The organism is Stenotrophomonas sp. B2 (assembly GCF_014947095.1).
GTDB lineage: Bacteria > Pseudomonadota > Gammaproteobacteria > Xanthomonadales > Xanthomonadaceae > Stenotrophomonas > Stenotrophomonas maltophilia_P.
In genome coordinates this window covers 57,672-114,732 of the sequence record NZ_JADCQA010000010.1, presented here as the reverse complement: position 1 = coordinate 114,732, position 57,061 = coordinate 57,672, and the positions used below count along the sequence as shown (strand labels likewise).

Sequence of the window (57,061 nt, the reverse complement as noted above, 5' to 3'; positions counted from 1 at the left end):
CGACCGCGATCCGCGTACCGAACTGGCGCCCACCACCATCTGCCTGCAGGTAGTGGTCGATGCCGAAGGCGTGGTCGAGCGCAGCCTGCCGCTGACCGACCGCCCCGAGTGCGCCGCCGGCGCTGCAGCGGAGAACGCGCCGCTGCTGCAGGCGGCGCAGGAGGCGGTGGCGATGTGGAAGTACAGCGCTGCCGCGGTCTGCCACTACCCGGTCGGCAAGGTCCCAGCCGACCGCGGCGACTGCGGGAGCGCCGAGCGCATCGAGCCGGTGCCGGTCAGCCTGCTGTACGCCTTCACCTTCGAGATCGTGAAGGGCCGGCAGACCGTCCGCACGCAGGGAAAATGATCACGCGTGATGCCGGGTAGCGCCGGGCCATGCCCGGCCAGTACAGCGGCGTCGATCAGGCGCCGCCCTGGATGTTGGCCTTCACCGCCGGTTGCATCAGCGCCGGCTCGGCCAGCGTGGCGTCGCGGGCCTGGCGCACGCTGACGAAGTCGGCTTCGGCCACGCCGTCATGCACGTGGATGTTGCGCGCGCGCTGCTCGCCGATGGTGGTCTCGTTGGCGATGTCGCGGCCGCCCGGGCCATAGTCGTGGCAGACGAACACGCGGGTGGACTCGGGCAGCGCCAGCAGGCGCTGGATCGAGCGGTACAGCTGCGCCGCATCGCCGCCGGGGAAATCGCAGCGGGCGGTACCGCCGTCGGGCATGAACAGCGAATCGCCCGTAAACAGTGCGTCGCCGATCAGGTAGGCGATGCTGTCGCTGGTGTGGCCGGGCACGGCGATGACCTGGCCGCGCACTTCGCCCAGCGTGAAGGTCTCGCCGTCGGCGAACAGGTGGTCGAAGATGTCGTCCGCGGCAGGAAGCTGCAGGCCGAACCGCGGCGCAAAGGTCGCCTGCACGTCGCGGATGCCTTCACCGATGGCCAGCGTGGCGTGAGGGAAACGCTGCTTGAGCCGCCGCCCGGCCGACACATGGTCGGCGTGGGCGTGGGTCTCCAGCAGCCACCTCAGCCGCAGCCCCTGCTGCTCGATCGCGTGCAGTGCCGGCTGGACCGGCGACTCGCTGCTGGCATCGGTGTCCGGGTCGTAGTCCAGGACCGGATCGATCAGCGCAGCCTCGCCGCTGGCCGGGTCGCTGACCAGGTAGCTGAAGGTATTGCTGTCACGATGGAAGAACGACTGGACCTGGACCGGCATCGGCAACCTCCTCAGCGTGCGGCGAGCACGCGGTTCAGCAGCTGCGCCAGATTCTCGCCGGCCAGCCGCAGCTGCGCTTCCGCCACCGGGCGGTAGCGCGCGGTGTATTCATCGCCGATCTTACGCGAGGCTGGATAAACGCCGGCTTGCATCGAAATGCGGCAGCTGGCTTCAGCCCACGCCTGCGGATCGCGCTGCGGATTGGACTGGCGCGCCAGTTTCGGCGCCGGCAGCGACCGCAGCACCGGCAGATAGCCGTTGTCGTCCAGCTTGCGGGTGTTGAGCATGCCGCTGTCCCACAGCGAATGGAGGTTGGTGCCGCGGTTGCCGTACTGCAGCTGGAAGTCGTTGCCGCCCTTGTCGTGACCGTAGCCGGCATGCATTGGCTGGTGGATGTCGCCGACCAGATGCACCACGAACTTCAGGGCCTGCAGCCTCTCGCCGTCGGTCAGGCTGCGATCGCCGAGGATCGCGCTCTGCGCCTTCAGCGCTTCGACGATGCAGTTGCCGTTGGTGCAGTGCCTGGGCGCTTCGTAGTGGCAGCCGTCTTCGGCGATGTTGACGTAATGCCATCCGGCGGAACGGCGGCCGAGGCCCGGGTCCTTGGCACGCAGCTGGTCGGCCCAGGGCGCCACGCTGGCGAGGGTGGCACCGGGTTCGGTGGCCAGCAGGCGGTCGACTTCGGCGCGTGCAGCGGGCGAGAGGCGGGAATCCGCTACCTCAGCGACAAGGCGATGACCTTGCGCGCCCCAGGCATGGGCAGGGGCGGAGGCGGACAGCAGAGCCGGCGCGATCGCGGCGGCGAGGAACAGGGAATGCAGGGCTTTCATGCCGGCATTCTAGCGGGGCGGCGGCCGGACGCGTTTGATCCAGCATGGCCGCTCGCCACGCGCCCTTGATGCGCGGACCGTTACGGTGGCGCGGCCACGGGCGGGGACATCGCGATGAGCATCACGGACCGGCGCATCACGGCAATACATGCGGACGACGGCTTTGCCCGCGCGTTCGATGAACAGGTGGTCTGGCGGATGCGCTGGGCCTGTGCCGTTGCCGGCATCTTTTCAATCGGCTTTGCCGTGCTGGACCATTTCTGGCTTCCGCCGGATGTGCATGCACAGGTGCTGCGCTGGCGGCTCGGGCTGCTGCTGCCGGTACTGCTGGTGGCGGTAGCACTCACCTTCGTCCCAGCGTTCCGCCGCCATCTGCAATGGCTGGGGGGCGGTGCTGTGCTGATCAGCGGGCTGACGCTGGTGACGATGATCTGGACGGCGCATCGCGCCGGCGTGGATTATCCCTATGAAGGCGTCAGCCTGTTCCTGCTGCTGAACTACTTCCTGTGTGGCCTGCGCTTCGGCGTCGCCACGCTGACCGGAACCCTGATCGCATCGGCGTTCGTGCTGGCGGAGCTGCAGGTCGGCCGGCACTGGGCGCAGATGCTGCAGAGCGTGACATTCGTGCTGGCCAGCAACCTGGCTGGCATCTTCGGTAGTTACATCCTGGAAAGGCAGGCGCGTGCAACCTGGCGCGCCGAGCAGCGGCTGGATGCACTGGCCAACCACGACGGATTGACCGGATTGCTCAACCGGCGCGCATTCGATCGTCGTGCCAACCAGATCTTCCAGCGTTATCTCCGCCGGCCGCACGCGCGTGGCGCCTTGCGCATCGCGATGATCGACATCGACTACTTCAAGCGCTACAACGACCATCATGGTCACCCGGCGGGCGATGCGGTCCTGCATGCGGTGGCGGTGACGCTGGCCGCGCAGCTTCGCGGCGCTGACTCGGTGGTGGCGCGGTACGGCGGTGAGGAGTTCGTGGCGCTGGGGCAGTGGTCGCCAGGCGAGCCGGAAACCGCGCCGTTCGAGCGGATGCGTCAGCAGGTCCAGGCGCTGGCGATCGCCCATGCCGATTCGGACGCCGCGCCGGTGGTGAGCGTCAGTATTGGTGTGGCGCGGTGGCACGACGATGGCGCCGATTCGCTGGAGCAGGCACTGGCGCGTGCGGATGCCGCGCTGTATCGGGCCAAGGCGTCCGGGCGCAACCGGGTCGAGGTGGCCACGGATGGGTAAGCCGAAAAAAGCCCCGGCGATCACCGGGGCAACATGCTGCGGAGGGTTCAGCGGTTGGCCGGAGGGCGGGGCAGGCCCGCCACGCCGGAGGCAGCGCTCAGAACTTGAAGACGTAGGAGGCGCCGTAGACCAGCGGATCGATGTTGACCGTACCGATCTTCTGGCCGTCCAGCTTCACCTTGCTGTCGATGTCGATCCAGCGCATGTCCACGCGCAGCGCGCCCTTCTCGCCGATCGCGAAGTCCACGCCGGCGTGCGCGGCCAGACCCCAGGAGTCCTGCAGCTTCAGCCGGCTGTCCTTGAGCGCGCCCGTGGTGTCTTCGCTGAAGAAGGTCGTGTAGTTCACGCCCGCACCGATGAACGGCGACACCTTGCCCTTGCTGTTGAAGTGGTACTGCACGGTCACCACCGGCGGCAGCTGCTTGGTGCTGCCGACACGGCCGAGGCCGTTGATGTTGATGTCGTGCTTGAACGGCAGTGCCGCCAGCACTTCGATGCCCAGGTTGTCAGCGATGAAGTACTCACCGGTGATGGTCGGCTTGACGTCGTTGTCGACGTCGACCTTCAGCGTGCCACCGGCCAGCCAACCGTTGTTCGACTTCGGCGCCACCTGGTGCACGCCGGCCGAAAGGGTCCAGTCGCCCTTGGACTGGGCCATCGCCGGGGCGGCGGCGAGGGACAGGGCGGCGGCCAGGCTGGCCACGATCAGGGGAGAGGTCTTGCGCATGGGGGTGTTCTCGTTGCGGGGTGGATGGGGCCAGTCTCGGCCTCACGCCGCGCTAACGCTTTGATCCGGATCAAATCCGGCCAGCCCGCCGGCCACCGGCCCGGTCTGGCCGGCGGTGGCCAGGCCGGGCCTGCTAGACTTGTGGGCCCTATCCACCCCGCCGCACCCGTCGCGGCTGCAGGAGCTTGAGAAATGGCAATCAAGGTTGGTATCAACGGTTTCGGTCGCATCGGGCGTAACGTCCTGCGCTCGGCGGTGCTGAACTTCGGCGACGACATCGAAATCGTGGCCATCAACGATCTGCTGGAGCCGGATTACCTGGCCTACATGCTCAAGTACGACTCCGTGCACGGTCGCTTCAAGGCTGACGTGTCGGTGCAGGGCAACGACCTGCTGGTCAACGGCAAGAAGATCCGCCTGACCCAGGAACGCGATCCGGCCAACCTGAAGTGGGACGAAGTGGGCGTGGACGTGGTCATCGAGTCCACCGGTCTGTTCCTGACCAAGGAAACCGCGCAGAAGCACATCGATGCCGGCGCCAAGAAGGTCATCCTGTCCGCCCCGTCCAAGGACGATACGCCGATGTTCGTGTTCGGCGTGAACGACAAGACCTACGCCGGCCAGGCGATCATCTCCAACGCCTCGTGCACCACCAACTGCCTGGCCCCGCTGGCCAAGGTCATCAATGACAAGTGGGGCATCAAGCGTGGCCTGATGACCACCGTGCACGCCGCCACGGCTACCCAGAAGACCGTTGACGGCCCGTCCAACAAGGACTGGCGCGGCGGCCGCGGCATCCTGGAGAACATCATTCCGTCCTCCACCGGTGCGGCCAAGGCGGTCGGCGTGGTCATTCCGGAACTGAACAAGAAGCTCACCGGCATGAGCTTCCGCGTGCCGACCTCGGACGTGTCGGTGGTCGACCTGACCGTCGAGCTGGAAAAGGAAGCCACCTACGCCGAGATCTGCGCCGAAGTGAAGGCACAGAGCGAAGGCGCGCTGAAGGGCATCCTCGGCTACACCGAAGACAAGGTCGTGGCTACCGACTTCCGCGGTGAGACCCACACGTCGGTGTTCGATGCCGAAGCCGGCATTGCCCTGGACGGTACCTTCGTCAAGCTCGTGTCGTGGTACGACAACGAGTGGGGCTACTCCAACAAGTGCCTGGAAATGGCCAGGGTCGTCGCCGCCAAGTAAGGCCGGCGAAGATCGCGCACGAACCCCGGCCTGGCCGGGGTTCGTCGTTTGAGGGACCGGCCCTGTCGTAGCATGGGGCGGTCCGACCGCCGCCGCAGGGGCGCGGGATCGCATGGGAAGGCACGCAATGGAAGCACTGATAGCCCTGGTCGTATTGATACTGCTGGCGATTCCGCTGCTGCTGGTGGTCGCGCTGGTGATGATCGCCGGCCTGCGGCGCCGGGTCGCTGCGCTTGAGAGCGCACTGGCCGATGTGTCGCAATCGCCGCGCGCTGCCGCGCCACCGCCCGGGCCCGCCCCCGTTCCGGCAACGGACGCGCCAGCCATGGAGCGACCGCGGGCTGCGGCAGCACCTTCTCCCGTGGCGGCCCATGCGCCGGAATCCTCCGTGCCGGCGCCGCCGCGGCAGGCAGCGCCGCCACCACCACCGCTGCCGGCCACGCCGCCCCCGCCTGCGCCGCCGGTCGAGCCGGCCGGGCCGGGCTTCTTCGAGCGTGGCATCGGCGCCGTCAAACGCTGGTTCACCGAGGGCAACGTGCCGGTCAAGATCGGCATGCTGGTGCTGCTGGCCGGTGTTGCCGCGCTGCTGAAGTACGTCAGTGACCAGGGCTGGCTGGTGCTCCCGGTCGAACTCCGGCTGGCGGCCGTCACCGCTGGTGCGCTGGGCCTGCTGGCCTTCGGCTGGCATCAGCGCGAACGCCGGCGCCTGTTCGCGCTGGCCCTGCAGGGCGGCGCCATCGGTGTGCTGCTGCTGACCATCTTCGCGGCATTCAAGCGTTTTGAACTGCTTGCGCCGGGATTTGCGTTCGCCAGTTCGATCGCGCTGGTCGCCGGCCTGTGCGTGCTGGCAGTGCTGCAGAACTCGCGCACCCTGGCGGTGCTGGGCATCCTGGCGGGCTTCATGGCCCCGCTGTGGCTGTCGACCGGCAGTGGCAACCATGTCGGCCTCTTCAGCTACTACGCAGTGCTCAACGCCGGCATCTTCGCCATCGCCTGGTTCCGTCCGTGGCGCGCGCTGAACCTGCTGGGCTTCGCGTTCACCTTCGGTATCGGCACGTTCTGGGGCGTGCTTCAGTACAGGGCCGAGAAGTTCTCCAGCACCGAACCGTTCCTGCTGCTGTTCTTCGCCTTCTATCTGCTGATTCCCCTGCTGTACGCGCGCAGGCAGCCTGCCGGTCGCCGCGATCTGGTCGATGGCAGCCTGGTGTTCGGCACGCCGTTGATCGCCTTCTCGCTGCAGGCGGCGATGCTGCACGAACAGCCGATGACACTGGCACTGTGCGCGCTGGGCCTGGCGGTGATCTACGCGGTGCTGGCGCGTGCCTTGATCGCCCGGGCCTCGTATACGGTGCTGGCGCAGTCGCACGCGGTGCTGGCGGTGGGTTTCGCCACGCTGGCCGTGCCGCTGGCCTTGTCCGCCCGTGCCACCGGTGCGGTGTTCGCGCTGGAAGGTGCCGGGCTGGCCTGGCTCGGTCTGCGCCAGAGGCGCTGGCTGCCACAGGTGTCCGCTGCGCTGCTGCAGATGGCGGCGGCATTCGCCTTCGTGGCAGGTGGCAACCACTGGCACGAGGACGCGCGCCTGCTGCTCAATCCCACCGCGATCGGTGCGCTGCTGCTGGCCGTGGCGGGGTTGGCGTCGGCCTGGAGCTACCAGCGCCGGGCACGTCATGAGATCGCCCTGGTCTACTACCTGTGGGGCCTGCTGTGGTGGCTCGGCGGCTGGGTGCACGAGATCGGTCGTTTCCTCGCGCATGCCTCGCAGGCCGATGCACTGCTGGTGCTGGCGGCGGCGACCGCCTCGCTGGCAGCCGAGGTGCAGCGCCGGCAACCGGCACGTGCGCTGGGGATGACCGCACTGGCGATGCTGGCGATGGCGTTCCCATTGGCATTGGCGCAAAGCCATGCACACCAGCAACCGTTCGCGGGCCACGGCGCCCTGGCATGGGCGCTGTTCGCCGTGCTGGGGGTGCGCACGTTGCTGTGCCTGCGCCAGGGCGGCGACACGGTGGCGCGCATCGCCCAGTTCCTGTGGTGGCTGCTGTGGCCATCGCTGCTTTCGCTGCTGGCCCTGTGGGGAGGCGGCGAGGCTGGCCTGGCACAGGGCTGGACGTTGTTGCTGGTGACGCTGCCCTGGTTGCTGCTGGCCGCCCTGTCACTGTGGCGCTGGGGTTGGCTGCGCTGGCCGCTGGGCCCGGCATTCGATGCCGCACGCGTGCCGCTGCAGTGCGTGCTGTTCGCGCTGCTGGCGACCGGATGGCTGCTGGGCCAGCTGCTGCCGGGCACTGCGGCACCGCTGCCGTGGCTGCCGGTGCTGAACCCGGCCGAGATGGGGCAGTGGCTGAGCCTGTTGCTGCTGGCGCGCTGGCTGTACAGCGATGTGGCACCGCCCGCGCTGCGCAGGCTGCGCCTGCCGGTGCTGGCACTGGCGGGCTTCATCGCCCTGACCAGCCTGGTCCTGCATGGCGTGCACCACTGGGGGGGGCTGGCCTGGAGTACGTCGATGGCGCGCTACAGCTTGGCCCAGACCAGCCTGACCGTGCTGTGGAGCGTGCTCGGCGTGATCGCCTGGGTATGGGGCTCGCGTCGTGGCCAACGTGTGTTGTGGATGGTCGGTGCGGTGCTGATGGGCGTGGTCCTGGCCAAGCTGGTCCTCATCGATCGCCAGCACCTGGGCAACCTGCTCGGGATCGCATCGTTCATCGCCTATGGCCTGCTGTGTACGGTCGTCGGCTATCTGGCACCGGCGCCACCGGGCGCGGTGCCATCCGTGGAGGAAAACCAATGAGAATGTGGAGCAGGATGGTGGTGCCGGCGATGCTGGGCCTGTTCGCCACCATGGCCGTACACGCGTCCGACTACCGCACGCAGTACGCCGAGCAGTGGCCGCTGACGCTGTCCAGTGCGCAGTCCGGCGCCTATCGGGTGGTGCTGGAACCGGCGATCTACCGCCGTGCAGGCGCAGCAGACCTGGGTGACCTGCAGGTGTTCAACGCGGCCGGACAGGCCCTGCCGTCGGCATTGCTGGCACCCGACGCGCCGCTGGCACAGCCGCCGGTGCAGCGCGAGCTGCCCTGGTTCGCACTGCCGCCGCTGGCCGATTCACAACGCAACGACCTGCAGTTGCTGACCGAGCGCGATACCGACGGCCGCGTGCGCCGGGTCGAAGCGCGTGTCGGTGCTGGCACGGTGAACGGACAGGGCGGCTGGCTGATCGATGCCAGCGTGCTCGGCCAGCAACCGCTGGCGGCGCTGGTGCTGGATTGGGCCGACAGTGGCCAGCCGCTGCAGGCGCAGGTGCAGCTTGATGCCAGCGATGACCTGCAGCATTGGCGCTCCATCGGTCGGGACATTCCGCTGGTGGACCTGCAGCGCGCCGGCAAACGATTGCTGCAGCGACGCCTGCAGGTTGACGGCAATGCGCGCTATCTGCGCGTGCTGCCGCAGGGCGACGCGCGACTGCCTGCCCTGCATGGCGTGCTCGCCGAGCTTCCGCCGGCGCCGGCGACGTTGCCGTGGGAATGGCTGTCACTGACGCCGACAGCGCAGGGCAAGGGCGAATACACCTTCGAACTGGACGGCCGTTTCCCGATCGCGCGCGCCGATGTCGCCAGTACCGACAACAGCCTGGTGCAGTGGACGCTGTTCAGCCGCGACGATGAAGGCGCGCAGTGGCAACGACGCAGTGCACCGTGGATCGCCTATCAGCTGCAGCAGGGAACGCAGGGCCCGCGTCAGCAGTCGGCGGCGCAGGTGCTGGGCGATGTGCACCGCGACCGCTACTGGAAGCTGGTGGCAAGCCCGGCGGAGATCGCCGGCGCCCCCACCCTGCGCCTGGGCTACCAGCCGGAAGTGATGGTGTTCCTGAGCCAGGGCGCTGCGCCCTATGCACTGGCGGTGGGCAGCGCGACGGCGCGCCGCGCGGAGGCGCCGATCGGGGTGCTGATCGAGGAACTTCGCCAGCGCAACGATCCGGCCTGGCAGCCGACGCTGGCACGCCTGGAGGGCCGTCCCGAGCCGCTGGCCGGAGACGCAGCGCTGGAACCGCAGCGGGACTGGAAGGCCTGGCTGCTGTGGGCGCTGCTGGGCGTGGGGGTCCTGGTCGTGGGCGGTCTGGCGGTCAGCCTGCTCAGGCAGAAGCCTTCGCCTTCGGCGTAGATCCCGACGAATCCCGGCCGCGCATGGAGCGGCGCTGCGGCCGGCGCCATCCGTTCTGCCGCAGCCGATACAATGACGGTCTGCCGAACGCCGGCACCCCGTCCCTGAGCCCAAGAGTTGCCCATGTCCATCGTCCGCATGACCGACCTCGACCTCTCCGGCAAGCGCGTGCTGATCCGCCAGGATCTGAACGTGCCGATCGAGAATGGCCGCATCACTTCCGAACAGCGCATCACCGCTTCGCTGCCGACGCTCAAGCGCGCACTGGAGCAGGGCGCGGCGGTGATGGTCACCTCGCACCTGGGCCGGCCGAAGGAAGGCGTGTGGAGCGAAGCCGATTCGCTGGCACCGGTTGCGGCACGCCTGTCCGAACTGCTGGGTCGCGAGGTGCCGCTGGTGCGCGACTGGATCGACGGCGTCGAGGTGCAGCCGGGCCAGCTGGTGCTGCTGGAAAACTGCCGGATGAACGTCGGCGAGGGCAAGGATGACGAAGCCCTGTCGAAGAAGTACGCCGCGCTGTGCGATGTGTTCGTGATGGATGCCTTCGGTACCGCGCACCGCGCGCAGGCGTCCACCCATGGCGTGATCCGTTTCGCCCCGGTCGCCGCGGGTGGCCCGCTGCTGATGGCCGAGCTGGATGCCCTGGCGCAGGCGCTGGACGCACCGGCCAAGCCGCTGCTGGCCATCGTGGCCGGCAGCAAGGTCAGCACCAAGCTGGAACTGCTGGCCAACCTGGTGGGCAAGGTCGACCAGCTGATCGTGGGGGGCGGCATCGCCAACACCTTCATCGCGGCTGCCGGCTACAAGGTCGGCAAGTCGCTGTACGAGCCGGACCTGCTGGACACCGCCCGGAAGATCGTTGCCGACGCCAAGGCGCGCGGGGCCGAGATTCCGCTTCCGGTGGACGTGGTCACGGCCAAGCAGTTCCTGCCCGACGCCATTGCCGAAGTGAAGGCCGTGGATGCGGTCGCCGAAGATGATCTGATCCTGGACATCGGTCCGCAGACCGCTGCCCAGTACGCGCAGCTGATTGCGAATGCCGGCACCGTGGTCTGGAACGGCCCTGTCGGCGTGTTCGAGTTTGAAGCCTTCAGCAAGGGAACCGAAGCGCTGGCGCGTGCCATCGCCACGTCCCCGGCATTCTCCATCGCCGGCGGTGGCGACACCCTGGCAGCGGTCGACAAGTTCGACATCGCCAAGGACGTGAGCTACATCTCCACCGGTGGCGGCGCGTTCCTGGAATTCCTGGAAGGCAAGACCCTGCCGGCCGTGGCCGCGCTCGCCGCGCGCGGCGCATGAACCCGGACGGCACCCAGGCCGGTTCTGCCCACCCGGCACCGGAAGAACGCGCGACGCTCTTCTTCGACCTGGACGGTACGTTGATCGATTCGCAGGTGGGCATCACCACCTGCATCGCTTATGCGCTGCAGAAGATGGAGCATCCGGTGCCGGCGCGGGAAACCCTGCTGGGCTGGATCGGGCCTTCGCTGCGCACCACGTTCGCGCCGCTGTTCATCGAACCGGCGCGGGTGGAGCAGGCCGTCGGGTACTACCGCGAGCGCTTCGATGCCGAGGGCTGGCGCGAGCACACGGTGTACCCCCAGGTGGAGGACGCCCTGCGCACCTTGCATGCGCGTGGCCACCGCCTGGCGGTGGTCACCGCCAAGAACGAGCCGCACGCGCGCCGGATCCTGGCCCATCTGCCCTTCGGCGGATTGTTCGAGGACATCATCGGCTCGACCCTGGATGGTTCGCGCAGCCACAAGCCCGAGCTGGTCGGCGAAGCGCTGCGCCGGCTGCAGGTGTCGCCCACGCAGTGCTGGATGATCGGCGACCGTCGCATGGATATCGAGGGCGCGCGTCACCACGGCCTGCGAAGCATCGGCGTGCTGTGGGGGTTTGGTGGCGAAGCGGAACTCACTGAAGCCGGTGCGGGCCAGCTGGCACGCGAACCGGTCCAGCTGACGACACTGTTGGCCTGATACCGGGCACCCTGCGCCGGCGTATGTCCGGGCGATGTCCGTTACATGTCCCGCAGAGTCAGGCAGCACAAGGTTGTAACCGCATACATGGGGCGTGAAGGATGTGCTAATTTCCGTGCTTTAACGGGAGAGGCCCATTCACCATGTTCGAGCGTCAGCGTCGCACCAAGATCCTAGCCACCCTCGGTCCGGCCACCGATCCGCCGGGCGTGCTGGAGGATCTGTTCCGCGCCGGCGTCAACGTGGTGCGCCTGAACTTCAGCCACGGTGACCCGTCCGGCCAGGCCAAGCGTGCCGCCGACGTGCGCGCCGCCGCACAGCGGGTGGGCGTGGAAGTGGGCATCCTGGCCGACCTGCCGGGCCCGAAGATCCGCATCGAGCGCTTTGCCGAAGGCAAGATCCATCTCAAGGCGGGCGACCGTTTCGATCTGGTCGCCTCGCCCAACGCACCGGCCGGCGATGCCACGCAGGTGGGTGTGAGCTACCTCGGCCTGCCGCAGGACGTCGGCCCCGGTGATGTCCTGCTCCTCGATGACGGCCTGATGCAGCTGCAGGTCGTCGAGGTGCAGGGTGAGCGGATCATCAGCACCGTGCTCAACGACGGGGTGCTGTCTGATCGCAAGGGCCTGAACAAGCAGGGCGGTGGCCTGTCGCTGGGCGCGTTGACCGAGCGCGACAAGGAGCTGATCGGGATCGTCGCCAAGATCGGTGTCGACTTCATCGCCGTTTCCTTCTGCCGCAATGCGCAGGACATGAACGATGCCCGCGCGATCGCCGAATCGCACGGCTGCTACGCCGCGCTGGTGTCCAAGATCGAGCGCACCGAAGCGATCGAGAACCTGGAGGAGATCGTCGAGGCCAGTGACGTGGTGATGGTGGCGCGCGGCGACCTCGGCGTGGAAATCGGCGATGCCGAACTGCCGGGCCTGCAGAAGAAGATCATCAAGGCTTCGCTGGCGCAGAACAAGGTGGTGATCACTGCCACCCAGATGCTGCAGTCGATGGTGGAAAGCCCGATCCCGACCCGCGCGGAAGTGCTGGACGTGGCCAACTCGGTGATCGACGGCACCGATGCGGTGATGCTGTCGGCCGAAACCGCTGCCGGTGCGTATCCGGTCAAGGCCGTGGAGGCGATGGCGCGCATCTGCCTGGGCGCCGAGCGCCAGTTCCAGACCGAGACCGACTTCAATGCGTCGCCGCGCAACCTGGAGCGCGCCGACCAGGCCATCGCGATGGCGACCATGTTCCTGTCCCAGCACGTGGGCGTGCGGGCCATCGTGGCCATGACCGAGTCCGGCGGTACCGCGCGCTACCTGTCGCGCTTCCGCGCCAAGGCACCGGTGTTCGCGGTGACCCGCCATGACGGCGCACGTCGGCAGATGGCGCTGATGCGCGATGTGTTTCCGATCAATTTCGACAGCCGTGGCCTGACCCCGCGCGAAGCCGCACGTGGCAGCATCCGCCTGCTGGTCGAATCGGATCTGCTGCAGGCCGGCGATCGGGTGGTGTTCACCAGCGGTGAGCACATGGAAACCCACGGTGCGACCAACACCCTGCGCCTGCTCGAGGTGGGCGAAGACGGTCGCGCCAGCGGTCTGGGCGATCTGTAACCGCTGCGGAACCGGGTCGGAGCCCCACCGGGGCTCCGACCGGAACGCAGCAGGACAGCGCCTGTCCTGAACGGACATTGGAATCGTTTCCAGTCTGGCCTCCACGTCGAGGCCACGGGCTGCGGGGCTATACTTACGTTTTTCCCGCACCCGCCACAGGAAGTACATGAGCATCGAACAGCTGGCTGAAACCGCCCAGGCCATGGTTGCCCCGGGCAAGGGCATCATCGCGATCGACGAATCCACCGGTACCATCGCCAAGCGCTTCGCCGGCGTGGGCATCGAGAACACCGAGGAGAACCGTCGCGCCTATCGCGAACTGCTGCTGACCACGCCGAAGCTCAACGAGCACATTTCCGGCGCCATCCTGTACGACGAAACCATCCGCCAGTCGACCAAGGACGGCGTGCCGTTCGCCAAGTACATGGCCGACCACGGCATGATTCCGGGCATCAAGGTGGACAAGGGTGCGCATCCGCTGGCCGGCTGCCCGGGCGAGCTGGTGACCGAAGGCCTGGACGGCCTGCGCGAGCGCCTGCAGGAGTATTACAAGCTGGGTGCGCGCTTTGCCAAGTGGCGCGCGGTCATCAACATCGGCGAGAGCATTCCGTCGGGCACCTGCATCGAATCCAACGCCCATGCGCTGGCCCGCTACGCCGCGCTGTGCCAGGAATGCGGCCTGGTGCCGATGGTCGAGCCGGAAGTGATCATGGACGGCGACCACGACATCGAGACCTGCTACGAAGTCACCGAAGCCACCCTGCGTTCGCTGTTCGACGCCCTGTACCAGCAGAACGTGCTGCTGGAAGGCACCATCCTGAAGGCTTCGATGGTCATCTCGGGCAAGGACTGCGAAGAGCAGGCCGACGTCGAGGAAGTGGCCGAGTCCACCGTGATGTGCCTGAAGAGCACCGTGCCGGCGATCCTGCCGGGCGTGGTGTTCCTGTCCGGCGGCCAGAGCGATGAACAGTCCACCGCCCACCTCAATGCGATGAACCAGCTGGGCAACCTGCCGTGGCCGCTGAGCTTCTCCTACGGCCGTGCCATGCAGCAGGCGGCACTGAAGCTGTGGGCCAAGGACATGAAGGGCAACTACGCCGCCGCGCAGAAGACCGTGTTCGAGCGCGCCAAGGAAAACGGCCTGGCTGCACTGGGCAAGTGGAACGGTTGATCGGTTCCATCGCAGGATGAACAGGGCAACGCCGGCCTCACGCCGGCGTTTGCTTTTGCGGGTATCTTTTCCGCCTCCCGCGGGCCCGGCCGGCCCGGGGGACACACATGGAAGGCCAAGGAGAAAAAACATGCGTTTGGCAGCAATCACGCTGGCCGTTGCTACGGTCCTCGCCGCAGGCGGTTGCAACCGCTCCGGCAGCAATGCGGATGTGGGCAAGGCCCCGTCGCTCGAGTTCGACAAGCCCGTTTCCGGCGAGATCACCTCGCGCAGCGGCATCAATTTCAATGACGGCAGCCACCACCAGCTGTACCAGATCACGCTGGAGGACAAGCAGCTGGTGGGCATGAAGCTGACCGGTGCCCTCAGTGGCTCGATTGCCGTGTTCAACAATGGCAGCCTGGTCGCCAGCAGCCGCACCGGCTATGAGCGCAGCGGGGATGTATCGCTGGCGTTCCGCGCCAACGGCGCCGGCACCTACCAGGTGGCGGTCAACGCCGACAGCCCGACCGCCTACGGCCCGTATCGCCTGCGGGTGGAGAAGCTGGTGCCCTACGACGGCAAGCCCATCGCAGGCAGTGGCGAAGTCGTCGACATGCTGGTCTCCGGATCGCAGGACTACACCCTGCAGGTGGACAAGGCCGGCCTCTATGAAGTCAACCTGTCGTCCGATGCGTTCGATACCGTGCTGAAGCTGAAGGGCGGCGAGATCGACGCGGAGAACGACGATGGCGGTGACAGCACCAATTCGCGCCTCTCGCTGCCGTTGCAGTCCGGCAAGTACACGCTGGGCGTGCGCGGGCTGGACGACGATGCGTCCGGCACCTTCAAGCTGACCGTTGCCCGCACCGAGCTGCCGGGCAACATCGTCGAGCGCGACGGTACCCAACTGCCGCAGTCGGGCAGCGTGTTCACCATGCTCGACAGCGAAGGTCGCCGTCGCTTCCTGCTGACACTGGAGCGTCCGGGCGACGTTCGCCTGGATGCGATCTCCGGTCAGGTGGACACCGTGCTGCGTGTGGTCGGCGGTGACGTCGAGCTGGTCGACGACGACGGCGGCAACGGCACCAACGCGCGTCTGCAGGAATCGTTGCCGGCCGGTCATTACACCGTCGATGTTTCCAGCCTCAGCGACGAGCAGGGCCTGGTCGAGGTGCGCGTGCAGATCGATGGCGCCAGCGCTGCCGGCGCCGCGGCGTCGGCGGCCCGCGCAGCGGCGGATGCGGCGGCCGTGCCGGATGACGCCGCAGTCGACGCGGCCAGCCGCTGACGCGTCCAGGGGCACTGCCGCAATGAAAAGGCCGGGCATTGCCCGGCCTTTTCTTCAGTGCCGCCGCCCCGTGTTCAATGCGCGGCAGCGAAGCCGGTATCGCCCAGTGGCGGCAGCAGCGTGCCGCGCACTTCGTTGTCCGCGTTCTGCCCGGCACTGGCCAGGGCCTGCTGATACGCCTTGGCCGTGGCGGTATTGAAAGCAACCAGCACGATCCGCATCGGCTGTGCATGGCTGCGTTGCCACGCCAGGGTTTCCGTCACGGCGATCTGCGCGGCCTGGTACAGCGGATAGCCGTACACGCCACAACTGATGGCCGGGAACGCGATCGACTGCACCCCGAGCGATTCGGCCAGCTGCAGCGATTTCCAGTAGCAGTTGGCCAGCAGCGCGGGTTCATCGCGCAGGCCGTCGTGCCAGACCGGGCCCACCGTGTGCAGCACGTGCCGCGCCGGCAATGCATGGGCGCCGGTGGCGCGCACTTCACCGGTCGGGCAGCGCACGCCTGGGCGCAGTTCCGGCAGTTGCCGGCATTCGGCCAGCAGGCCGGGGCCGGCGGCACGGTGGATCGCACCGTCCACTCCGCCGCCGCCCAGCAGCGATTCATTGGCCGCGTTGACGATCGCATCCACCGCCAGGGTCGTGATGTCGCCCTGCCACACTTCGATCTTCATGCGTCCGTCTCCTGCCTGTCGGATGTTCCGCGCAGTACCTGCGGCGGCTGTACCCAGCGTAGGGGACAGGCCATCGATGCTGCGTCATGACCGTCTCACGCGCTGCGATCCGACGGTCTTCACGCACGATGGCGGTCGCCACCTTCACGCAGGCTGAAGCAGAAAGGGGTCAGAGCCTTTTCCGTATGGAAAAGGCTCTGACCCCATGTTTCCGAGGTGCGCCGGCAGGGTCAGAGCCCTCTCCCGGACGGGAAAGGGATCCGACCCTGTGCATCACGGCAGGCCGGCCAGCCAGTCGTCGTCGGAACCTTCGTTCACGTCGGCGAACAGGGGCGTGGAGAAGTAGCGCTCGCCGGTATCCGGAAGCATCGCCAGGATCACCGAACCCGGCTCGGCGCGGCTGGCCACATCCAACGCGCTGGCGACCGTGGCGCCGGCGGAGATGCCGACGAAGATGCCCTCCTCGGCGGCCAGCCGGCGCGCGGTGGCGATGGCGCGTTCGTCGTCCACGCTCAGCAGCTCGTCCACCACGTCGCGGTTGAGCACGTCCGGCACGAAGTCCGGCGTCCAGCCCTGGATCTTGTGCGGCTTCCAGTCATCGCCCTTGAGCAGCGCGGCGCCGGCTGGCTCGGTGGCAATGATGCGGGTCTGCGGCCGTGCGACCTTCAGCACCTCGCCGACACCGGTGAGGGTTCCGCCGGTTCCCCAGCCGCTGACGAAATAGTCCAGGCGCCTGCCGGCGAAGTCGCGCAGGATCTCCGCCGCCGTCGTGTTGCGGTGGTAGGCCGGGTTGGCCGGATTGGCGAACTGGCTGGCGAGGAACCAGCCATGCTGTTCGGCCAGTTCGCGCGCCTTGCGCACCATGCCGCTGCCACGTTCCGCCGCCGGGGTCAGGATCACCTTGGCGCCGTAGGCACGCATCAGCTTGCGGCGTTCCACCGAGAACGTCTCGACCATGGTCGCCACGAACTTGTAGCCACGGGCGGCGGCCACCATCGCCAGCGCCACGCCGGTGTTGCCCGAGGTGGCTTCGACGATGGTGTCACCCGGCTTGAGCAGGCCACGGGCCTCGGCGTCGAGGATGATCGCCAGCGCCAGGCGGTCCTTGACCGAACCGCCGGGATTGAACGACTCGACCTTGGCGTAGAGGCTGACCTGCGGCGGCGCCAGGCGCTGCAGCTTGACGATGGGGGTGTTGCCGACGGTGTCGAGGATGGAGTCGTACAGGGCCATGGAAGCGCTCCGGAGGCGGGGCCGCGCCAGGACGGCGGGCGGAAGAGGGAGGGCTGGCTGTTCACGCCAGCGGCTGCCGGCTGACCGTAGCGCCGGCATATGACGCCCGGAAATGACCAGATGCCTTTCTTAAACAACCTTTGGTTATAAGCTGGTGACGGTAATTGACCCTAGAGTGGACCTCCGCCCCTGCTGCCTGCCCGCCCATGACGCTGACCCAGCTGCGCTATCTGGTCGCCATCGCCGACGCCGAGCTGAACATCACGCTGGCTGCCTCGCGCGTGCACGCCACCCAACCCGGCCTGTCCAAGCAGCTCAAGCAGCTGGAGGACGAGCTGGGCTTCCTGTTGTTCGTACGCAAGGGTCGCAGCCTGGAGTCCGTTACCCCGGCCGGTACCGAGGTGATCTCCCGCGCGCGCGCCGTGCTGGCCGAGGCCAACAACATCCGCACCTACGCGGCCAACCAGCGCCGCGAAAGCCAGGGCCAGCTGATCCTGACCACCACCCATACCCAGGCGCGCTTCGTGCTGCCGCCGGCGGTGGCGGCGATCAAGCAGGCGTATCCGCAGGTCAGCGTGCACCTGCAGCAGGCCGCCGAAGCCGATGCGCTGGATCGGTTGAACCAGGGTGATGCGGACATCGCCATCATCAGTACGGCCGGTGGGGAGCCTGGCGATGGCATCGCCGTACCGTTGTTCCGCTGGCGGCGGCTGGTGGTGGTGCCCAAGGGCCATCCGCTGGATCGCGCGGGCCGCGCACCGGACCTGGCGGCGCTCGCCCGCCAGCCGCTGATCAGCTATGAATCGTCCACGCGCCCGAACTCGTCGCTGCAGCGTGCCTTTGCTGCCAACGGGCTGGTTCCGGATCTGGCGCTGACTGCGCTGGACGCCGATCTGATCAAGACCTATGTCCGTACCGGCCTGGGTGTGGGCCTGCTGGCCGAAATGGCGGTCAGTTCCCTCGACGAAGACCTCAAGGCATGGCCGGCACCCGCTCCGATCGCCGAGTGCATCGCCTGGGCGGTGCTGCCGCGTGACCGCGTGCTGCGTGATTATGCGCTGGAGCTGGTGCATGTGTTGGCGCCGCAGATCGATCCGCGGGACCTGCGCCGGGTACTGGACGGCAACCAGGTGGCCGCGTGGCCGCTGCCGCCGACCTGGGAATCGCTGACCCAGACCATCACGGTGTGAGGATGCTCGGGCAGGGCTGCGCCCTGCACCTGCGAAGAACTGGCCCAACAGCAACAACGCGGCCAGGCCCCGATGGATCGGCCGGGGAGAGGAACAACCGGATCGGATCCCCGCCAGGATCCGACCCGGTCCGACGCCCTCCGCCGGACCTGTCCGACTCTACGGCAGCGGCGCGCCCAGCGGCCGCCCGGATACATCCCGACATACGCCGACACCGCCGCACAGACCCTTGCATGGAACGGGTTCAGGCCGCTATCGCGACGCCGGTTCCACGCCGGTAAACGCTTGGCATATACCGCCTTCGCGGGGGGATGCCTACACTCGGCGGCCGTGCATCAATCAGGACCGTTCATGTTGGCTCGTATCGCTTCGACCCTGGCCCTTGGCCTCAGCCTGGCTGTCCTGGCCGGGTGCGCAGGCAAACAGGAGGCCGCCGCGCGACGGCAGGGGGAAGCGGTGCCGGTCACCGCGCAGATCGTGCAGCCCACGCAATGGAACGACACCCTGCAGGCGCTGGGTACGGCCAAGGCGCGGGAGTCGATCAGCGTCACCGCCAAGGTCAGTGAGATCGTGGAGAAGGTGCACTTCGAAAGCGGCCAGCAGATCGCTGCGGGTGCGCCGATCGTGACTCTGCGCGGCCAGGCCCAGGAAGCGGCGCTGGTGCAGGCGCAGGCCACCTTCCACGAGGCCGACCAGCTGTACCGCCGGCAGCGCGAACTGGCCACGCAGCGGTTGGTGTCCAGCGCCACGCTGGATACGCAGAAGTCGATCCGCGATGCCGCCGAGGCCCGTGTCGCGCAGATGCAGGCCGACATCGGCGACCGTCGTGTGCGTGCGCCGTTCGCAGGTGTGCTGGGTATCCGCCAGGTCAGCCCTGGCACGCTGCTGACGCCGACCACGGTGATTGCCACCCTGGACGACATCGAGCGCATGCACGTCGATTTCCAGGTGCCCGAAGTGGAACTGGCCGCGCTTTCGGCGGGCGACAAGGTCAGCGCGACCAGCGTCGCGTGGCCGGGGCGCACGTTCGAAGGAGAGGTCACCACCATCGATGCACGTATCGACCCGGCCACCCGCGCGGTGACCGTGCGGGCCGACTTCGCCAACGCCGACCATGCGCTGCGCCCGGGCATGCTGCTCGATGTGCGCCTGTTCCGCCCCGAGCGCCCGGCGCTGGTGATCCCGGAGATCGCGGTGGTGCAGGTGGGCCGTGACAGTTTCGTGTACCGCATCGGCGCCGACGACAGCGTCGAGCGCGTGGACGTGGTCACCGGCGCGCGCCGTGCCGGCGTGGTCGAGATCAAGCAGGGGCTGGCCGCCGGTCAGCGCATCGTGGTCGACGGCACCGGCAAGCTGCGCCCGGGTCTGAAGGTGGCCGCCCGTGATGCGGCGCCGGCCAGCGGTGCCAAGCCTGCCGATGCGCCTGCGCCGGTCGCGACCGAGGAACAGGGCGGATGAAGCTGTCCGACGTTTCCATCCAGCGGCCGGTGTTCGCCGTGGTGATGAGCCTGCTGCTGGTGGTGCTGGGCATCATGTCCTTCACCCGCCTCACGCTGCGCGAACTGCCGGCCATCGATCCGCCCATCGTGTCGGTGTCGGTCGACTACACCGGTGCCTCGGCAGCGGTCATCGAAAGCCGGATCACCCAGGTGCTGGAAGATGCGCTCGCCGGCATCGAAGGCATCGATACCATCAACGCGCGCAGCACCAACGGCCGCTCGCAGGTCAGCATCGAGTTCACCTCCAACCGCGATATCGAGGCCGCGGCCAATGACGTGCGCGATGCCGTCAGCCGGGTTGCCGACCGCATGCCGGAAGAGGCGCGCCCGCCGGAGATCGCCAAGGTCGAGAGCGATGCCGATCCGATCATCTGGTTCAACATGGTCTCCTCGACCATGGATACGCTGGAGCTGAGCGACTACGCCGACCGCTATGTGGTCGACCGCTTTTCCAGCCTCGATGGCGTCGCCCAGGTCCGTATCGGTGGTCGCCAGCGCTATGCGATGCGCATCTGGCTGGACCGCGATCAGCTGGCCGCGCGTGGACTGACCACCGGTGATGTGGAAACCGCGCTGCGCAACGAGAACGTGGAACTGCCCGCCGGGCGCATCGAATCCACCGACCGCGATTTCACCCTGCGCGTGGAACGCAATTACATCAAGCCCGAAGACTTCGCGACCATCCCGCTGGGCAAGGGCAGCGACGGTTACGTCGTGCGCATGGGCGACGTGGCGAAGATCGAGCTGGCGTCGGCCGAGCGCCGCGCCTATTACCGCAGCAATGGCGAGCCGGGCATCGGCCTGGGCATCGTCAAGACCTCCACCGCCAACTCGCTGGACGTCGCGCGCACCGCGCGCGCCGAAGCCGAGCGGGTCGCATTGACGCTGCCCAAGGGCACGCAGATCTTCGTTGCCTTCGACAACACCACCTTCATCGAAGCGGCCGTCGATCGCGTCTATGCCACATTGGTGGAGGCGATGATCCTGGTGCTGGCGGTGATCTGGCTGTTCCTCGGCAGTTTCCGCGCAGCGCTGATTCCGGCCGTGACGGTACCGGTGTGCCTGGTGGCCGCGTTCATCGCGCTGTACGCGTTCGATTTCTCGATCAACCTGCTGACATTGCTGGCGCTGGTGCTGTGCATCGGCCTGGTGGTCGACGATGCGATCGTGGTGGTGGAGAACGTGCAGCGCCGGATCGATCTGGGTGAGCCGCCGCTGGTGGCGTCCAAGCGGGGTACCACGCAGGTGGCCTTCGCGGTGATCGCGACCACTGCGGTGCTGGTGGCGGTGTTCCTGCCGGTCGGGTTCCTCGAGGGCAACACCGGGCGCCTGTTCCGCGAGCTGGCGGTGGCGCTGGCCGCGGCCGTGGCGCTGTCCGCGTTCGTGGCGTTGACGCTGACACCGATGATGGCCTCCAAACTGCTCAAGCCGCATACCGGGCAGGCGCCGCGGGGCCTGCATGGTTTCGTCAACCGCAACCTGGAGCGGCTGGCCGGCGCCTATGGCCGCATCCTGCAGCGCCACGTCGACCGCACCTGGATCTACCTGCTGGTGATGGCGGCGGCATTGGCTGCCAGCTGGCTGCTGATCAAGGTGCTGCCCTCGGAACTGGCGCCAGCCGAAGACCGTGGCTCGTTCCAGATCATGATCGACGGCCCGGAAGGCGCAGGCTACGACTACACCGTGCAGCAGGTGCAGCAGGTCGAAGCGATGCTGGCGCCCCACGTCGGAGCGGACAAGCCGATCGTGCGCGCCAACCCGCGCGTGCCCGGTGGCTGGGGCGCAAGCGAGGAAATGCACACCGGCCGGGTGAGCATCTTCCTGCAGCCGTGGCGCCAGCGCAGCGAAGGCACCCCGGAGGTCGCCAATGAGCTGCAGAAGGAGCTGGACACCATCCAGGGCGTGCGCGTGCGCACGCAGGTCGGCGGTGGCCTGGTCCGCAGCGGCGGCCAGCCCTTCCAGATCGTGCTGGGAGGCCCGGAGTACGCCGAGATCGCGCAGTGGCGCGACCGCATCTTGCTGCGCATGGCCGACAATCCCGGCCTGGTCGGCCCCGACTCGGACTACAAGGAAACCCGCCCGCAGATGCGGGTGAACATCGACCGCCAGCGCGCGGCCGACCTGGGCGTGCCCGTCACCGCAATCGGCTCGGCGCTGGAAACGATGATGGGCTCGCGTCGCGTCACCACCTTCGTCGACAACGGCGAAGAGTACGACGTTCTGGTCCAGGCGGGCCGCGACGGACGCGCCACGCCGGCCGATCTGGCCGCGATCCGCGTGCGTGCCACCTCCGGTGAGCTGGTGCCCTTGTCGAACCTGGTCACCCTGAGCGAGGTTGCCGAGGCAGGCACCTTGAACCGCTTCAACCGCCTGCGCTCGATCACCATCAGCGCAGGCCTTGCGCCGGGCTACCCGTTGGGCGAGGCCATTGCCTGGGCACAGAACGTCGCGCGCGAGGAGCTGCCGCAGTACGCGCAGGTGAACTGGAAGGGCGAGTCGCGCGAGTACCAGAGCGCCGGCGGTGCGGTCCTGCTGACCTTCGCCATGGCCCTGCTGGTGGTGTACCTGGTGCTGGCCGCACAGTTCGAGAGCTTCATCCATCCGCTGACGATCATGCTGACGGTACCGCTGGGCGTGCTCGGCGCGCTGGTCGGCCTGTGGTTGAGCGGGGGCACAGTGAACCTGTTCAGCCAGATCGGCATCGTGATGCTGGTCGGCCTGGCGGCGAAGAACGGCATCCTGATCGTCGAGTTCGCCAACCAGCTGCGTGACGACGGCCGCAGCGTGCGCGAGGCCATCATCGAATCATCGATGGTGCGCCTGCGTCCGATCCTGATGACTTCCATCGCCACCGTGGTCGGCGCGATTCCGCTGGTGGTGGCTGGTGGACCGGGTTCGGCGAGCCGTGGCACGATCGGCATCGTGATCATCTTCGGCGTCACCCTGTCCACCTTCCTGTCGCTGTTCGTGGTGCCGGCGTTCTACGCACGGCTGGCCCCGTACACGCGCTCGCCGGAAGCAGTGAAGCGCGAGCTGGAAAAGCAGGAAGCAGCGTCGCCCTCGGTGGGCGGGCATGCCTGACCGTCGCGCCGACGGGGGCGGATCCCTTGCCCCGCAGGAAAGGGCCCCGACCCCAGTGCTGCGCGGCGACGGTTTCCAGCTGCGTCCATGGCGCGGCGGCGACCTCGAATCGCTGCTGCGTCATGCCAACGATGCCGAGGTGTCACGCGGCCTGCGCGATCGCTTCCCCTATCCCTACACACGTGAGGACGGTGAGGCGTTCCTTGCCGGTCGCGTGTTGACCCCGGGCACCCTGGCACTGGCCATCGAGATCGACGGCCAGGCCTGCGGCAGCATCGGTGCCCAGCCGGGCGTGGCCGAGCGTGGCCATACTGCCGAGCTGGGTTACTGGCTTGGGCGGGCGTACTGGGGGCGGGGCATCATGACCCGCGTGGTGGGCGTCTTCGCGCCGTGGGTGATGGACGAACTGCGCCTGTTCAGGCTCCAGGCCACCGTGGTGGACTTCAATCTGGGGTCGGCCCGGGTGCTGGAAAAGAATGGTTTCCAGGAAGAGGGCGTGGAGCGCTGCGCCATCTACAAGCGCGGCACCCTGCATGACCTGCGCCGGTTCGCGCGGGTGCGCACCGCGGTCCCCTGACGGGCGCCGGGCTGGCCCCGGCGCTCCCCCCCGCGGACCGGGTAGCGCCGGGCCTGGCCCGGCGGATGCCTTCCGGCGCTATCGCAGCGACCTTCGATCAGGGAGAATCGACCGGTCCCTTCCAGCCGACGGGACGTCCATTCACCCCGCCGACTGGAGAGAGCGCGCGTGGAAGCTACCGTACATTTCGTCAACAGCATCATCTGGAGCAAGGCACTGATCTTCGTGTGTCTGGCGGCCGGCCTTTACTTCAGTGCCCGCACCCGCTTCATGCAGATCCGCGGCTTCGTGGAAATGTGCCGCCTCACCGTCAAGGGTGAAAAGTCCGACGCCGGCGTTTCTTCGTTCCAGGCCCTGGCCATGTCCATGGCCGGGCGCATGGGTATCGGCAACATCGCCGGCGTGGCCACGGCCATCGCCTTCGGTGGCCCCGGTGCGATCTTCTGGATGTGGGTGATGGGCTTCCTCGGTGCATCCACCTCATATGTGGAATGCACCCTGGCGCAGATCTACAAGACCAAGGATGCCGAAGGCCGCTACCGTGGTGGCCCGGCCTACTACATTGAAAAGGCGATGGGCCTGAAGTGGTATGCCATGGCCTTCGCCATCGCCACGATCATCGCCGCCGGCTTCCTGATGCCAGGGGTGCAGGCCAATGCCATCGCCGACAGCATCATCAATGCCTGCCGTGGCGGTGCGCTGTGCGGTCCGCTGGATGGCCAGGCCTTCGGCATGGAATCGGTTGCCGCGCTCAAGCTCGGCATCGGCATCGTGGTCGCGCTGCTGCTGGGCGTGGTGATCTTCGGCGGCGTCAAGCGCATCGCCAGTTTCGCTGAAGTGGTGGTGCCGTTCATGGCGGCGGCTTTCATCCTGACCGCCGTCGTCATCATGATCATCAACTACGAACGCGTCCCGGAGATGTTCGGCATCATCTTCAACAGCGCGTTCGGCACCCATGCGGCGTTCGGCGCGATGATGGGCCTGGCGATCGAATGGGGCGTCAAGCGCGGCATCTACGCCAACGAAGCCGGACAGGGCTCGGGCCCGCACGCGGCGGCGGCCTCGGAAGTCTCGCATCCGGCCAAGCAGGGCTACGTGCAGGCGTTCGCGATCTACTTCGACACCATGATGGTGTGCACCGCCACCGCGTTCCTGATCCTGGCCAGCGGCACCTACAACGTGTACTCGCCGGTGGAAGGCGCGCCTCCGGTGTTCCAGGGCCTGGCCGGCATTCCGGAAGGGGCGGGCTATGCGCAGGCCGGCGTTGAAGCCGTGCTGCCGGGCTGGGGCGCGTCGTTCGTCTCGCTGGCGATCTTCTTCTTCGCCTTCACCACCATCATGGCGTACTACTACATGGCCGAGACCAATCTCAGCTATGTGAACCACAACAAGCACCGTCCGCTGACCGTGTTGTGTCTGCGCCTGGGCATCATCGCCATGGTGGTGTTCGGTGCGTTCCACAACGCGACCCTGGCCTGGGGCCTGGGTGACATCGGCGTGGGCCTGATGGCCTGGCTGAACATCATCGCCATCTTCATCATCCAGAAGCCCGCCATGCTGGCGCTGCGCGATTACGAACGACAGAAGAAGCTGGGCCTGGATCCGACGTTCGATCCCGATGCACTGGGCATCCGGAACGCCGATTTCTGGCGCCAGCGCAAGCAGGAGAACGTGTAAGTGAACAACCCCTGGAACAACCGCCGCCCGTCCGCTCGTCCGCCGCGCGCCACACCGTTGCCGCGCACGGACCTGCCGGCAACGGGCGGCGGTGGACGCGGAGGCAGCGATGAGCTGCGCCTGTACGGCCTGAATGCCGTGCTGGCCGCGTTCGCAGCGCGGCCGCAGGCACTGCGCAAGCTGTATCTGCTGGAGGCCCGGATTCCGCGCCTGCAGCCGCTGTTGAAGTGGTGCGTGGCCAACCGCGTGGGTTACCGCGTGGTCGAGGAAGGCGATCTGAACAAGCTGGCCGGCACCACCCACCACGAAGGCGTGGTGGCCGACGTGCTGCGTGCGCCGACCGTGCCGCTGGCGCAGTGGCTGCAGCAGATCGGCGAAGGCCCGTCACTGGCGCTGTGGCTGGATGGCGTAGGCAATCCGCACAACCTCGGCGCGATCCTGCGTTCGGCGGCGCACTTCGGCGCGAAGGCGCTGCTGTTGCCGGCCGGCAGCACGCTGGCGCTGTCCGGTGCGGCTGCCCGCGTGGCCGAAGGCGGTGCCGAAGCAGTGCCGCTGGTGCAGCTGCCTGCGACCCCGCAGGCGATGGCCCAGCTGCGCGATGCCGGCTTCGGTCTGGCGGCCACACTCGTCGATGGCGGTGACGATGTATTCCGCACGTCGCTGCCGGCGCGTCTGGTCTACGTCATGGGCGCCGAAGGCGAGGGGATGGACCGTGACCTGGCCGGTGAATGTGACCTGCAGGTCTCCATTCCCGGCAGTGGCGCGGTGGAGAGCCTCAATGTGGCCTCGGCCACCGCAGTGCTGCTGGCGCAGTGGGCGAGCCGTCGCGACGGCTGACGGACAGGTCGCCGCCATCGGCTGCCAGGACCCGGCCCCCGTGGCCGGGTTTCTTTTGCGCGATGTGCCGGCGGGACCACCGCGGACGTCGCGCAGCGTCAAGGCGGCTTAAGGCTGATAACGTCGTCTCGCGTTGCGTACAGCCTGATTTTTCCGATCAAGCATGCTTTTGAAACTTGCCTCATTGTTGCGCCCTCTTGCTCGACCCAGGTTGGAGTTCCATTCCTGTCAGGCAAGGTGGTCCACATGCATGGTCGTCATCGTTGCGCCCTCGGCGCGCTCCTCTCGCTGTCAAGCCTGCTTGCGTCGGTCGATGTGCATGCCGGCGCACGCAGTCTGGAAGGCGTCAATTTCACGGGTCCGCTGATCACCCCGAATCCGGCCGGCATGCCGAAGGGGCACGGCTACATCGAACCCTATCTGGTACGTGTCGACAGCCGCGATCACTTCGATGACCGTGGCCAGCGCCAGCGCAGTGGCGAACGCAGTGGCGGCTGGACGGTGGTGGTGCCCATCGCCTATGGATTGGGCGAGCGGATCACCGGCCAGGTCAACCTGAGCGCGTCGCGCGCCGAATCCGGTGCCGCGCACAGCCGGGGTTTCCGCGCGGGTGACACCACTGCGCGCCTGCAGTATCTGCTGCAGGCGGCCAATGCGGATGGCACCCGGCCCGCGGTTTCAGTAGCGCTCGTGCAGCGCTTCAGCACGGGCAGCCATGACCGCATCACCGGCAATCCGCTCGACGCGCAGGGTGACGGCGTGCAGCGTACCGTTGCCGCGCTGGGCGTGCAGCAGGTGGTGTGGCTGGGCAACGAGCGGCCACTGCGCTGGCGTGCCCAGCTAAGCGCGGGTCCGGCGCCTTCCCGCACGGCCCTCACCGGTGCCAGCGTGTACGGTACCGCCGCGGGCTTCCAGGGCCACATCGCGCGCGGTTCGGTACTGGGCCTGTCGATCGGCGCCGAATACAGCGTCAACCCCCGCTGGGTGGCGGTGATGGAAGTGGCGGCCAGCCGCGAGACCCGGCAACGCCTCAGCGGCTTCGCTCCCGGCGCGGAAGGCGCCATCGCGCGGGTCGACGAATGGCGCCCGGCCAGCCGTACGCTGACTTTCGCCCCCGCGTTGCAGTACCACTTCAGTCCCTCGCTTGGCCTGATCGCCGGCGTGGAGGTCACGGTGGCCGGCCGCAATGCCGCCCGCCTCATCAGCCCCCAGGTCGCCCTGGGCATGTCCTTCTGAGGGGGCGCGATGAACGTCGAATCGATCGTCAATGCCCTTCTCGGCGTGGTGTGGAGCCCTTACCTGGTGGTGCTGTGCCTGCTCGCCGGCCTGTACTTCAGCGTGCGCACCCGCTTCATCCAGCTGCGCGCGCTGCCTGACATGCTGCGCCTGGTGTTCCGCCATGAGCGGTCCGATGCAGGGGTGTCCCCGTTCCAGGCGTTGTCCCTGTCGCTGTCCAGCCGGGTGGGCGTTGGCAATATCGCCGGTGTGGCGATGGCCATCGCCTTCGGTGGTCCCGGTGCGATCCTGTGGATGTGGGTTGTCGCTTTCCTGGGTGCGTCCAGCGCCTTCATCGAATCGACGCTGGCGCAGATCTACAAGGATCGCGATGCCGGTGGCCAGTATCGGGGTGGCCCGGCCTACTACATCGAGAAGGGACTGGGCCAGCGCTGGTATGCGGTGCTGTTTGCACTGGTCGCCGTGCTGGCCGGCGCGATGCTGGCGGGTACGCAGTCCAATGCGATCACCAGCGCGGTGAATGAAGCCTGGGACGTACCGGTCGTGTTCACCACCGGCGCACTGCTGGTGGCGCTGGGTGCCATCCTTGTTGGCGGTGTACGCCGCATCGCCGGTGTCGCCCAGTGGCTGGTGCCGCTGATGGCCATCGCCTATCTGCTGGTGGCCGCGATGGTAATGGTGCTCAACGCGGACAAAGTGCCGGAGGTCGCAGCGCTGGTGCTGCGCAGTGCCTTCGGCATGGATGCAGCGTTCGGCGCCATGATCGGCACGGCGATCCAGTGGGGCGTGCGCCGCGGCGTGCTGCTGTCCAACGAAGCCGGCATGGGCAGTGGTGCGCACCCGGCGGCCGCAGCGGAGGTCTCCCATCCGGTCAAGCAGGGCCTGGTGCAGTCGTTCTCGGTCTATATCGACACGATGGTGGTGTGCAGTGCGACCGCCTTCCTCATTCTGTCGACCGGCCTGTACAACGTCTACGACCCGGCGGTGAACGGCATTCCGGATGATGCGCGTCTGCTGCTGGGCAATCTGCCGGGCGTCGAGGCCGGACCGCGTTTCGTGCAGCACGCGGTGGAATCGGCATTGCCGGGCTTCGGCCGTTCATTCGTGGCGTTGGCCATCCTGCCCTTTGCGTTCACCACCATCCTGGCGCTGTACTACATGGCCGAGACCAACATCAGTTACCTGTGCCGGGACCGCCCGATGCCGTGGGTGATGGGCGGGTTCCAGCTGCTGTTCCTGCTGGCCACCGGCTACTCGGCGCTGAACAGTGCCACGGTCGCCTGGTCGCTGGGGGATATCGGCGTGGGCCTGATGAGCTGGTTGAACATCCTCGCCATCCTGCTGCTGCAGAGGCCGGCGCTGGCTGCGCTGCGCGATTACGAGCACCACCGTCGCTTGGGGACGGATCCCCTGTTCGATCCGCACCGGCTTGGTGTTCGCAACACCTGCGCGTGGGAACGGTAACTGTCCGGGCAGATGGGGTGACCCAGCCTGGTGGGTGCGATCCCCTCTGGTGGTGCGATCCCCTCTGGTGGGTGCGGACCTCGGTCCGCACCTCCTTTCCCGCTGCACCCGCAGGGCATCGCCCGGCGTGGCCCCTCACTCGTTCGGCGGTGTGGTCGCTTTGGCTTCACTGCCGAAGTTGCCGTCAGCCTCTGCGGCCAGATAGGCAAATACGGTGTATGCCGCCACATTCTGCGCCAGCGCCTTCGGGTCGATCTTGTCCAGCGTGTCGTCGGCGGTGTGGTGCAGGTGGAAGTAGTCCGAACCATCCTGTGCCAGCCACGCCCAGGCGCCACCCTTGGCCGCCAGCGGGCCGATATCCGGCCCCGGGCCGCCCTTGTCGGCTGCGTACTCGATGCCCAGCGGCTTCATCACCTCGGCGATCTGCCGGGTCGCTTCGCGCGAGCCTTCCGGGTTTGGCGAGCCGGTATTGAACGCATAGATGCGGCCGGCACCGAAATCGCTCTCGGCAGCCAGCTGGTGCAGCGCCACGTCCTTTGCATGTGCTTCGGCGTAAGCCTTGCCGCCGTACAGCCCCTGCTCTTCGTTGGCGAACGCGATCACCCGGATCGTGCGCTTGGGGGCCTGCTTGAGCTGGCCGATCAGATGCCCCGCGGCCATGGTAATGCCGACACCTGCGCCGTCATCGACGGCACCGGTGCCCAGATCCCACGAATCCAGATGGCCACCGATCACCACGACTTCCTTGGGCAGGGTGCGGCCAGTGATCTCGCCGATCACGTTGTAGGAGGTCGCAGTACCGTCCCAGCCGCAGTCCAGCGCGACTTTCACCGTAGTGCTGCCACGTGCCAGCAGACGTGCCAGCTGGTCGGCATCGGGCACCGACAGGGCCGCGGACGGTACCGGGGTCAGGCCGTCATCGAATCGGGTGATGCCGGTGTGCGGCACGCGGTGCGAATCGGTGCCGGCCGAGCGCATCAGGAAACCGACGGCGCCCTTGCGGATCGCCTCGGACGGTCCCTTGCTGCGGATCGCGCCACCACGGCCGTAGTCGCGGCCATCGCGGAACGGCAGCATCTGGTAATCGACGAAGGCGATCTTGCCCTTCAATGAACCGGCGGGCGCAGCCTGCAGCGCGGCCAGGTCGGCGAAGCGCACGACCTCTGCTTCAACGGTACCGCCCGGGCTGCCACCCAGTGCGGTGATCTGCAGCGGCTGCGGGTTCCTGCCGGTCACGGCGGCGTGTTCGCTGCGGCGCTCCCACTTCGGGAAGGTCACCGGTTCTTTCCAGACCTTGTCGAAACCCAGGGCCTTGAACTTGGCTTCGGCCCAGGCGACCGCACGCGCGTCGGCTTCGCTGCCGGCGATGCGTGGACCGATTTCGGTGGTCAGCGACTCGACCACCTTCCAGCCGGTGTCATCGGCCAGGGCCTGATCGCGCAGCTGCGCGGCCGTGGCCAGCGACGCCGGGGGCAGGGTGGTGGCGCGCGGTGCCGCGAAGGCCGGGGCGGCCAGCAGGGCAAGGGAGGATGCGATGGCAAGGACGCGGCGACGCATGGACAACTCCGGGAAGGGACCAAGCCTTGGAGCTTAACAGTCGTTCAGACGCGCGCATGGGCGGGAGGTCATGTCCGGAGCGAACGCTGTTTTCCGCCACGTCCGGCAAAGCGAAAGCCCCGCCGGAGCGGGGCTTTCACATGCGGCGGCCTCGCCGGGTACGGCCCGGCGCTACGCCTTATTTCTTCAGGCTGTCGCGGATCTCGCGCAGCAGCACCACTTCCTCGGCCGGGGCGGCGGGAGCGGCTTCCTTCTTGCGCGACAGACGGTTGATGACCTTGATCACCAGGAAAATGGCGAACGCAACGATCACGAACTGGATCAGGGTGTTGATGAAATCACCGTAGCCGATCACCACCGCCGGAATCTCCTTGCCGTCCGGCCCGATGCGTGCCGGCGACAGCGTCCACGCCAGCTGCGAGAAGTCCACCTTGCCGATCAGCAGGCCCAGCGGCGGCATGATGATCTTCTCGACCAGTGCAGTGACGATCTTGCCGAAGGCGGCGCCGATCACCACGCCGACGGCGAGGTCGATGACGTTGCCGCGCATCGCGAATTCCTTGAATTCGGTGAGCACTCCCATGTGTTTTCTCCTGTGGGGGATGTGGACAGCGCGCAGAGTAGCGCAGGTGGTGTCAGCCGGCGATCACGCCGTGGCGCTCGGCCACGTTTTCCAGGCGCGCGCTGAAACGGTCGCCCGGCTTCAGTGCGGCCACTCCGGACGGCGTGCCCATGAACACCAGGTCACCGGCGCGCAGCTGCCACAGCTTGGACAACTCGTGCAGGATTTCCGGCACGTTCCAGATCATCTGGTCCAGCAGGGCCTGCTGGCGCACTTCGCCGTTGACTTCCAGCGACAGGTTCAGCGCCGCCAGATCGCCCACTTCGCCGGCATGCACGATCTCGCTGATCGGTGCGGAGGCATCAAAGCCCTTGGCGGCATCCCAGGGATGGCCCTTCTCCTTGGCGGCCGCCTGCAGATCGCGGCGGGTCAGGTCCAGGCCGACGGCATAGCCGTACACCAGCGCTTCGGCATCGGCCACGGGAAGCTCGCCAGCCGGGGCATCACGGCCGATGGCCACCACCAGCTCCACTTCGTGATGCAGGTTGGCCGTCGCGGGCGGATAGGGGATGGCATCGTCATGGCCGACCACCAGCGCATCGGCAGGCTTGCTGAAGAACATCGGCCGGCCGCGGTCGTCGGCCGCCGGCACCGCGGCTCCCATTTCGCGCGCATGGTCGGCAAAGTTGCGACCCACGCAGTAGACGCGGTGCACGGGGAAGCTGCCACCGCCCACCACCGGAACACGCGGCGTGGCAGGTGCAGGGATCACATCGGAAACGTCGGACATGCGGGCATCCAGGAAGGGAATGCCCGCAGTCTAGAACGCATGGCGCCCGCCGTCAGCGGGCACGCCGGCCGGCAGGGCTCAGCGCGAGGCCGGCAGCACCGGCTTGCGCACCACCCGGTACTCGCCCTCGACCACGGTCGGGTCGGCCGGTCGGGCTGCACCCGCCTTGCGCGAGGCCAGCAGCTTCCACGCCAGGCCGACCAGGATCATCGCCGCACCGACGAACACGCCGATGAACACCATCGCGGCCAGGATCGCCAGGCCGAGCAGGCCCACGGCAACGCGCACCAGCGGGTGACGCGGCTTGCGCGGCGCGAACAGGGTGCGGAACTGGTTGAAGGCGGAATCGCGATTGAACATGGCGGCTCGATAGGCTGGGAAATCAGCGAAACCAGAGTATCGGGAGCCCGCACTGTCATTGAGTGAAAAACTCGTTAAATATAGCCTATGCTTATTACGAATCAATGACTTGTGTTCATCCTGCAGCCAGTCACCTGAGCAGGCGTGCGACAATGCTTCTTTACTGTCCGAGCCTTCGCCATGACTGCCGCTGTTGCCCTGATCGCCCTTGATGCCATTGCCGATGGTGCGTTTGCCGAGGTCGAAGCAGTGGTCGAGGGCGATGCCGAGTCGTTGCTGCTGTATCGCGACGGCGCACAGGTGCGCGCCTTCCTGAACATCTGCCCGCATGCCGGCCGTCGCCTGGACTGGGCGCCGGGGCAGTTCCTGAAGAGCCGCGAGGGGCATCTGGTCTGCGCCGCCCACGGCGCCTCGTTCGCGCTGGACAGCGGCGACTGCATCGCCGGCCCCTGCAAGGGCGACCGCCTGCGCGCGGTGCCGGTGGACGTGCGTGATGGGCAGGTCTACCTGGCCTGAGGCCGGCTAGGGGGCGGCTCCGTTTTCCGTAGGAGAACGGCTCTGACCCATCAAGCCAGGAGCAGTCGAGCATGGCTCGACTCTGCAAAGGCATCCACGCATGGCGTGGATCTACCGTGTCGACCAAGGTCGACACCTACCAAAGCGGTGCACGACGCCGTTCTGGCGGATCGCAGAAATCTGTCGGACCCACCCCGCCATCCCACGAAATGCACGCTTTTGCCGTTGAGGTTGCCGGCCAGCGGCCGGCACTACTGGGGTGCAGGGCGCAGCCCTGCCGATGAACCCGACCCTCAGAACATCAGGTTGATCATCAGCACCACCACACAGGTGTAGATCAGCGACAACGGTCCGCCGACCCGCCACATCTCGCGCGGGGTGTAGTTGGCCGGGCCGGTGATCATCGAGATGACCGGATTGGACGCCGTCATCAGATTGTTGGAGGCCGACAGCGCCACGATCAGTGCGAACGCGGTGGGGTTGCCACCCGCCGCCAGCGCCAGATTCACCGCGATGGGCACCATCACGATGGTTGCGCCGACATGGCTGATCACCAGCGAGAACACCGTTGTCAGCAGCGCCAGGGCCAGCTCCAGCACCCACACCGGTATGCCGGTGGGGAGCTTGTCGATGGTGTGGCCGGCGACCCAGGCCGCCGCGCCGCTGGAGTCCATCGCCCAGCCGAGCGGGATCAGTCCGGCCATCATGAACACGGTTTTCCAGTTGATCGAGGCATAGGCCTCGTCCATCCGCAGCACGCCCGTCAGCAACATGCCGGCCACGCCGGTCATCAGGGTCAGCGCTACCGGAAGCTTGCTGGTCAGCGCGATCAGGATCGTCAGCGCGAAGATCGCCATGGCGATCTTGAACTTGTGCGGGCGCTGTTCGCCGGTCGGGTAGTCGGTGACCACCACGAAGTCACGGCTCTTGGCGGCCTGCGCCAGGTCGGTCCAGATGCTGTGGAAGACCAGCATGTCGCCAGCGCGCAGCTGCACGTCGCGCACGTCCTCGCGGATCACCTGTTTGTCGCGGTTGATCGCCAGCAGGCTGATGCCGCGCTCCTTGCGCAGGCGCAGGTCGGCCGCACTCTTGCCGATCACGTTCGAGGTCGGCGGCACCACCGCCTCGGAAATGCCCGCGCGGCTGGGATTGAACAGGTCGCCCAGGTGCTTCAGCCGCGAGGACATGCGCAGGAACTGGTTCTGGGCGAAATCGCCGATCTGCTCGCGCGGACCCATCGCGCCCAGCACACTGCCCACCCAGATGCGCATTTCCGCCGGTGGCGCCAGCCGCGTATCGTTGCCGGTCTTCAGCGCCAGCAGCAGCGGCGCGTCATGCAGGCTCTCGGCCTCGCCCAGGGTCATGCCGACCAGCGGGCTTTCGGCGGTGACCACCAGTTCGAACACATCGCCTTCGATGCCGTAGGTCTTGGCGAAGTAGCTCTCGGTACGGGCCGGGGTGACCCCATCGTTGACCAGGGTCTCTTCCTCGATCAGCTTGCGGTCGCCGTAATAGCGGAAGTACAGCAGCGAGGCGATCAGCAGCGCCACGCCGATCGGCAGCGGCGCGAACATGCGCAGCGGCTCGATGCTGGCCAGGCCGGAGGGCAGGTTGTTGTTGGCCGAGGCCAGCAGGTCGTTCAGCAGGATCAGCGGCGAGTTGCCGACCATGGTCAGCGCACCGCCCATCACGATCGCCGCCGAGATCGGCAGCAGCAGCCGCTGCATGGTCAGCCCGGTGCGTGCCGCCAACCGCGAGGCGACCGGCAGGTACAGCGCCATCACCGACGGGTTCTGCATGAAGGACGAGTTCAGGCCGGCGATGGCCGTGGTCATCATCAGCAGGCGCTGCTCGATGCCATGTCCGCGTCGCAGCAGCCAGGCCGCGAGCCGGTTCAGTGCGCCGGTGCGGTCAAGGCCCGCACCGAGGATGGTGGTGGCGATGATGCTCATCACCGCGTTGCCGGAGAAGCCGCCGAAGATCTCCTCCGGGGCGATCAGGCCGGTCACACCCAGTACCACCAGCACCACCAGCGCGACGACGTCGGCGCGGATCCGCTCGAACAGGAACATCGCCATCGTGAAGCCGACCAGCCCGAGTACGAGCTTCATGTCGTTGGTCAGCGTCAGCGCGGTATCCATGTGGGGCGCGGCGTCCTCGGGCGATCGTCAGGTGCGGTCGTACAACAGGTCCCAGACGCCATGGCCGAGCTTCTGGCCGCGGGTCTCGAAGTGGGTCTGCGGCCGCCATTCCGGGCGCGGCACGCTGCCCCGCGGACCGGCCCGGTTGACCAGGCCGGCGGTCGCATCGAGCACGTCCCACATCTGTTCGGCGTAGTCTTCCCAGTCGGTGGCGCAGTGCAGGCGGCCGCCCGCACGCAGCTTGCGCACCAGCAGCTCTGCGAAGGCCGGCTGCAGCAGGCGGCGCTTGTTGTGGCGCTTCTTGTGCCACGGGTCCGGGAAGTAGATGCGCACTTCATCGAGCGCGCCATCGGCGATCTCGTTCTGCAGTACTTCCACCGCGTCATGGTGGTACAGGCGCACGTGGTCGGCGTTGTCGTCGGCCAGGGCGTTCAGCAGGCGGCCGACACCGGGCGCGTGCACTTCGATGCCGATGTAGTCGCGCGACGGGTCATGCTGGGCAGCAAAGCGCAGTGCAGCGCCGTTGCCGAAGCCGATCTCCAGCACCTTGTGCGCCGGGCGACCGAAGGTGGCGTCCAGGTCGCGCGGCTGGCCGCTGTAATCCAGGCCGAAGCGCGGCCAGCGTTCGTCGAACGCGCGCTGCTGGGCAGGCGTGAAGCGGCCCTGGCGCAGCACGAAACTGCGCACCTCGCGGCGCCCCTCGCTGACGGTGAACGGCTTGGGCGGGGCCTTGGACCCAGCGCTGTCGAAAGGATTGGTCATCAGCCGATCAACCCATCCACCGGCGACGACGCGCTGGCGTAGCGCTTGCGCGGGATGCGCCCGGCCAGGAACGCCTCACGGCCGGCTTCGACCGCCTTGCGCATCGCGCTGGCCATCAGCACCGGGCTGCGCGCGCCGGCAATGGCCGTGTTCATGAGCACGCCATCGCAGCCCAGCTCCATCGCGATCGCCGCATCCGATGCCGTACCGACGCCGGCATCGACGATGATCGGCACCCGGGCGTCTTCGATGATCTGCAGCAGGTTGTACTTGTTCTGGATGCCCAGGCCCGAACCGATCGGCGCGGCCAGCGGCATCACCGCAGCGCAGCCGATCTCTTCCAGGCGCTTGGCCAGGATCGGGTCGTCGGAGGTGTAGACCATGACCTCGAAGCCATCCTTGACCAGCTGTTCGGCGGCCTTGAGGGTCTGCATCACGTCCGGGTACAGGGTCTTCTGGTCGCCCAGCACTTCCAGCTTGGTCAGGTTGTGGCCGTCCAGCAGTTCACGGGCCAGGCGGCACGTGCGCACCGCGTCTTCGGCGGTGTAGCAGCCGGCGGTGTTGGGCAGGATGGTGAAGCGCTCCGGCGGCAGCACGTCCAGCAGGTTCGGCTCGCCGGGGTTCTGCCCGATGTTGGTGCGGCGGATGGCCACGGTGACGATCTGGGCGCCAGCGGCCTCGGTGGCCAGGCGGGTTTCTTCCAGATCCTTGAACTTGCCGGTGCCGGTGAGCAGCCGCGAGCCGTAGGTCTTGCCGGCGATCACCAGCGAATCGGGGGAGACATGAACGTTCATGGCGCGATTATCGCTTATCCGCCTGAAGATGGGGTCGTCACTTCGATGCCGCCGGGAGGCAGGTGCAGGGGCAGCGCCGGGCCATGCCCGGCGAGCGCGCAGCGTGGGCGTCGTGCCTCAACCCCCACCCAGGGCGTGCACGATCTCCACCACATCACCTTCGGCAAGGCGATGCTCGCCATGGCGGCTGCGGCTGACGATCTCGCCATTGACCTCGACCGCCACCCGGCGCTGCAGCAGCTGCTCGGCCTCGAGCAGGTCATGGAGGGTTGCCGAAGCGTGCAGGGTGCGGGGTTCGCCGTTGAGCTGGATGTTCATGGCGGCATTGTCGCGTATGGCCCGTCAGGACGGAAACCATCCGTTCCTCCGCACGGCGCCCGCATCGGCGCAGCCTGCGATTGGCGGGCTGCGCGGCAATTCATGCGGCGGCGCAGCGTGAGCAATCGTCGGTGCGGTGAAACCATTCACCGTGCGCCGGCGTACGCACGCCGGATCCTCAATGACGTCCCCACAGGAGTTCTTTACATGCTGCTCAGCAAACGCCCGATCCGCTCCCTGATGGCGGCCGCGATCGCACTGGCCGCGGTTCCGGCCATGGCAGGCGAATCCCCTTACTCGCACGCGGTGTTCTTCGGCGACAGCCTGACCGACGCGGGCTATTTCCGGCCGCTGCTGCCCCCGGCAACACAGCAGGTCACCGGCCAGTTCACCACCAATCCGGGCTGGGTCTGGTCGCAGCAGGTCGCCAACTACTACGGCCTGAACGGTACGCCCAACGGCAACGGCCAGAACGGCGACAACTATGCCGCCGGCGGTGCGCGCGTGTCGGTGGAGGTCACTGGTGCCCTGGGGCCCATTCCGTCGCTGAAGACGCAACTCACCCGCTACCTTGCCGCGAATGGCGGCAAAGCCGATGCCAATGCCCTGTACACCGTCTGGGGCGGCGCCAACGACCTGTTCGCGGCCGCTGCGGCGCCGGCACAGGCGCAGGCCATCATCGGCGCGGCCGTCACCGACCAGATCGCCCTGGTCGGCGCGCTGAAGCAGGCGGGCGCCCAGTACGTGCTGGTGCCGAACCTGCCCAACGTCGGCCTGACGCCGTCCTTCCGTGGCCCCAATGCCGCCGCCGCCACCGCGCTGTCGGCCGGCTACAACAACGCCCTGTATGGCGGGCTGAAGCAGGCGGGCATCGAATTCATCCCGTTGGATACCTTCACGGTGCTCAGTGAAGTGGCCGCCAATCCGGCCATGTACGGTTTCACCAACGTCACCAGCACGGCCTGCACCATCGACCCGGCCAATTCGACGCAGAGCATCATCGGCTGCAACCCGACGTCCTACGTCAGCCCGGATGCCGCGAAGACCTACCTGTTCGCCGACGGCGTGCATCCGACCACGGCAGGCCATGCACTGCTGGGCCAGTACGCGGTATCCGTGCTGGAAGGCCCGCGCCTGCAGCAGGTGCTCAGCCATTCGGCGCAGACCATCGGCCGTTCGCGCGCCGACCAGGTCGGCATGCATCTGGGCGGTCGTCCGGCTGACGGCCTGTCGTGGTGGGGCGGTGTGCGCGGCGACATGCAGCGTTATGACCACGCCGATCTCTACGACGGCCTGGCGCCGGCCGGCCTGTTCGGTGTCGACTGGTCGCGTGACGGCATGGTCTTTGGCGGCTTCGGTGGCTATGGACGCATGGATGCCGATTTCGGCAACAGCCGCGGCGATTTCACCCAGTCCGACACCACGCTGGGCCTGTTCGCTGGCTGGTACGGCGAGCGTGCCTGGGTCAACGGGCAGGTCAGCTACAGCTGGCTCGACTACGACGTGACCCGCAAGGTGCAGCTGGGTCCGGCCACCCGTGAGCATGGCGGTTCGGCAGATGGCAGCAATCTCACCGCCGCCATCAATGCGGGGTACGAGTTCGGCACCGAGGGCGGCTTCCGCCACGGTCCGGTGGCTGCCGTGATCTGGCAGAAGGTGAAGATCGACGGCTATACCGAGAGCGCCGACGCCGGCACGCTGGCCACTGCGCTGGGTTACAACAACCAGGAGCTGGACTCCACTGTCGGTCGCATCGGCTGGCAGGCGCGCTTCGATGGCGGCACCTTCAAGCCCTACGTGCAGGCCACCTACGATCACGAGTTCGAAGACACCAAGCAGGCCAGCGCCTGGCTGCAGTCCCTGCCGGAGCTGGGCAGCTACCGCGTGCCGGGCCTGAAGTTCGACAAGGACTACGCCACCGTGGTGCTGGGCGCCCGCACGGAGCTGTTCGGGCTGCAGAGCAACATCGGCCTGAGCACCTCCACCGCGCAGAAGCGTGCACGTGACGCGACGCTGTTTGCCAGCTTCAGCGGCAGTTTCTGACGAACGCACCTTCCCAGGCCCCGCAAGGGCCTGGGAAGGCTGCATGGCAGCGTCGGGCCATGCCCGGCGCATGCGGTGGCCACCATTGCGCAACACCGGCCCGACCGCATAGACTTTCACCACGCGACGCGGGCGTAGCTCAATGGTAGAGCTGTAGCTTCCCAAGCTACTGACGTGGGTTCGATTCCCATCGCCCGCTCCATCTTCCGCAACGATGCGTGTGTTTTCCGGATCGGCCGCGAACCTGGATGTTTCCCCTTTTGCATCTTTCTGTGCCTGCCGGCTCTGTGAGTCGGTGAAGCGTGGGCGCTTCCCGTGCTTGCCGATGGTCTGGCGGGGCGATAAGCCGGTAAAGTGCGGCAACATTCAAGCCAGTGGCAGGGGGGGGGGATGCGGAATCGGATTCTTGCGGTTGCGTTGATGGGTATTGCGGCGGCGTGCACGCCGACCGAAGAAGATGCAAGAAAACAGAAGGTCGAGGCTGATCGGGCCATAGCGGAGGCGGGGGTCCGTCGGGCGCTGAAGGATCCTGACTCGGCAAAGATCGTCATCCGTCAGGCGTTTGCGATGTTCGACGGTACGATTGTCTGCGGGATGGTCAACGCGAAGAACAGCTTCGGCGGCTACACGGGCGACCGCGCGTTCATGATCAACGTCAATGCGGATGGCAGTACCGGTGCGCCCTCCGTTGCGCAGGACGACGTCAGCAGCGCGGTATCCGTGGAAATGTGCGATTTCCAGCGGGACTATGCCGCACAGCCTGGCCACGTCGGCAAGGCGGTCACGCCGGAGCAGTCCAGGCAGCTTGTGGCGGCCTACACCAAGAGGGTGCGGGAGGTCGTTGCACGGATCAATACGGGCCGATAAAACGCGGCAGCCGCAGCCCGACGGCATCGGTGTCGGGCTGTTGCTGGCTGGACTGTGGCGCCCTGTTCCGGCAACCACGCGGCATCATCCGCCCGCCACACGGCCGCGCTATGCTGCGCGCCTGCCGATCGATCCCGCCGCGATGAAGCTCGCCATCCTGTCCCGCAACAGCTCCCTGTATTCCACCCGCCGGCTGGTCGAAGCGGGGCGTGCGCGCGGCCACACGGTGCGCATCCTCGATCCGCTGCGCTGCTACATGCGCATCGCTGCCGACGGATTCTCGATGCACTACAAAGGGCGGCCGATGACCGGTGTGGACATGGTCATTCCGCGCATCGGTGCGTCGATCACGCGATATGGCACTGCGGTCCTGCGCCAGTTCGAGCTGATGGGCGCGCGTACGCCCAATCCGTCCGACGCGATCCTGCGCTCGCGCGACAAGCTGCGCGCGCATCAGCTGCTGGCGGCCAAAGGCATCGACATGCCTGTCACGGTGTTCGGCGACAACCCCGATGACACCGTCGATCTGCTGTCGATGCTGGGGCCGCCGCCGCATGTGGTGAAGCTCAACGAGGGAACGCAGGGGCGCGGCGTGATCCTGACCGAAAAGGCCAGTGCCTCGCGCGGGATCGTCGAGGCGCTGCGTGGCCTGTATGCCAACTTCCTCATGCAGGAGTTCATCGGTGAGGCCAAGGGGGCCGATCTGCGCTGTTTCGTGGTCGGCGACCAGGTGGTGGCCTCGATGCAGCGGCAGGCACCGGAAGGCGACTTCCGCTCCAACCTGCACGCCGGCGGCACCGCCGTGGCGGCCAAGGCCAGCCGCGCCGAACAGCAGGTCGCGGTGCGCTCGGCCAAGGCACTGGGGTTGTCGGTCTGCGGCGTCGACCTGATCCGCTCGCAGCGGGGCCCGCTGGTGCTGGAGGTCAACTCGACCCCGGGCCTGGAAGGCATCGAGGCAGCCTGCGGGGTGGACGTGGCCATGCGCATCATCGAGCACGTCGAGAAGCTGAAAAAATCCTGATTTTTCAGTAAGTTGAGATTCTCTTTGGGCGGCGAGACGCTGCTTTAACATGCCTTTAATCGGTGCGGGCGTAGGCTTCAGCGAACCGCAGCTCTGCCTCTCAGCAGGATCGGTATCGGGATACGACTTCAGGCCCAGGCGGGTGCACCGCCTGGGCCTTTTTTATGCGCGTCCGTAGGCCACGCGCCACTTGTGGCGGCCCAGGGGCGCTCGTAGAGTTGGGCCTTCGTTCCGATGGACCGGGAGGTAGGCGATGTATCGCGTCACGATGATCGCGTTGGTGCTGTGCCTGTCGGGCGCTGCTGTCGCCAAGACAGAGAAGAGCGCCCTGCAGATGGATCGCCAGGCTCCGGTTGCCGGCCAGGTCCAACAGGTCGAGAAGGCGCTGCAGGCGCCGGAGTACGCCGAACTGAGCGCCGATGACCGCAGCCAGATCCAGCAGGCGCTGGCCCGCATCACCCAGCGCATGGGGGACCGGCAGCGGGTCGATGAGCTGCCGCCGCAGGTACAGGCGCAGGTGTTCAACGACCAGGAGCGGGTCAACCAGCTGCTCGCCCGCGCGCACGACGACAGCCGCCAGGTCTGTACCTACCAGCGCACCACCGGCAGCAACATGCCCAAGGGCCGTTGCCTCACTGTCGCCGAACGTCGCCGCATCGAAGAAAAGGGCAAGGCGCTGATCAATGACCAGCGCACGTTCAACAATCTCAACCCTGCCAGCAACCGGTAGGCCGTCCGCCGCCCCCACGCGTGGCACTTGCTGGCGTGAAGGTGGTGCGAATACAGTCGGCTCTCAACTCAGACAAGGATCCGTTTGCCATGAAGTCCCTCCTTTTGCCTGCGCTCCTGTTCTCCGGATTGGCCCTGGCCGCCACCGCCTCCGCATCCAAGCAGGGCGGCGAGGTCTTTGCCTCCGGCAAGCCGCTGCAGCAGCAGCTCGAGCGCATCGAAGTCGAACTCAACGACGGCGAGACCTACAGCGAGCTGACGATGGCCGACCGCAGCCGGGTCCGCGAAGCGCTGGTGCGCCTGCGCGCTGCCGTGGAGCAGTACCCGAACCGGGATCTGATGCCTGAACGGGTACGAACCGATGTCATCAACGACCAGCAGGTCGTGAACACGGTTTTGACACAGTCACGTGAAGATAGTCGTCTAATATGCCAACGTGAGAAAGCCACGGGTTCGAACCGGCACACGACGCAGTGCATGACTGTCGCCGAGCGCGCCCGGCAGAAGGACAAGGCACAGCGTGATATGGGCCAGGCCCAGCGCGTCGGAAAATTCGTCAACTAGAGGTGACAGTGAGAATCCTGGTAATCGAAGACAACAGCGACATTGCGGCCAATCTGGGCGACTACCTCGAGGACCGGGGCCACACCGTGGACTTCGCCGCCGATGGCGTGACCGGACTGCATCTGGCCGTAGTGCACGAGTTCGACGCGATCGTGCTGGATCTCAACCTGCCGGGAATGGACGGAATCGAGGTCTGCCGCAAGCTTCGCAACGAAGCGCGCAAGCAGACCCCGGTGCTGATGCTGACCGCTCGTGACTCGCTGGACAACAAGCTGGCGGGTTTTGATTCCGGTGCGGACGACTACCTGATCAAGCCGTTCGCGCTGCAGGAAGTGGAAGTGCGTTTGAACGCGCTGTCCCGACGTGGCAAGGGGGTGCAGACCCGCGTGCTGGAAACCGGCGACCTGGAGTACAACCTGGACACGCTGGAAGTGCGCCGCCAGGGCAAGCTGCTGCAGCTCAACCCGACCGCACTGAAAATCCTGCAGGCGCTGATGGAAGCGGCGCCGGCCGTGGTCACCCGCCAGGAACTGGAAACCCGCGTGTGGGGCGAGGAACTGCCCGACTCGGATTCGCTGCGCGTCCATATCCACGGTCTGCGTGCCGTGGTCGACAAGCCGTTCGAAGTGCCGCTGATCCAGACCCGCCATGGCATCGGATACCGCATCGCCACCCCGGAAAGCTGATCCCGTGGCAACCAAGGGGGAGCGCCGGCGCACGCCGTATCGGCGCCGCCTGCGCAGTCGAATCATCGTGTCATTCGTGTTGTTGGGCTTCTGCCTGACAACACTGTTCGCGTTCGCTACCAACTGGGCACGCCTGCGCGTGGAGAACCAGCTGGTGGAGGAGCTGATGAACCGCAACATCGACGAGTATGCGCGGCGCTATTACGAGCATCCCGGGCACAACCCGGATGCGCCGGTGCTGCAGATCCGGGCGTACGCGTATTCCAAGGACAAGTTCGACCGGGTGCGCGAAGAGCGCGCGCAATGGGCGGGCTTTGCCGATGGCATCCACAGCGTCAGTGGCGATGAACACGGAGAGCCCTATTCCTACAAGCTGGCCGTGCGAAAAACGCCCGACGCTTGGTTCTTCCTCGCCTATGACATGACCGACAGCATGCGCGGTGGCAAGCAGCTCAACCGCGCACTGGTGCTGTCGGTGCTGGTGTTCAGCCTGCTGTCGCTGGTGCTGGGCTGGTGGTCGGCCTCGAAGGTGATGAAGCCGGTATCGGACCTGGCGGCCCGCCTGCGCGCCTACCGGGGCGGCACCAGCGAGCCTGAGCCGCTGGCGCCGCGCTTCCCCGACGACGAAGTGGGCCAGCTGGCCCAGGCGCTGGACGACTACTCCTCGCGATTGACCGAAGTGGTGCAGCGCGACCGTGAGTTCAATGCGGACGTCAGCCACGAACTGCGCACGCCGCTGGCGGTGATCCGCGGCGCCACCGAGCTGCTGCTGACCCGTCCCGGCCTGGATGAAAAGGTGCTGCAGCGCCTGCAGCGCATCCAGCGTGCCGAGCAGCAGTGCAGTGATCTGATCGGCGCTTTGCTGCTGCTGTCGCGGAACGAGCGGGGGCAGGGCACCAGCAATGTTGCCCGCGTGGCCGAGCAGCTGCTGGACGCGCACCGTGCGCAGCTCGGTGGCAAACCCCTGGAACTGGCGCTGGAGGGCGAGCGCAACCTGGTGATCGACGCGCCCGAGGCCGCGCTTTCGGTGGCCCTGGGCAACCTCATCGGCAACGCGGTGAAGTACTCGCAGGATGGCGAAGTCCGCGTGCACGTAGGGGCCAACTCGGTCTCGGTCACCGACAGTGGTCCGGGCCTGAGCGAGGAAGATGCGGCCAAGCTGTTCCAGCGCGGTTACCGCGGTACGCACGCGGGCCACTCGCAGGGCGGCGGCATCGGCCTGTCGATCGTCAGCCGCCTCTGCGACCTGTACGGCTGGCAGGTCAGCGTGCGCCCCGGGGGCGAGCGCGGCGTGATCGCAACGCTGACGTTCTCGCCCAGGCCGCTGTAGCAGATCCTTTGCCTGCCGAGCAGGGCCCGGCCCTGCAGGGACGCCTCTTCCAGGGCGTCGCTGTCGCTAACGGCATGAACGCATCTGTTCTGCACGGCCAGACACCCGGCGCGCGCACGCTCTGCCGCTTCCGCTGCGTGTCCGATCTCACGGTTCCGGGTAGTCATCAGGCAGTTGACGCTTTTACCTCCTGATTGCCGGACGTGCAGATGGCCAAGATGCCAGTCCGCGCACTCTGCCGGCTGCCAGGAGCATCGCCATGTCGCATCGCATCCGCTACCCCAACCTGCATCAACTGGTCGGTGACTCGATCAGCCAGTTGTCTCCGGACGTCGCCCAGCGCGTCGAGGACGTACTGTCCCGCTGCGACGGCCATATGCCGGCCCAGCAGACGCCAATCGACGCCGGCGGTGTCAGCGCCGACGCAGTGCAGCCTGCCGATCTCAGGCGCGCCGTCGAAGGTCTCGGCACCCTGACCCGGGTGATGTACGCCGCGCACATCGCGCGCACGCGGGGCGGCCAGCAGAACGTGCTGCCACCGGGCGCGATGGAAGGCCTGATTCTGGCCGCGCGGGAACTGACGTGTCACGTGCAGCAGCAGCTGCAGGCCGAGAGAATCAGGGGGACAGCCACATTGCAGTGATGGCCGGGGACGCCGCAACGACGATTCTGCAACGCCGGGCACGTGCCCGGCGGGTCAGCTCGCGGCCAGTGCCAGGCGCAGCAAACGTCATCGCAGGTCATGCCTGCCGAGGGAGCTGTCATGCATCATCGATCATCGTCATTCACTGCCGCATGCGAAGCGTCTTCGCGTGTCCATCGGTTCTGCGGGCCAACCGCCACGCGGCTGATTGTCGAGCGATGGCATGGGCACGAGTCGTTGTCTGGGGAGTTGCGCTGCCAGATCGACCTGTTGGGTGACGAACACGAACAGGATCTGGACGACTGGTTGACGCGGCCCGCAAGCATCACCACCCGCCTTCCGGATGGAGGAGAGGTCGTCCGCGTCGGACTGATCCGCAGCGTTGAACGTGTGGCCTGTGTTGGCAGTCTGGTGCGTTACCGCGTCCATCTGGCGGACTGGACAGCCTGGCTGCACGACAGTCGCCACAGTCGAGTATTCCAGGATGAGGACGTCGCCAGCATCATCGATACCGTGCTTTCGGAACACGCACCCCTTGCACACTGGTGCTGGCACGCTGGAAGCCCGAGTACGCTGGACCGGCGGTGCCGGGGGTATCGCGTGCAGTATCGCCAGTCGGACATGGCGTTCCTGCAGCAGCTGATGGCCGAGGAAGGACTGGGCTGGTGCATTCGAGCACGGCCTGAGGCGCCGGGTGGACATACGCTGATGATCATTGGCGACAGTACGCAATGCAGCGTCCTCCCGGGTCTTCGGCGGGTGCACCGGACGCAGCGGGTGGTGGACAGCCCGGGCATCGCGTTCCTGCATGAGTCCCGCAGGGTGGTGCCAACCCGAATGACACGCGTGACGGACAATGACGATGCGCTCCGTGTGATATCGGCAAGCCTGCCCGTGCGTGACGCGGCGGATGGTCCTTTGGAAGACTACTCGCCAGCACGCCACGCGGCGTGGCAGACCACACGTGAAGCACTGGCCGAGGTGATGCGGGAGGCTGAAGCGGCACTGTGCGACCAACGGCGCTGGACGGGCGAGGGGACCGAGCCGGACTTCGAGCCGGGCGAGGCATTCGAGGTGCTGCCGGTGCCGGGTCAGAGAGCGGCGCCCGCGCTGTTGCTTACGGCAGTGAACCATGCCGGAGTCAATCTGCTGCCGTCGGTGGCCGAACTACAGCAGGACCTGCCGGCCTGCACGCTGCCCGATACCGTGCCAGCAGCACGCGCGCAGGCACTGGGGTACGCAAACCGGTTCCAGGCCATCCCGCTTGAGCAGCGGTGGCGACGTCGGTTGGAGGACCCGGATTATCGTCCCACCGCGCCTGGACCACAGTTGGCCACCGTAGTGGGCGGCGATGACGGCGCACCGTTGCACATGGACAGCGCAGGACGCATCCGTGTGCGGTTTGGCTTCGCCACCGATGGCAGGGCGGAAAGTGGATGGCTGCGTGTCGCCCAGCGCTTCGCCGGTCCTGGCGTTGGCAGCCAGTTCCTGCCGCGCGTGGGTCAGGAGGTAGTGGTGGACTTCATCAACGGAGACATCCGCAGGCCCCTCGTGGTCGGTGCGCTCTACAACGGTCGCGGGGAATCGCGTCCGGATGCCTTGGCACTGGCCAGTGATGCGGCCACCAGCGCCCAGAACAATCTGGCCGGTGGTCAGGCGCCACGTTGGCATGCCGCTGGCGCCGGCGAATGCGCCCAGCGCAACGCGGGTGCAATCTGGGGCATCAGTTCGCAGAGCTGGGACGGCCAGGGGGGCAGCAGCCTCGAATTCGATGACAGCGACAACCAGCTGCAGGTCAGGCTGGGTACCACCCAGCGCCACAGTTCCCTCAGTTTGGGCCAGTTGCGTCACCAGCAGCACAACTTTCGCGGCAGCCTGCGCGGAAACGGATACGAGCTGCGTAGCGACGCATGGGGATCGGTACGTGCCACGGCAGGTCTGTGGCTGGACAGCACGGCGCGAACTGCCAGTGATCCCGCGGGTCTGCGGATGGCACCGGTTGCGCTGCTGCGGCAGACCCTGGTGCTGGGACAGACGTTTGATGACGCAGCGCGGCGGCACCAGACGATACGACTGCGCGGTTGTGTCCGGCAGGCCAGCGGCTCATCGGTGTTGCAGGTTCTGGCCGACAGCGTGGCAGCGTCGCGGAGCATCAGCACCGCCGGTGAGCAGGTCCCCGTCACACGGTCGCCCGTGCTGGGCCTGTCGGCACCGACTGGCATCTGCCAGGTGGCCGGTCAGGCGTTTCAGATGGGAGTTCGGGACTGCACGCTGTTGGCCAGTGGCGGCAGCTCCGCGGCCATCGTCGTCGGCCATGCCCGCTGGCAGGGACGCCAGGCCATCGGTGTATTGGCCGGTGCGGCGCACCGCGCGGATCAGACGGGTTTGAGCGTAGTGGCCGGCGAACAACAGCTTGACCTGCAGGCCCAGGCCGACGCGGTGCTTCTGCAGTCACGGGCCCGTCTGCGGGCGACAAGCGGCCAGGGCGAGGTGCAGCTGGCGGCCGGTCGCGCCCTGCACATCGCCACTGCGGAGGGTGCCGCGATCACGCTGACTGATGGACATCTGCGGGTGACGTGCCCGGGTACGCTGACCTTCAGGGCGGGCCGGCGGACCTTCGTCGGTCCGGCGCAGGAACTGTTTCCCCTGCCGCAGTTCCCGCAGACGATCTGTGTGGAGTGCCTGCAGAAGGCGATGCAGGCCGGATTGCCATGGTCCTTGAAGAATGGTTGAGCCTGCCTGGATTGACCCATGGCAGCACACCGGGCTGCCGTGGCAGGGCACTGACGAAGAGACGGCAAACGCCCTGCCTGCACATGTTCTAGTGGACAGGGCATTCGCGCCGACTGCCTGCGAATCGCTGCACGCGCTGTCAGTCAGCATCCAGCCACTGTTCAAGCATCGCTACGCGGGCGAGGGCCTGGACCGCTTGTCGCCCTGCCTGCTCACCCTTCCCGATGATGCCCGCGCACGCGAGCGGTGCTGGCAGGCGCTGTTGGGCCTGAGCCTTGGTGCGCCAATGCTGTCTGTCCTGCGTACTACAGCCGAACCGGGGGCGCTGATCCACCACCTGCGACGCATCTGGGAAGCCGAGTCCAGCGTGGGAGAGCCCTGGCTGCTGCGTTGGGCTGACGGGAGAGCGGCAGCCGTCCTGCTTGAAGCATTGGATGGAGATCAACGCAGACGTGTGCTGGCCGGACTGCAGGACTGGTATCTGCCCACCCGTACAGGAGGCTGGATGCGCGTGGCAGGCGCCGGGGGACCACTGTTCGCTATCGATGCCAGCCCCTTGATGTTCACCGCCGTACAGGAAGCGGCACTACGCCGGCAGAGCCAGGCCGATGCCATCGCCCGCTTCGTGCTGCAGCGGCCATCACTGCGACCGGACGACATGATGCCTTCACATGTACATCGTTGTGCGGAAGTCGTGCTTGCGCGCTTGGCGCGGCGCGGTATCGACCATCTGGCGCTGGCACACCGGATGACGGTCAAGGCCGTTACCGCGTGGGATGCGCGCTCTGCCGGAGAGGACGCATGAGCCCTCGATCAGGATGGAGGGTGCTGCTGTCTGCGGTTGTACGCCGTTGCGTGCCTACGGTGGGGGCGCATGAAGTGCGGCTCATTCCCGGCGAGTCTGGTGGATGCTGCGGACTGCGAAAGGATCATACCCCGCTGTGCGGCCACAACCTGGGACCCAATTGAATGACACCCCCTGACCAAATGAAGGTCGTGACGAAATTGTTGACGAGGCTTGCCCTGATCTGCCTTGCACTGCTGGCCCTGGCAGGTGTCGTGCTCAAGTTCATGGACTTCAGCATCGGGCCGACGCCACTGGACCCTTCGAAGCCGATCATTATTGATTTCGCTTCTGGCCATGACATCACCAATGCGCCATCGGAAATGCATCTGATGATTGGTGTGGCCAACTACTCGGATGATGGGTTGGGTAGGGTCTACGTCAACGATGCCTGGGCAGGGGGGATGGAGCCGCGATCGAGTGGCAATGCTGCCACTTGCTGTGTGACGTTGCCCCGGCTCTGGCATCCGGGGCTCAAGGTTACCGTGGCCTACCGCACCAGCAGCATGTTCTTGAAAGATCCCACAAGCTACGTGGAAAGGGACGTCCCTGTGGCGCCCTACAAGCCCTTCCTGGATGGCTTCATCTACTTCATGTACTTCCCGGATGACCAGGTGAGAGTGGTAGCGACACCGTATTTTCCTGGTGTTCCGAAGTTCCAATACGACATAGAGTTCGCTAGCCGTGAGCGCGACGAAGAGAGGGTCTCGCAGTTCCTGTTGGAAACTTTGCCCAAGGAGGTGGATGAATGAGAGTGGCGGCATCTTCTCCAGCTTCTGACAATATGACCGAATTGAATGATCGCGAAGCCGCTCGCAACGCTGGAGCAAGTGCGGGGTCATCCTCAGATTGTGGTACTGATCTCTTTCTTGGTTGCTTTTTCGATGGAACGCGAAACCACAGGCTGAACTCCCTTCGTCGGCAAGATAAGACGGAATCAAACATCTCACGACTCTTTGATGTCTTTGACCGCGATCAAGGTTCAAATTCCGATAAGCGTGCCACCCGCTTCGCGAGCTACATCCAAGGCGTAGGCACGGAGGCGCTGAAAGAAGTCGGCGACACCGGCACAGGCTGGCACGCGCGCGCCGGCGCGGCAGCCGGCTGGGGCGGCGAGGGTCGGGTGAACTGGATGCTGATGCAGGTCCAGGACCATCTCTTGACCCATTTCGCCGAGACCACCGTCACCTCCGCCATGGGCTTTGATTCTCCTGTCCCCGTCGCGCGGAAGATGAGTGCCGATCTCCGCCTGAGCCTTCAGGATGTGGAGCGCTTGGCTCAGGCAGCACGAATGCCGCTGTCCAACTATCTGGCTGTGAACCAAGGCGAGAAGGAACTCGATCTGCGCAACTCGCTCAGCGGCGGCTTCTGGAACATGGTCGGTGCGCTGCAGCGGGTGCGTGGTACCCATCTGGCCCGCGCCGATCACGCGGCGCGCCGGGCGGTATTGCAGGAGCGACGGGCGTTTCTGGCGAAGAAGGTGGCCGCGTTCCAGGCCCAGAATCCACGCGTGGACCGCATCCGCCTGTCGATCTTCGGCTTCTCGCGGGGCGCGGCAGAGGCACGCGTATTCTGCAACTGGCTGGGTGATGCCTGCGATCCGGGGCGGGGTCCCCTGCGCCTGTGTGGCATTCCCGTGCAGATCGATTTCATGGGCCTGTTCGATACGGTCGCTTCGGTGGGTGCCGCCCAGAGCTTCTTTGAATCGGTACTCGATGGTCACGGCAGGCGCCATGAGCGGGGACACTGCTGAATGACGCATTCAGACCAAATGAAGGTCGTGACTAAGTTGTTGACGAGGCTTGCGCTGATCGGCCTTGCACTGCTGGCCCTGGCGGGTGTCGTGCTCAAGTTCATGGACTTCAGCATCGGGCCGACGCCTCCGGATCCCACGAAGCCAGTCATTATTGAGCCTGATACTGGCCACGACATCACCGGTGCTCCTGCAGAAATGCATTTGAAAATTGGTATCGCTAACTACTCGGATGAAGGGCTGGGTGCTGTTTTCATTAATGATGCGTGGGGTGGAGGTATTCAGCCGAAGGCCAGCAGTAACGGGCGCACGTGTTGTGTGACGCTTCCTCGTCTTTGGCATCCGGGCCTGAAGGTCAGCGTGGCTTATCGAACAAGCAGCATGTTTCTGAAAGATCCGAGTAGCTACGTGGAAAAGGAAGTTCCTGTGCCGCGCTATGCCCCATTTTTGGATGGCTTCATCTATTTCATGTACTTCCCGGATGACCAGGTGCGGGTGGTGGCCACTCCCTACTCCCCAGGATATCCGGGCTTCGCTTACGACATCGACTTCGGCGACGGACATGGTGATCCAGAAAGGATCAGGAAATTTCTGGAAGCCACTGCAGGCGAGGAGGCGAAATAGTGAGGGTAAGGGTATCTACTACGACGACAGAGCATCCGACGCGACTGAGCTCCGTTGAAGCGGCGCGATACGCAGCCTCATTGTCGGAATCTGGATCCGACTGCGGTGTGGACGTGTCAGTAGGCTGCTTCTTTGATGGGACTCGTAACCACAGGCTGGCCTCCAAAAGACGCGGGGACAAGAGTGACAGCAACGTGTCGCGGCTTTTTGATGTCTATGATGCTGACCAATTGCGCCGTGAGGGACAACGTAGAAAAAAGTTCTCCAGCTACATCCAAGGCGTAGGCACGGAAGCGCTGAAAGAAGTCGGCGACACCGGCACCGGATGGCACGCCCGAGCCGGGGCGGCAGCAGGCTGGGGTGGCGAGGGCCGGGTGAACTGGATGCTGATGCAGGTCCAGGACCACCTCCTCGATCATTTCACAGGTATTACCGTCACCAAAGCAATGGGCTTCGACTCCACCGTTCCCGTCGCGCGGAAGATGAGTGCCGATCTCCGCCTGAGCCTTCAGGACGTGGAGCGCTTGGCTCAGGCAGCACGAATGCCTCTGTCCAACTATCTGGCTGTGAACCAAGGCGAGAAGGAGCTCGATCTGCGCAACTCGCTCAGCGGTGGCTTCTGGAACATGGTCGGTGCGCTGCAGCGGGTGCGTGGTACCCATCTGACCCGCGCCGATCACGCGGCGCGCCGGGCGGTATTGCAGGAGCGACGGGCGTTCCTGGCGAAGAAGGTGGCCCCGTTCCAGGCCCAGAATCCACGCGTGGACCGCATCCGCCTGTCGATCTTCGGCTTCTCGCGGGGCGCGGCAGAGGCACGCGTATTCTGCAACTGGCTGGGTGATGCCTGCGATCCGGGGCCGGGTCCCCTGCGCCTGTGTGGCATTCCCGTGCAGATCGATTTCATGGGCCTGTTCGATACGGTCGCTTCGGTGGGTGCCGCGCAGAGCTTCTTTGAATCGGTGTTCGACGGCCACGGCGGCTGGGCGGCAGCCGAAGACCTGCGTATTCCCGCTGATGTACGCCGCTGCGTGCACATGGTGGCCGCACATGAAGTACGCGGTTCATTCCCGGTGGACCTGGTGGATGGCACGAACTGCGAACAGATCATCTACCCTGGGGTGCATTCGGACGTAGGTGGTGGGTATGCACCGGGCGAACAGGGGCGTTCGCCGAATGACGCAGACAAGCTCTCGCAGATTCCGCTGTGCGACATGTACAGGCACGCCTTGGCGGCAGGTGTGCCACTGTTGCCTATCGCAAAGGCACGCGTGGAGTTGCAGCGCCAGTTCGAGGTCTCTCCCGCCTTGCGCCAGCACTACAACGCCTATCTGCAGACGATGGCGCCATTCCTGCCGGGCACGAATCCCGCGTCCAAGGCCAATCGCACGGCGGTGCTGATGTACGCGCACTATCGCCAGTACCTGTTGTGGCGGCGCCAGCATCTGGATGATTTCGCCAGCCTGCCCGCCTTCCAGAGGGCGTCGGCACAGGACCGTGCGGATCTGCGCGGCGGAAACACCGAGCTGGCAATGGAAGTGAGCGGGATGCGCTACAACAACGCGACACAGCGCATCCGTAATGCACCGGTAAGCACGCCGCACCACGGCATGCTCGCGTTGCCGCCCTACAAGAGCATTCCGGCAACGGACTTCGTGCAGGCGACGCTGCGCGGCCAGAAGGAGCAGCAATGGCTGGATGGTCATATCGAGCAGATATGGGCATCGCGGCAGGTGCCGCCAGAACCCGTGGCAACGTTTCTGGATGGCTACGTGCACGACTCGCGGGCCTGGTTCAAGCCGTTCGGCCTGGACGATGACGAGTGGCTGCACGTGCAGCAGCGCGAACGTGATACCTATCGGCAGCGGATGCAGGAGTTGGACGCGATGGAGCGGGCCCACCGGCAGGAGCGGGAGCGCATGCAACGGGCTGGGCAACTGTTCCAGCCGCGGATGCCGTTGGCGATGTCGGTGCAGGAGCTGGAGGAACTGACGGCATGGCGCAAGTACCCCGAGAATTATGACGACGCCCTGCAGCTGACAGGGCGCGAGTACTACTGGCAGTGGGGCTACCTGCGCTGGCGCACCTGCTATCTCAACCCGCCCGGTGTGGCCGTTGCGGAAGCGGCATTGCGCAGGGGGCGTGCTGCGGAAGATGCGGCGGCCTAGATGGTCAGGCAGCGTGTGCTCGGCCTGACGGATGCTCCGCGTCGCGCGGGTTGTCGCAACCGGCGCGCACGGTGCGGCGCTATCACTTCATCAGCAAGGCCCATCACGACAAGTGCGTGATGCGTGCCGCGCCCTCGGCGTGCACCACTGCGCGAATCGCTACAGCCACCCGTAGCTTGGCAATTCCCTTACAGAAAAGCGCTTCGCTGGATGGCGTGATGGCGGGGCCGGGGCGGGTGCCCCGGCCGGGATTGGCGTCCTGAAAAAGACCGACATTCAGCAATCCATCGGTGGGCGAAGGTCCATCGTGGAAAATGCACCGCATGCCTAGTCAACGGCGGGCGGTGCGTGGGGATTCATCAGAATCCGCTGGAGCTTCTTTGCTGAATGTTGGTCTCCGGTACGCCAACCCGCACCGTCCGCCACCTTGCATCTGCAGGTGGCCTGCCGTCTGCGAGGAGCCTCACCATGTCCGCACGTCCGTTGTTTCCCCATCTCTGCGCCTTGATCGGCGAATCTGCCGACCGGCTTCCTGCCGATGCTGCCGAGCGGCTCGAAGCCCTGCTGGATGACCCCCAGGACCTGCTTCCCGCCTTGCTGGCCCGCATGGATGGTCGCGACGGCGCTGATGGCAGGCGGCTGGACGCAGAGGGTCTCAGTCCGGTACAGGTCGCAACCCAGGCCGGACTCGGTCGTACGCTGGCGGGCTTGGATGTGCTGGTTCAGGTGCTGCACGCCGCCGCAGCCGCGCGTGAGCAGGGGGGCGTCCATCAGCAGCTCAGTCCGGATGTGGTCGATGGCCTGTTGCTGGGCGCCCGTGAACTGGTCCGCCACGCCCGCCAGCAGGTGGAGTAGGTCACGCTGATGATCCTGGCAGAGCCGGGCTCGCGCTCGGCTCACCGCGCAGCGCAGCCAGGAAGCCGTGGACATGTCCGGCAGGTCAGCTCCCGGCCAGCGCCAGATAGCGCTGGTGCAGCGCCTCCACCTGCGCCTGCAGGTCGTCCGGCTGCCCATCGTTGACCACCACGTCATCGGCCACTGCCCGGCGCTGCGCGCGGCTGGCCTGGGCGGCGATCATCTGGTCGGCCAGAGCGGCGTCGATGCCATCGCGCTGCATCAGCCGGGCGTGCTGTACGGCTTCGGGTGCATCCACCAGCAGTATCCGGTCCAGCCATGGATAGGCCTGGCGGCCGCCCACCTCGGTCAGCAGCGGAATCGCAGCAATGGCGTACGGGCTCGGCGCCTGCGTGCACTGCTGCTGCATCAACAGGCGGATGGCGGGGTGGGTGATGGCTTCCAGTGCCGCCCGTTCGGCCGGGTCAGCGAAGACATGGGTGCGCAGGCGCGCCCGGTCCAGGCTGCCATCGGCCAGCAGCATGTCCGTGCCGAACCGGTCGGCAATGCGGGCCAGTGCCGGGCTGCCGGTGGCCACCACCGCGCGGGCGGCCAGATCGGCGTCGGCCACCACGATGCCCAGCGCCTCGAAGCGCCGCGTCACTTCGCTCTTGCCGGCCGCGATGCCGCCGGTCAGGCCGACCACGTAGCGGCTCACGGCGGCCCCCTCAGCGCAGGCCGCTCAGGGCCAGGTAGCGCTCCACCAGCGGTTCGCCCCACATGAAGAACAACCAGCCGGCGATGGCCAGGTACGGGCCGAACGGAATCGGCGTGGCGCGATCGCGTCCCCGGCTGTAGAGCCAGATCGAACCGACGATGGCGCCGATCACCGAGGACAGCAGGATGATCGGCAGGATGCCCTTCAGGCCGCACCAGGCGCCGAGCGCCGCCAGCAGCTTGAAGTCACCATGGCCCATGCCCTCCTTGCCGGTCAGCTGCTTGAACAGCCACCAGACCGTCCACAGCGACAGATAGCCCACGGCCGCGCCGACCAGGGCCGGCTTGGCGGGCATGTACAGATTGTCGATGCTGCCGATCAGGCCCAGCCACATCAGGGGCAGGGTCAGCTGGTCGGGCAGCAGCTGGGTGCGCAGGTCGATGCCGGACAGCGCGATCAGGAAACAGGTCAGCACGATGGCGCCGAAGCCCTGCCAGCCGAAGCCGAACTGCCACACGCAGGCCAGCACCAGCAGGGCGGTCATCGCTTCCACCAGCGGGTACTGCAGCGAGATCGGCGCCTTGCAGTGGCGGCATTTGCCCCCCTGGATCAGCCAGCTGAACAGCGGGATGTTCTCGTACCAGGACAGCTTGTGCTTGCAGTGCGGGCAGTGCGACGGCTCGACCACGATGCCCGGCGGCGGCGGCTCGTAGAAGTCCGGTTCCTCCAGCACTTCGCGCGCATCGCGCTTCCACTGCCATTCCAGCCGCTTGGGCAGCCGCAGGATGACAACATTGAGGAAACTGCCCAGCAGCAGTCCCAGTCCGGCCGCGGCGGGGTAGCCGAGGCCGGGGTGCTGGTCGAGAAAAGCCATGTATTTTTATCCGACGACGGCGCCCAGTTTGAAGATCGGCAGGTACATCGCAATGACCAGGCCGCCGACAATGGTACCAATGAACACCATGATCATCGGTTCCAGCAGGCTGCTCAAGGCATCCACGGCGTTGTTGACCTCCTGCTCGTAGTATTCGGCGACCTTGAACAGCATGGTGTCAAGGGCGCCGGCCTCCTCGCCGATGCCGGTCATCTGGATCACCATGTGCGGGAACAGGTTCAGCTGCTTCATCGCCATGTTGACCGGATAGCCGACCGAAACGTCGTCGCGCATGCGCAGCACCGCCTCGCCGTAGACCTTGTTGCCGGTGGCGCCGGCCACGATGCCCAGGGCCTCCACCAGCGGCACGCCGGCCTTGAAGGTCACCGCCGTGGTGCGGGAGAAGCGGGCGATCGCACTGTTGTGCATGATCTGGCCGATGACCGGCACCTTCAGGATCAGCCGGTCGACGGTGTGCTGCATCTTCTCCGATCGCCGGTAGGTCATGGCGATCGCCACCACCGCGCCGATGGCGACGATGGCGATCAGCCACCACCACGACACCATGAACCGCGACAGGTTCACCACCATCTGGGTAAATGCCGGCAGGTCGGCACCGAAGCTCTGGAAGACTTCCTCGAACTGCGGCACCACCCAGACCAGCAGGATCGTGCTGACCAGGAACGCCACCACCAGCACCATGGCCGGGTAGAACAGCGCCTTCTTGATCTTGCCCTTCAGTGCCTCGAGGTTCTCCTTGTAGGAGGCGATGGTGTCCAGCACGGTCTCCAGCACACCGGCGCTTTCGCCGGCCCGCACCAGGTTGCGGTAGAGCTCATCGAACTGCACCGGATGCTTGCTGATGGCCTCGTGCAGCGACGAGCCGCCCTCGATGTCGGTGCGGATCGTGTCCACCATCTTCTTCATGCGCGGGTTCTTGTGCCCGCTGCCGATGATCTCCAGCGCCGACACGATCGGCACGCCGGACTTCATCATCGTGGCCATCTGCCGGCTGAAGAACGCGATGTCCTTCGGCGAGACCGGCTTGCCGGCCGCACCGAACAGCGGCTTCGGCTTGGGCTTGACCTGGCCCGGGCTGATGCCCTGCCTGCGCAGTTCGGCGCGCAGCAGGTTGGCGTTCTTCGCCAGCTGCTCGCCCTTCATCTTTATGCCCCGCTTGTCGGTCCCCTCCCAGACAAACGGCTGCAGCTCCATCGTGGCGCGGGCCACGGGCTCCTTCTTGATCGCACTGCGACTCACAGACATGTTGGCTCCCCAGGCCCGCCATCCCCAGGCGGGCATCCTGAGCGGCGATGGTAGCTGGTTCAGACCCGTCCGGGGAGCCTGCCGGCGTGACGGCGTGCAGGGTTTTCGACGCGTCGAGGCGGAAGGTGACGCGCTGCGTCACATTGCCGCGTCCATCGCAGATTCGGAGCAGGGGGGTTCCCATCCGCGAAATAGCTGCCATCATTGGCGCGGGGAAATCGGGGGAGGCGTGGCCATGGGAGATTGGCACGCAACCTGCGTTGATCCACCCGCGGGGGCGGGCAGCCTGCTCATCCGGTCATCTGGCCGGCCGGTTGCCGTACCCGGAAAATCAACCACCACTACTTGGGGACGTACCACCATGAAGAACCAGAAGGGCTTCACCCTGATCGAACTGATGATCGTCGTTGCGATCATCGCCATCCTGGCCGCCATCGCGCTGCCGGCTTACTCGAACTACACCAAGAAGGCCAAGGTCTCGGAAGTGATCCTTGCGGCTTCTTCGCTGCGTACCGACGTGTCGGAATACGTGGCCAGCAACAATGCCCTGCCGCCGGCCACCTGGGAGCCGGATTTCCAGCAGACCCAGTATGTGGACAAGCTGGAATGGGATGCGACCACCAAGACCATCACCGCGACCGCGCGTAACATTGCTGACGACATCAATGGCGATACCATCACGCTGAAGGCCGACGACAGCAACGTGGCGAATGGCG

At 66.5% G+C, this 57,061-nt stretch carries 51 protein-coding genes and 1 tRNA gene (2 of these 52 only partly in view); 36 read left to right on the top strand and 16 right to left on the bottom strand.

Annotation, left to right across the window (positions count from 1 at the left end):
- A protein-coding gene (locus IMX13_RS13345) for a hypothetical protein (RefSeq protein WP_193396518.1) crosses the window boundary here: on the top strand, positions 1-346 show its 3' portion. The gene continues 215 nt to the left of window position 1, outside the view; the window shows 346 of its 561 coding nt (coding positions 216-561); its start codon lies beyond the left edge, outside the window; it ends in the stop codon at positions 344-346.
- Between the two features lie 55 nt (positions 347-401).
- Here the strand turns inward: IMX13_RS13345 and IMX13_RS13340 are convergent, their stop codons facing one another.
- Positions 402-1,202 carry an MBL fold metallo-hydrolase gene (locus tag IMX13_RS13340; protein ID WP_193396517.1) on the bottom strand — a complete coding sequence of 267 codons (801 nt, stop codon included), beginning with the start codon at positions 1,200-1,202 and terminating at the stop codon, positions 402-404.
- Between the two features lie 11 nt (positions 1,203-1,213).
- A complete protein-coding gene (locus IMX13_RS13335) occupies positions 1,214-2,032 on the bottom strand; it encodes a S1/P1 nuclease (protein WP_065175752.1) in 819 nt (272 codons plus the stop codon).
- Positions 2,033-2,146: 114 nt separating this feature from the next.
- On the opposite strand from IMX13_RS13335, the gene IMX13_RS13330 reads away from it, so the two are divergent.
- A complete protein-coding gene (locus IMX13_RS13330; RefSeq protein ID WP_193396516.1) occupies positions 2,147-3,271 on the top strand; it encodes a GGDEF domain-containing protein in 1,125 nt (374 codons plus the stop codon).
- A 97-nt stretch (positions 3,272-3,368) separates the two neighbouring features.
- Here IMX13_RS13330 and IMX13_RS13325 read toward each other — a convergent pair whose 3' ends face one another.
- The gene (locus IMX13_RS13325) at positions 3,369-3,998 is read right to left on the bottom strand and encodes an OmpW family outer membrane protein (RefSeq protein ID WP_053518487.1); all 630 of its coding nucleotides are present in this window, start codon (positions 3,996-3,998) and stop codon (positions 3,369-3,371) included.
- A 192-nt stretch (positions 3,999-4,190) separates the two neighbouring features.
- Between IMX13_RS13325 and gap the strand changes: the two genes are divergently transcribed.
- The 8 genes from gap to IMX13_RS13285 all read left to right on the top strand — a co-directional run bounded on the left by gap (position 4,191) and on the right by IMX13_RS13285 (position 15,383).
- A complete protein-coding gene (gene gap / locus IMX13_RS13320) occupies positions 4,191-5,195 on the top strand; it encodes a type I glyceraldehyde-3-phosphate dehydrogenase (RefSeq protein WP_053518489.1) in 1,005 nt (334 codons plus the stop codon).
- A 127-nt stretch (positions 5,196-5,322) separates the two neighbouring features.
- Positions 5,323-7,980 (top strand): DUF2339 domain-containing protein, encoded by a 2,658-nt coding sequence (locus tag IMX13_RS13315; RefSeq protein ID WP_193396515.1) that lies wholly within the window; start codon positions 5,323-5,325, stop codon positions 7,978-7,980.
- On the top strand, positions 7,977-9,350 hold the full coding sequence (locus tag IMX13_RS13310; protein WP_193396514.1) for a DUF3999 domain-containing protein: 1,374 nt from the start codon (positions 7,977-7,979) through the stop codon (positions 9,348-9,350). Before IMX13_RS13315 ends, IMX13_RS13310 begins: the two co-directional genes overlap by 4 nt.
- 123 nt (positions 9,351-9,473) lie before the next feature.
- A complete protein-coding gene (locus tag IMX13_RS13305) occupies positions 9,474-10,649 on the top strand; it encodes a phosphoglycerate kinase (RefSeq protein WP_053518495.1) in 1,176 nt (391 codons plus the stop codon).
- Positions 10,646-11,332, top strand: a complete 687-nt coding sequence (locus tag IMX13_RS13300; protein WP_053518497.1) for an HAD hydrolase-like protein — start codon at positions 10,646-10,648, stop codon at positions 11,330-11,332. The genes IMX13_RS13305 and IMX13_RS13300 overlap by 4 nt, the downstream gene beginning before the upstream one ends.
- 143 nt (positions 11,333-11,475) lie before the next feature.
- The gene (gene pyk / locus IMX13_RS13295) at positions 11,476-12,942 is read left to right on the top strand and encodes a pyruvate kinase (protein WP_065175757.1); all 1,467 of its coding nucleotides are present in this window, start codon (positions 11,476-11,478) and stop codon (positions 12,940-12,942) included.
- 166 nt (positions 12,943-13,108) lie between these two features.
- Positions 13,109-14,113: a class I fructose-bisphosphate aldolase gene (locus IMX13_RS13290; protein ID WP_053518502.1), complete on the top strand. Its 1,005-nt coding sequence runs from the start codon at positions 13,109-13,111 to the stop codon at positions 14,111-14,113.
- 130 nt (positions 14,114-14,243) lie between these two features.
- On the top strand, positions 14,244-15,383 hold the full coding sequence (locus tag IMX13_RS13285) for an ABC transporter substrate-binding protein (RefSeq protein WP_193396513.1): 1,140 nt from the start codon (positions 14,244-14,246) through the stop codon (positions 15,381-15,383).
- Between the two features lie 74 nt (positions 15,384-15,457).
- Here IMX13_RS13285 and IMX13_RS13280 read toward each other — a convergent pair whose 3' ends face one another.
- Entirely contained in the window at positions 15,458-16,057 is a 600-nt protein-coding gene (locus IMX13_RS13280) for an O-acetyl-ADP-ribose deacetylase (RefSeq protein WP_053517092.1), read from the bottom strand.
- A gap of 273 nt (positions 16,058-16,330) precedes the next feature.
- Positions 16,331-17,290 (bottom strand): cysteine synthase A, encoded by a 960-nt coding sequence (gene cysK, locus IMX13_RS13275; protein WP_065175759.1) that lies wholly within the window; start codon positions 17,288-17,290, stop codon positions 16,331-16,333.
- A 206-nt stretch (positions 17,291-17,496) separates the two neighbouring features.
- Here cysK and IMX13_RS13270 point away from each other — a divergent pair, with 206 nt between their 5' ends.
- The 8 genes from IMX13_RS13270 (at position 17,497) to IMX13_RS13235 (ending at position 28,851) form a co-directional block, all read left to right on the top strand.
- Positions 17,497-18,480: a LysR family transcriptional regulator gene (locus tag IMX13_RS13270; protein ID WP_053517088.1), complete on the top strand. Its 984-nt coding sequence runs from the start codon at positions 17,497-17,499 to the stop codon at positions 18,478-18,480.
- Positions 18,481-18,831: 351 nt separating this feature from the next.
- Positions 18,832-19,938 (top strand): efflux RND transporter periplasmic adaptor subunit, encoded by a 1,107-nt coding sequence (locus IMX13_RS13265; protein WP_053517087.1) that lies wholly within the window; start codon positions 18,832-18,834, stop codon positions 19,936-19,938.
- Positions 19,935-23,060, top strand: a complete 3,126-nt coding sequence (locus IMX13_RS13260) for an efflux RND transporter permease subunit (RefSeq protein ID WP_111186761.1) — start codon at positions 19,935-19,937, stop codon at positions 23,058-23,060. The genes IMX13_RS13265 and IMX13_RS13260 overlap by 4 nt, the downstream gene beginning before the upstream one ends.
- Entirely contained in the window at positions 23,053-23,637 is a 585-nt protein-coding gene (locus tag IMX13_RS13255; RefSeq protein ID WP_193396512.1) for a GNAT family protein, read from the top strand. The genes IMX13_RS13260 and IMX13_RS13255 overlap by 8 nt, the downstream gene beginning before the upstream one ends.
- Before the next feature lie 168 nt (positions 23,638-23,805).
- Complete coding sequence (locus IMX13_RS13250; RefSeq protein ID WP_193396511.1) at positions 23,806-25,314, top strand: alanine/glycine:cation symporter family protein; 1,509 nt, start codon at positions 23,806-23,808, stop codon at positions 25,312-25,314.
- Complete coding sequence (locus IMX13_RS13245) at positions 25,315-26,151, top strand: TrmH family RNA methyltransferase (protein ID WP_065175762.1); 837 nt, start codon at positions 25,315-25,317, stop codon at positions 26,149-26,151.
- A gap of 246 nt (positions 26,152-26,397) precedes the next feature.
- Positions 26,398-27,387: a hypothetical protein gene (locus IMX13_RS13240; RefSeq protein ID WP_193396510.1), complete on the top strand. Its 990-nt coding sequence runs from the start codon at positions 26,398-26,400 to the stop codon at positions 27,385-27,387.
- 9 nt (positions 27,388-27,396) lie between these two features.
- Entirely contained in the window at positions 27,397-28,851 is a 1,455-nt protein-coding gene (locus tag IMX13_RS13235) for an alanine/glycine:cation symporter family protein (RefSeq protein ID WP_193396509.1), read from the top strand.
- Between the two features lie 135 nt (positions 28,852-28,986).
- Here IMX13_RS13235 and IMX13_RS13230 read toward each other — a convergent pair whose 3' ends face one another.
- From IMX13_RS13230 to IMX13_RS13215, 4 genes are all read right to left on the bottom strand, one after another.
- Positions 28,987-30,408, bottom strand: a complete 1,422-nt coding sequence (locus tag IMX13_RS13230; RefSeq protein ID WP_053517073.1) for a M28 family peptidase — start codon at positions 30,406-30,408, stop codon at positions 28,987-28,989.
- A 178-nt stretch (positions 30,409-30,586) separates the two neighbouring features.
- A complete protein-coding gene (mscL, locus tag IMX13_RS13225) occupies positions 30,587-30,991 on the bottom strand; it encodes a large-conductance mechanosensitive channel protein MscL (RefSeq protein WP_053517072.1) in 405 nt (134 codons plus the stop codon).
- A 52-nt stretch (positions 30,992-31,043) separates the two neighbouring features.
- The gene (locus tag IMX13_RS13220) at positions 31,044-31,760 is read right to left on the bottom strand and encodes a fumarylacetoacetate hydrolase family protein (protein WP_065181655.1); all 717 of its coding nucleotides are present in this window, start codon (positions 31,758-31,760) and stop codon (positions 31,044-31,046) included.
- A 78-nt stretch (positions 31,761-31,838) separates the two neighbouring features.
- Entirely contained in the window at positions 31,839-32,120 is a 282-nt protein-coding gene (locus IMX13_RS13215) for a hypothetical protein (protein WP_128988456.1), read from the bottom strand.
- Positions 32,121-32,300: 180 nt separating this feature from the next.
- Between IMX13_RS13215 and IMX13_RS13210 the strand changes: the two genes are divergently transcribed.
- Positions 32,301-32,636, top strand: coding sequence for a Rieske (2Fe-2S) protein (locus tag IMX13_RS13210; protein ID WP_053517065.1), 336 nt, complete (start codon positions 32,301-32,303; stop codon positions 32,634-32,636).
- A gap of 293 nt (positions 32,637-32,929) precedes the next feature.
- Here the strand turns inward: IMX13_RS13210 and IMX13_RS13205 are convergent, their stop codons facing one another.
- From IMX13_RS13205 to thiS, 4 genes are all read right to left on the bottom strand, one after another.
- A complete protein-coding gene (locus IMX13_RS13205) occupies positions 32,930-34,777 on the bottom strand; it encodes an SLC13 family permease (RefSeq protein WP_053517063.1) in 1,848 nt (615 codons plus the stop codon).
- 27 nt (positions 34,778-34,804) lie between these two features.
- Positions 34,805-35,539, bottom strand: a complete 735-nt coding sequence (gene trmB, locus IMX13_RS13200) for a tRNA (guanosine(46)-N7)-methyltransferase TrmB (RefSeq protein ID WP_053517060.1) — start codon at positions 35,537-35,539, stop codon at positions 34,805-34,807.
- Positions 35,539-36,333 carry a thiazole synthase gene (locus IMX13_RS13195; protein WP_053517058.1) on the bottom strand — a complete coding sequence of 265 codons (795 nt, stop codon included), beginning with the start codon at positions 36,331-36,333 and terminating at the stop codon, positions 35,539-35,541. Before IMX13_RS13195 ends, trmB begins: the two co-directional genes overlap by 1 nt.
- Before the next feature lie 117 nt (positions 36,334-36,450).
- Positions 36,451-36,651 carry a sulfur carrier protein ThiS gene (gene thiS / locus IMX13_RS13190; RefSeq protein ID WP_053517056.1) on the bottom strand — a complete coding sequence of 67 codons (201 nt, stop codon included), beginning with the start codon at positions 36,649-36,651 and terminating at the stop codon, positions 36,451-36,453.
- A 240-nt stretch (positions 36,652-36,891) separates the two neighbouring features.
- Here thiS and IMX13_RS13185 point away from each other — a divergent pair, with 240 nt between their 5' ends.
- The 16 genes from IMX13_RS13185 to IMX13_RS13110 all read left to right on the top strand — a co-directional run bounded on the left by IMX13_RS13185 (position 36,892) and on the right by IMX13_RS13110 (position 53,508).
- A complete protein-coding gene (locus IMX13_RS13185; RefSeq protein ID WP_180875532.1) occupies positions 36,892-38,694 on the top strand; it encodes an autotransporter domain-containing protein in 1,803 nt (600 codons plus the stop codon).
- A 128-nt stretch (positions 38,695-38,822) separates the two neighbouring features.
- A tRNA-Gly gene (locus IMX13_RS13180) sits at positions 38,823-38,896 on the top strand.
- Between the two features lie 218 nt (positions 38,897-39,114).
- A complete protein-coding gene (locus IMX13_RS13175; RefSeq protein WP_193396508.1) occupies positions 39,115-39,561 on the top strand; it encodes a hypothetical protein in 447 nt (148 codons plus the stop codon).
- 142 nt (positions 39,562-39,703) lie between these two features.
- Positions 39,704-40,582: a 30S ribosomal protein S6--L-glutamate ligase gene (rimK, locus tag IMX13_RS13170; RefSeq protein ID WP_065181793.1), complete on the top strand. Its 879-nt coding sequence runs from the start codon at positions 39,704-39,706 to the stop codon at positions 40,580-40,582.
- A 253-nt stretch (positions 40,583-40,835) separates the two neighbouring features.
- Positions 40,836-41,312 carry a hypothetical protein gene (locus IMX13_RS13165; protein ID WP_065175767.1) on the top strand — a complete coding sequence of 159 codons (477 nt, stop codon included), beginning with the start codon at positions 40,836-40,838 and terminating at the stop codon, positions 41,310-41,312.
- An 89-nt stretch (positions 41,313-41,401) separates the two neighbouring features.
- Positions 41,402-41,875 (top strand): hypothetical protein, encoded by a 474-nt coding sequence (locus IMX13_RS13160; RefSeq protein ID WP_065175768.1) that lies wholly within the window; start codon positions 41,402-41,404, stop codon positions 41,873-41,875.
- Positions 41,876-41,883: 8 nt separating this feature from the next.
- Positions 41,884-42,561, top strand: coding sequence for a response regulator transcription factor (locus tag IMX13_RS13155; RefSeq protein WP_053517044.1), 678 nt, complete (start codon positions 41,884-41,886; stop codon positions 42,559-42,561).
- Positions 42,524-43,891 (top strand): HAMP domain-containing sensor histidine kinase, encoded by a 1,368-nt coding sequence (locus tag IMX13_RS13150; RefSeq protein WP_065181651.1) that lies wholly within the window; start codon positions 42,524-42,526, stop codon positions 43,889-43,891. The genes IMX13_RS13155 and IMX13_RS13150 overlap by 38 nt, the downstream gene beginning before the upstream one ends.
- A gap of 259 nt (positions 43,892-44,150) precedes the next feature.
- A complete protein-coding gene (locus IMX13_RS13145; protein ID WP_193396507.1) occupies positions 44,151-44,534 on the top strand; it encodes a hypothetical protein in 384 nt (127 codons plus the stop codon).
- Positions 44,535-44,633: 99 nt separating this feature from the next.
- On the top strand, positions 44,634-47,267 hold the full coding sequence (tssI, locus tag IMX13_RS13140; protein WP_319637191.1) for a type VI secretion system tip protein TssI/VgrG: 2,634 nt from the start codon (positions 44,634-44,636) through the stop codon (positions 47,265-47,267).
- Positions 47,268-47,358: 91 nt separating this feature from the next.
- Complete coding sequence (locus tag IMX13_RS13135) at positions 47,359-48,072, top strand: DUF4123 domain-containing protein (RefSeq protein ID WP_193396505.1); 714 nt, start codon at positions 47,359-47,361, stop codon at positions 48,070-48,072.
- 182 nt (positions 48,073-48,254) lie between these two features.
- Positions 48,255-48,863, top strand: a complete 609-nt coding sequence (locus IMX13_RS13130; protein WP_193396504.1) for a DUF3304 domain-containing protein — start codon at positions 48,255-48,257, stop codon at positions 48,861-48,863.
- 32 nt (positions 48,864-48,895) lie between these two features.
- A complete protein-coding gene (locus IMX13_RS13125) occupies positions 48,896-49,864 on the top strand; it encodes a DUF2235 domain-containing protein (RefSeq protein ID WP_193396503.1) in 969 nt (322 codons plus the stop codon).
- An 18-nt stretch (positions 49,865-49,882) separates the two neighbouring features.
- Positions 49,883-50,488: a DUF3304 domain-containing protein gene (locus IMX13_RS13120; protein ID WP_193396502.1), complete on the top strand. Its 606-nt coding sequence runs from the start codon at positions 49,883-49,885 to the stop codon at positions 50,486-50,488.
- Positions 50,489-50,595: 107 nt separating this feature from the next.
- Positions 50,596-52,653, top strand: a complete 2,058-nt coding sequence (locus IMX13_RS13115; RefSeq protein WP_193396501.1) for a DUF2235 domain-containing protein — start codon at positions 50,596-50,598, stop codon at positions 52,651-52,653.
- Between the two features lie 468 nt (positions 52,654-53,121).
- Positions 53,122-53,508, top strand: coding sequence for a hypothetical protein (locus IMX13_RS13110; protein WP_193396500.1), 387 nt, complete (start codon positions 53,122-53,124; stop codon positions 53,506-53,508).
- Between the two features lie 85 nt (positions 53,509-53,593).
- Here the strand turns inward: IMX13_RS13110 and coaE are convergent, their stop codons facing one another.
- From coaE to IMX13_RS13095, 3 genes are read right to left on the bottom strand one after another with little or no spacing between them, the layout of a single operon-like run.
- Positions 53,594-54,205, bottom strand: a complete 612-nt coding sequence (gene coaE / locus IMX13_RS13105) for a dephospho-CoA kinase (protein WP_193396499.1) — start codon at positions 54,203-54,205, stop codon at positions 53,594-53,596.
- 10 nt (positions 54,206-54,215) lie between these two features.
- Positions 54,216-55,079 carry an A24 family peptidase gene (locus IMX13_RS13100; RefSeq protein ID WP_053517036.1) on the bottom strand — a complete coding sequence of 288 codons (864 nt, stop codon included), beginning with the start codon at positions 55,077-55,079 and terminating at the stop codon, positions 54,216-54,218.
- A gap of 6 nt (positions 55,080-55,085) precedes the next feature.
- Entirely contained in the window at positions 55,086-56,345 is a 1,260-nt protein-coding gene (locus tag IMX13_RS13095) for a type II secretion system F family protein (RefSeq protein ID WP_053517034.1), read from the bottom strand.
- 361 nt (positions 56,346-56,706) lie between these two features.
- On the opposite strand from IMX13_RS13095, the gene IMX13_RS13090 reads away from it, so the two are divergent.
- A protein-coding gene (locus IMX13_RS13090; RefSeq protein ID WP_111186751.1) for a pilin crosses the window boundary here: on the top strand, positions 56,707-57,061 show its 5' portion. 86 nt of this gene lie beyond the right edge of the window; 355 of the gene's 441 nt are visible here — the first part of the coding sequence; its start codon is at positions 56,707-56,709; its stop codon lies off the right edge, out of view.

Excerpts from the sequence above, each read along its gene's own strand:
- IMX13_RS13230 (WP_053517073.1), bottom strand. The coding sequence starts at position 30,408 with ATGCGTCGCCGCGTCCTTGCCATCGCATCCTCCCTTGCCCTGCTGGCC.
- IMX13_RS13310 (WP_193396514.1), top strand. The coding sequence starts at position 7,977 with ATGAGAATGTGGAGCAGGATGGTGGTGCCGGCGATGCTGGGCCTGTTC.
- IMX13_RS13110 (WP_193396500.1), top strand. The coding sequence starts at position 53,122 with ATGTCCGCACGTCCGTTGTTTCCCCATCTCTGCGCCTTGATCGGCGAA.
- IMX13_RS13145 (WP_193396507.1), top strand. The coding sequence starts at position 44,151 with ATGTCGCATCGCATCCGCTACCCCAACCTGCATCAACTGGTCGGTGAC.
- IMX13_RS13280 (WP_053517092.1), bottom strand. The coding sequence starts at position 16,057 with ATGAAGATCGAAGTGTGGCAGGGCGACATCACGACCCTGGCGGTGGAT.
- IMX13_RS13095 (WP_053517034.1), bottom strand. The coding sequence starts at position 56,345 with ATGTCTGTGAGTCGCAGTGCGATCAAGAAGGAGCCCGTGGCCCGCGCC.
- IMX13_RS13325 (WP_053518487.1), bottom strand. The coding sequence starts at position 3,998 with ATGCGCAAGACCTCTCCCCTGATCGTGGCCAGCCTGGCCGCCGCCCTG.
- IMX13_RS13270 (WP_053517088.1), top strand. The coding sequence starts at position 17,497 with ATGACGCTGACCCAGCTGCGCTATCTGGTCGCCATCGCCGACGCCGAG.
- IMX13_RS13290 (WP_053518502.1), top strand. The coding sequence starts at position 13,109 with ATGAGCATCGAACAGCTGGCTGAAACCGCCCAGGCCATGGTTGCCCCG.
- IMX13_RS13185 (WP_180875532.1), top strand. The coding sequence starts at position 36,892 with ATGGCGGCCGCGATCGCACTGGCCGCGGTTCCGGCCATGGCAGGCGAA.
- IMX13_RS13265 (WP_053517087.1), top strand. The coding sequence starts at position 18,832 with ATGTTGGCTCGTATCGCTTCGACCCTGGCCCTTGGCCTCAGCCTGGCT.
- thiS (WP_053517056.1), bottom strand. The coding sequence starts at position 36,651 with ATGAACATCCAGCTCAACGGCGAACCCCGCACCCTGCACGCTTCGGCA.
- IMX13_RS13100 (WP_053517036.1), bottom strand. The coding sequence starts at position 55,079 with ATGGCTTTTCTCGACCAGCACCCCGGCCTCGGCTACCCCGCCGCGGCC.
- IMX13_RS13235 (WP_193396509.1), top strand. The coding sequence starts at position 27,397 with ATGAACGTCGAATCGATCGTCAATGCCCTTCTCGGCGTGGTGTGGAGC.
- mscL (WP_053517072.1), bottom strand. The coding sequence starts at position 30,991 with ATGGGAGTGCTCACCGAATTCAAGGAATTCGCGATGCGCGGCAACGTC.
- IMX13_RS13220 (WP_065181655.1), bottom strand. The coding sequence starts at position 31,760 with ATGTCCGACGTTTCCGATGTGATCCCTGCACCTGCCACGCCGCGTGTT.
- IMX13_RS13315 (WP_193396515.1), top strand. The coding sequence starts at position 5,323 with ATGGAAGCACTGATAGCCCTGGTCGTATTGATACTGCTGGCGATTCCG.
- IMX13_RS13150 (WP_065181651.1), top strand. The coding sequence starts at position 42,524 with ATGGCATCGGATACCGCATCGCCACCCCGGAAAGCTGATCCCGTGGCA.
- IMX13_RS13205 (WP_053517063.1), bottom strand. The coding sequence starts at position 34,777 with ATGGATACCGCGCTGACGCTGACCAACGACATGAAGCTCGTACTCGGG.
- IMX13_RS13120 (WP_193396502.1), top strand. The coding sequence starts at position 49,883 with ATGAAGGTCGTGACTAAGTTGTTGACGAGGCTTGCGCTGATCGGCCTT.
- IMX13_RS13240 (WP_193396510.1), top strand. The coding sequence starts at position 26,398 with ATGCATGGTCGTCATCGTTGCGCCCTCGGCGCGCTCCTCTCGCTGTCA.
- IMX13_RS13160 (WP_065175768.1), top strand. The coding sequence starts at position 41,402 with ATGAAGTCCCTCCTTTTGCCTGCGCTCCTGTTCTCCGGATTGGCCCTG.
- IMX13_RS13255 (WP_193396512.1), top strand. The coding sequence starts at position 23,053 with ATGCCTGACCGTCGCGCCGACGGGGGCGGATCCCTTGCCCCGCAGGAA.
- IMX13_RS13285 (WP_193396513.1), top strand. The coding sequence starts at position 14,244 with ATGCGTTTGGCAGCAATCACGCTGGCCGTTGCTACGGTCCTCGCCGCA.
- IMX13_RS13340 (WP_193396517.1), bottom strand. The coding sequence starts at position 1,202 with ATGCCGGTCCAGGTCCAGTCGTTCTTCCATCGTGACAGCAATACCTTC.
- IMX13_RS13210 (WP_053517065.1), top strand. The coding sequence starts at position 32,301 with ATGACTGCCGCTGTTGCCCTGATCGCCCTTGATGCCATTGCCGATGGT.
- trmB (WP_053517060.1), bottom strand. The coding sequence starts at position 35,539 with ATGACCAATCCTTTCGACAGCGCTGGGTCCAAGGCCCCGCCCAAGCCG.
- IMX13_RS13330 (WP_193396516.1), top strand. The coding sequence starts at position 2,147 with ATGAGCATCACGGACCGGCGCATCACGGCAATACATGCGGACGACGGC.
- IMX13_RS13175 (WP_193396508.1), top strand. The coding sequence starts at position 39,115 with ATGGGTATTGCGGCGGCGTGCACGCCGACCGAAGAAGATGCAAGAAAA.
- IMX13_RS13260 (WP_111186761.1), top strand. The coding sequence starts at position 19,935 with ATGAAGCTGTCCGACGTTTCCATCCAGCGGCCGGTGTTCGCCGTGGTG.
- IMX13_RS13195 (WP_053517058.1), bottom strand. The coding sequence starts at position 36,333 with ATGAACGTTCATGTCTCCCCCGATTCGCTGGTGATCGCCGGCAAGACC.
- IMX13_RS13215 (WP_128988456.1), bottom strand. The coding sequence starts at position 32,120 with ATGTTCAATCGCGATTCCGCCTTCAACCAGTTCCGCACCCTGTTCGCG.
- IMX13_RS13165 (WP_065175767.1), top strand. The coding sequence starts at position 40,836 with ATGTATCGCGTCACGATGATCGCGTTGGTGCTGTGCCTGTCGGGCGCT.
- cysK (WP_065175759.1), bottom strand. The coding sequence starts at position 17,290 with ATGGCCCTGTACGACTCCATCCTCGACACCGTCGGCAACACCCCCATC.
- IMX13_RS13125 (WP_193396503.1), top strand. The coding sequence starts at position 48,896 with ATGACCGAATTGAATGATCGCGAAGCCGCTCGCAACGCTGGAGCAAGT.
- rimK (WP_065181793.1), top strand. The coding sequence starts at position 39,704 with ATGAAGCTCGCCATCCTGTCCCGCAACAGCTCCCTGTATTCCACCCGC.
- gap (WP_053518489.1), top strand. The coding sequence starts at position 4,191 with ATGGCAATCAAGGTTGGTATCAACGGTTTCGGTCGCATCGGGCGTAAC.
- IMX13_RS13300 (WP_053518497.1), top strand. The coding sequence starts at position 10,646 with ATGAACCCGGACGGCACCCAGGCCGGTTCTGCCCACCCGGCACCGGAA.
- IMX13_RS13305 (WP_053518495.1), top strand. The coding sequence starts at position 9,474 with ATGTCCATCGTCCGCATGACCGACCTCGACCTCTCCGGCAAGCGCGTG.
- pyk (WP_065175757.1), top strand. The coding sequence starts at position 11,476 with ATGTTCGAGCGTCAGCGTCGCACCAAGATCCTAGCCACCCTCGGTCCG.
- IMX13_RS13130 (WP_193396504.1), top strand. The coding sequence starts at position 48,255 with ATGAAGGTCGTGACGAAATTGTTGACGAGGCTTGCCCTGATCTGCCTT.
- tssI (WP_319637191.1), top strand. The coding sequence starts at position 44,634 with ATGCCTGCCGAGGGAGCTGTCATGCATCATCGATCATCGTCATTCACT.
- IMX13_RS13335 (WP_065175752.1), bottom strand. The coding sequence starts at position 2,032 with ATGAAAGCCCTGCATTCCCTGTTCCTCGCCGCCGCGATCGCGCCGGCT.